We start from the raw sequence: 43,093 nt of genomic DNA, 5'->3' as shown, positions 1-43,093 counted from the left end.
AACATATAAATCCCATACAATTTATGCTTAATACTAAAACTTTTTAAAAAATAGAAAGGGAGATTGGGGATTGAATAAATTTTGAATATTACTTCCTTTTTTTGTTCGCCTTTCAACTTTTTCGAAAATTTCAAAGCATTAAATATACATAATACAATCCAAGACAATATATAAGGATTGTTTTTATCAATATCTAAAATTGCCTTGGCGACAGAAATATAGTCAATCGCCTTTTTATAATATTTATTTCCACTCATAATAGAGTTGTGACGTTGTCTATAATTTACAGTTAGTATATCAATCTTTCTTACGCCTTTTGCCTTTTTAAAGATCCTAATAGTGTATTCCATATCCTCAAAATAAACATTTTCTATAAAATTTTCATTTCGAACCAAAGTTGACTTATATAATTTATTCCACACTACAGAATTAAGTGTATTTGATTTTATCCCTGCTTCTAGCATTTCAATCCCAGACATAGTTACATTATTAGTAATATCTGATGCCATGCCATATATTTTATTTTCTCTAGCATTATCATCGAAATAATACTTATACGAACCAAAAATTATATCCAAATCCTCTTTCGAAGCTTCTTTAAGCATACACTCGAGTACAGTGTTATCACTAAGAAAATCATCACTATCTAAAAAGTAAATATAATCTCCACTAGAATGCATAATTCCAGTGTTTCTTGCTCCACTAAGACCTTGATTTTGTTGATTTATAACAGTTAAATTATTATATTCATCCAGGTACTTATCTAAAATTTCTTTACTCCTATCAGTCGATCCATCATTTATACAAATAATTTCTATATTTTTATACGTCTGCTTTAACACACTTTGAAGACATTCTTCTAAGAATTCTTCAACATTATATATTGGAATAATTATACTTATTTTAATAGTAATCACCTTCTTAGCTTATGCTTCCTCTTAAGCAAATCATTATAAACAGATTTATATTTATTCACCATTATGTCTATATCATACTGATTTGCTCTTTTCATTCCCAAGATAGAATATTTTTCAGCCAGACTTTGATCTTCTAACATTTTACTTATGTTCTCTGCTAACTCTACATAATTACCCTTTTCAAATAAAATACCCGCGCCTTTAACAACATTATCCAACCCAGGGACTTTACTAGCCAGCACAGGTATCCCAGCAGCCATAGCTTCAATAGCAACTAGTCCAAATCCTTCCCAGTTAGATGAAATAATACTTATATTTGCAGATTTAACAATCTCAGGTACATCTCTTCTTCTACCAATAAAAAAAACTCTATCACTTATATTTAATTCTTTTACTCTATTTTGATAGTGGTTCTTTAAAACTCCTTCACCGACCAAAATTAATTTAACACTATCATCTAATAGAGTTAATGAATTTAATAATGTTTCATGATCTTTTTGTTCGTCAAATCTAGCTACCATTATTAAAAATCTATCACTAATATTAACATCTTTAACTAATAGATTTGATAAAGAAATTCCTTTAGCATTTTTAAACTTCTTTATGTCTATACCGTTTAATATGGTCTCAAACCTACCACTAGGTTTTTCTTTTATCCAATTAAGTAATTCTGTTTCTGTCTCGGGAGTAATGGAGATAATTTTGTCATATAAGGAATAGATAAACTTTTCTAGTATCCAAAGAAATTTATAGTTTCTTCTTCTGTTATAGGTGTTGTGCTCTGTTGCTATTAAAATAGGTTTATTTTTTAATCCTATTGTTGCTAATGCAACCCAATATAACATCGGGAAAATATGGACATGTACAACATCAAAATTCTTTATTTTTCTTCTGATAAGAAATAAATTCCTAAAGTCAAACTTATTATTGTATTTTAGAATATCTATTTTTACCTTGCCCTCTACCAATTCTTTTTCAAAGATGTTATTCCCTTTATCCTCGAGCAACATAACTTCTACGGTACAATCTTTTTTCGATAATGACAGTGCCATATCTGTTATTAATCGTTCTGCCCCCCCTGCAACTAATCCCGTGTTTGCATGAAGAATTTTCAACCTTTTATCCATTCAAAATACCTCTTTTTAAAATCATGATAGTATTTAGAATCTTTAGACCATGGACCAATAATAATATGATTTTTATATAATGTGAAATCTCCACTAAAAACTTTTTTACTCATCTCAAAATAATTTAAGCATGCAAACTTTACTGTTTTATCTCCAAAATTACTTAATAGGAAGTCATAGACTTGTTTAGCGGTATGTCCTGTGTCTATTGAATCATCTACAATCAAAATATTTGATACTTTATCTAGTATTTCTTGTTCTTTTGCAAAATATACTTTTCTATTTGAGTTGTTATTATGAATCCCAGATTGGAGTTCTCGTTTCCTGAGGTGATTTTTTAGATTCTTAGGAATTATTTTTAATAAAGGACTAATTAACTCTTTCAGTTTATTACCTTCCCGTACTGCATATACTTCAATCAAAGGAACATTAAAATACTTACTAATAGTATCGCCAATAATAAAAGACCCTTTTGCTATAAAGACCACTACTTCAGGTCTAAAATTTCGATCCACTTTTCGAGCTAAGTTGATGCTTGCTTCTTCGGTATCTTTTATGGATAATTCTAAAAAGTTCATCGAATCTCCCTTTTCTTAATAACTTTACTATTCTTACAAGTTTTGTGATTTCATGTGCAAGTTGGATACAATCTGCTTTTACATAATTAGCATAGTTCAGATTGTTTAGAAATTCTTCCTTGTTGTTAAATTCTTTCATAAGATTATAATTTCTACCCAATTCTATAAAAGTGTGAGCATCACTACCAACACTCTTAATCTTTCTGTAATTGTTAGCTATATCTAATTGAATATCTGAAAATTGCCTCTTTATATTACGTCCATTATGAATCTCTATAATATCAATCAGATCTATGTTTTTCCGAATTTCATCTTCATGTAAGACCGTTTTGTATCTTTTCTCATCATAGGGGTGAGGCACATATACTATTCCGCCCTGCCTTCTAATCTCGAGCATAGTCTCTCTTGGTGTTAGTCCTGGATTTATCTTCTCATTTAAAAATAAACCAATAACCTCACCTTTGCTGGTAAACACTTCCTCGCCAACTATTACAATTATTCCGAATTTAACCAGAAAGTCTTCGAATTTTTTTGCGCCGATTATTTCATTATGGTCCGTAATCCCTACTACTTTAATTTTCCTTATCTTTAAAATGAATAGGTACAACCACCTATTAAGAAAGCTATCATGGGAATAATGTGTATGAGTATGAAGTTCCACTTTTATTTCCATTTAACTCAACCTTTCAAAAAGGATATAATTAGTATTTTGTTTTAATAAGCACCCTTTTTTAAAATAACTAATAATACTGTTTTCAAAATGATTTTTATATCGAACAAAAAGGATTGATTATATACATAATGGAGTTCAAGGTGTACTCTTTCAGGATATCCAACATTACTTCTTCCACTTACCTGCCAATAACCTGTTGCACCAGGTTTTACAGATAAAAATTCCTTTGTCTTTTCACCATACTCTCGTAATTCCTCTTGAACTACTGGCCTTGGACCAACTAAACTCATGTCTCCTTTGAATATATTAATAAACTGTGGAATTTCATCCAAGCTTGTTTTCCTTAGAAATCCTCCAATCTTAGTAATACGAGGATCTTCATGTGGTTCTAGCTTGTAGTTATTATCTAAATATTTTTTATAAAGCTCTTTATTAGCCTTTAACTTATTTTCAGCATTTACTACCATAGAACGAAACTTGTAAATATAAAATAATTTCCCGTTTCGTCCTACTCTCATTTGTTTAAAAACAGCGGGTGCTTTTGAATCCTCAAACTTAAGAAGAGCTGTGATTAATATAAAAACAGGTAGTAGTAACATAAGTCCACTCAAAGCGCCAACAATATCCACCAAACGTTTCATAAACATATATATATTATTGTTTTTAGTTGTTAAATTTTGTAGTACTGAGGAGTTTTGGTCCATTTTACTTTTAACTACAGAGGTCATTTCTGTCCACCCCATATCCTTTTATAGTGTTACTTCTTTATTATTGATGATTTGTTCCATATATTTCAGCAGATCGGTCTTTAGATCTTGTTGCTGTAATGCGAACTCGATTGTAGTTTGGATGAAGCCTAGCTTTTCACCGACGTCATAACGTTTACCTTCAAAGTCATATGCGAAAACACGCTGAATTTGATTCAATTGTTGAATTGCATCCGTCAATTGAATCTCTCCACCAGCACCTTTTTCTTGCTTATCTAGGAACATAAAGATTTCTGGAGTAAGAACATATCGGCCCATAATGGCTAAGTTTGAAGGAGAAGTACCAGTAGCTGGTTTCTCTACAAAATTATTTACTTGATATAGACGACCATTTTTTGTTGAGGGGTCAATAATGCCATAACGATTCGTTTCCTGATCTGAAACCGTTTGAACTCCTATTACAGAAGATAATGTCTCTTCATAACGATTAATCAATTGACCTAAACATGGTGTGTCACTCTGAACAATATCATCACCAAGTAATACTGCAAAGGGCTCATCCCCAATAAAGTTTCTTGCACACCACACCGCATGTCCAAGACCTTTTGGCTCTTTCTGACGAATATAATGAATATCTGCAAGATTCGTAGAATATCGAACTTTTTCTAGAATATCAAACTTCTCTTTTTCAATTAGGTTTTGTTCTAATTCATGTGCATAATCAAAATGGTCTTCAATTGCACGTTTACCTTTCCCAGTTACAATAATGATATCTTCAATCCCTGACTCAATAGCTTCTTCTACTATGTACTGAATCGTTGGTTTGTCTACTATTGGAAGCATTTCTTTCGGCATTGCTTTTGTTGCTGGCAAAAATCTTGTTCCAAGTCCAGCAGCAGGGATAATGGCTTTTCTTACTTTTTTCAATTGTTTTTCCTCCTGATTTATTTCAATTTTCTTAATTTAACCTTTATTAACTAAGTATTTGACAAAAATAAATATCTAATGAAAACACACATGTCTTTACATGTTCTTTCATTAGATATCTATTGTTTTAATATAAAAGTTGGGCATCTAACCCGTCCTCACATCATGCTATTGACAACTCGCGTGTCTAAGGATGGCATTTTAGCATCCCACAGCATGATCGAGTGCCCCCATGGGTAACGGGTAGGAGGCATCGCCGGTCAAAAATTCTGACAATGTTGTATGTTAATTCTTGATGCTATTTAGATCTCTACGCCTTAAAAAATCCCGAGGAATTTTTTCTTTTTAACTTGATGAGGAATTTCCCTGTATACATTTTGACCTTCGACTAATAGTTCTGCGTTTTCCTTAAAGAGATAAACCATATCTACACCATAACGGCTGTCTATATGTTCAAATGCACTTTCCAAATGTAAGGCCCGATTGGTTAAATTGTGAGCATCGGAAGCGATGAAATGCACAAGGTTTGCGTCTATTAACTGTTCAGAAAAACTCTTCACTTTTTTTCCGAATTTCCCATTTACACTTGACGCAGTCAGCTGTGAAAGCGCGCCTTTTTTAATGAATTGGTATAAAAGATCAGGCTTCTCGACAATCTCCTGATTCCGTTCAGGGTGCACAATAATTGGGATTAAACCTTTGAGTTGGATATCAAATAATAACTTTTCTGTATAACGAGGAACATGGCCTGATGGAAGTTCGATGAATAGGTACTGGGTACCATTAAGGGTTTGAACTTCTCCATTCTCGATGCCTTCGAGGATTTCTCCGTGGATTGCTGGCTCCTGGCCAGGCAATACCTCTAATGGGATTCCCTCTTCCTGAAGACGCAAGTTTAATTGTGCGGTTTTTTCGACAATCACTGATTTTGGATTATCGTATCGTCCGTTTTTATGGTGGGGTGTAGCGATGATTGTGTGGATTCCTTCTTTGACTGCCGCTTTTGCCAATTCTAGAGAATCCTCCAAGCTTCTTGCTCCATCATCAATACCTGATAATATGTGACAATGTATATCAATCATCGCAATCACTCCTTCCAAACTTTTGGTAGTTTTATAGGTCTTTTACCATGCTAACACGTTGAATTAATACGGTAAAGGGTGTATTTTGTCACACTTTGTCGAATGACGTTATTTTTTTCCGTAATAGTAATAGTAGTCGGACTCTGTAATTTTTTTATTGTTCAATACTGCTCCGAGAAGCTTTCCTTGAGAGGCGATCAGTAATTCCTTTGCTTTTGTCGCTTCTTCGATTTCTGTCTTCCCACTAGAAACTACTAATACGGCACCATCACACTTATTCGCTAGAATCTGAGCGTCTGTTACAGCGAGTACCGGCGGGGTATCGAAAATAACATGTTCAAATTGTTCTGTAGCGTGCCTTAGAAATGTATCCATCGAGACTGAGCTTAATAATTCTGCAGGGTTTGGCGGGATCGGTCCGCTTGGAAGAATGGATAGACTTGAAATACTTGACTCTACAAACGCATCTTCTAACTCTTTCTGCTTTGTCAAAACACTTGTTAAGCCAACAGTATTTGTTAAATTGAATGTATAGTGTACTGTAGGCTTTCTTAAATCTGCATCCACTAGCAGGACTTTTTTACCCTGCTGTGCGAAAGTAACAGCAAGGTTTGCTGCCGTCGTTGATTTACCATCTCCAGGTCCTGCAGATGTAACCATAATTGTATTTAATTCTTTGTCGATCGATGCGAATTGGATATTCGTTCGGATGGTCCTGTACTGCTCTGTTATCGGTGATTTCGGATCAAGGGCTGAAACGAGCTTCCGTCGATTATCCAACGTCATTTTTTTATTTTCTTTTTTAAGACCCAACAGACTCACCTCTTACTCTCGCATTTCGTTCATTCCTGCTGTTTCTGTTTTGGATATGAGAGTCATCTATTTGCGCTATCACACCTAATAAAGGCAATCCAAGAGCCTTTTCGACATCCTGCTCATTCTTGATCGTATTGTCAAAGTACTCCAATAAGAACGCAAGTCCCACTCCAGCCATCAATCCAACCACTAGTGCAATTGCGATATTTAACAATGGCTTCGGTTTAATTGGTGATTGATTATCTACCACTACTGCTTTTGCCAAGATGCTGACATTGTCCACTTTCATGATGTTCGCAATTTCCCTTGTGAATACATCAGCTGTTTTATTTGCAATCTTAGTAGCCTTCATAGCATCTGAATCTTGCACTGAGATATTCACAACTTGGGAGTTTTGTTCACTTTGAACAGTAATTTTCTCATTCAGTTCAGCGGCTGTCATATTTAAGTCTAGGTCATCAATTACTAGATCCAGAATAGCCGGACTTTTAATAATGACGTTATATGTGTTGATCAATTGAAGATTCGTTTGGACTTCATTGTAGTTGTATACACCTTGCTCATTTTTCGACTGATTGACTAGCAACTGCGTTGAGGCTTGGTAAATAGGGGTTAATAAAAAGAAACTAATCAAGCCGCTCACGGTAACTGCTAAGAGAGTGATCACGACTATTAAACTCATTCTTTTCTTCAACGTTTGCAGCAATTCTTTTAAACTAATTGTCTCCTCCATTATGCTCCTCCAGTTTATGTTGAAAATTCCTTATAAATAATACCATATTTCATTGAATAATTTGTTGTTAATTGTCATAATTTTAATCATAATGTAATTTAATAGCTTACTGGAATAGTTTAACGGTTTATTTTAGTAAAGGAAAGGTATATTTTGTAACTGGAAATATTTTAAAGTTTAGCTTTACAATAGATTGGGAAGAAATACAAGTTTGGGGGATTTTTGCATGAAAGCATTTTTCACTACCCTTCTAGCAATCATATGCATGGGTGTTTTATTATGGGGAAATATTTATTGGACAAAAAAGACTACCGTTTCTGGGGAAAGTAATGAGAATCCAATCGTTTCTGAAACAAAGAAAGTGGAAGAAAAGACTGAGGAACCTTCAGATTCTTTATTAGAATTAACTAAGAATTGGCCTGAACATGGTGTGGAGAGCTTTAAAAAGGCATTGAAAGAAGAAAGACCGTTTAAAGTACTCTTGATTGGGTCGTCAGCTTTAGGAGATGAACAGTCCGGCTGGGCTGCTCAAACTAAAGAACAACTGGTAACTGCTTATGGACAAGACCATATGGATGTTGAGATTCAGGTTTTTGATCAAACATCCCGGGAATTTACGAACGAAGGCGGAGTAGAGAAGGTAGCGAATGCACAGGCAGATATGGTATTGTTCGAGCCTTTTACTCTAATGGATAATGGTGAAGTGGCAATCGAGGATTCACTAAACAATATCCAAACAGTGATGGACGGAACATTAGAAGTGAATCCTAATACAGTATTCATTCTTATGCCGCCACACCCAATTTACAATGCAACTTTCTATCCAAAACAAGTTGATGCACTTAAAGAATTTGCTGCCGAAAACAATATTCCTTACCTTGATCACTGGGAAGCGTGGCCAGATTATTCATCTGAAGAGGTTAAGGAATATATTTCATCTGACAACAGCCAGCCTAGTGAAAAAGGACATGAACTTTGGAGCACGTATGTAACGGATTATTTAATAAGCAAGTAAAAAAAACAGACACCTTCTTCTAAACTGGAAGGTGTCTGTTTTTTATGGAATAGAGAAAAGTCCGGCAGTTGATTGACTGGGGGACTCCCTTTTTTAGTTATTGAATGTGTCGTCTAATAGTTTCGCAGATACTAGGAAATTAGCAAGAATAGCTGCCATTTCATTTCGTTGGGTGTAGCCGTTCGGGTTGAAAGTGCCGTTGCCTTTTCCTTTGACGATTCCTGCCTGGTAAACAGCTTCTACACCTGATTTAGCCCATGATCCTACTTGTTTTGCATCTTTGAAGTCTTTTAGTGATTTTGTTTTATCTAATTTGCTGAAGTCATAGTTCACGAATGAAATTCTCATTGCGCGCTCGATCATGGCTGCTGCTTGTGCACGAGTGATTTTTTCGTTAGGAGCGAAATTGCCATCGCCCTTCCCTTTGATCACACCATACTTAACCGCTGCCGTTAATTCGCCATTTTTAGCAAACCATTCAATTCCTCGTACATCCTTGAAGCCTCCATCGTATTTCTCAGTTGGAAGACCAAGAGCACGTACTAGAAGTACTGCGAACTCTGCACGAGTCATGTGTTTTCCTGGCTCGTATTCACCTGTTGCTTTACCAAAAACGATATACTTTGAAGCAAGTGTGTCGATATATTCCTTCGCCCAGCCACCCTTTACATCCTTGAACGTTTTGCTGTTTTCCACGATTGTGTACTCTGAGTTACTCAATGATTTTACAGTCGCTGTTTTACCGTTGAATAAAGTCGGGATCGCAGAGAATGTTCCATTTGGATTCAATCTTACTGCTACAGACTTTTCTTTGTTGAAGTTTGCGCCGCCATTGATTTCACGTTCTACATAAGTAGAGAACTTAGACACTGTCTCTTTCTTGCTGCCAGCAACTGCTTCGATTGTAAAGTCGATTACGTGTGAAGCAAGCTTTAATCCTGTCACATTTGCAGGGCTAACAACGTTTACTGAAATATTGATTTTTACATTATCTGCTGTTGTTCCAAGCTTTTTAGCAAGATCGGCGACCTTAATTTCTGAAACTGGAAGCTTGTAAGATGCTTCAGCTGTAGTAATTTTCACGATAGCCTTTGCATTTTTCTTTGCTGCTTCTGTGAACAATGATGCAGGAACTTCTGCCTTCGCTTTTTCACCTGCTGCAGGTGTTTGAAGAACGACTTCAACTGTGTTCTTTTCAGCGGTGATCAAAGCAACGATTTCAGCTACCTTTTCAGGAACGATCTTTGTAATAACCTCTACCATTCCTGAAGCATTCTTCTCCCTCACTACTTCTGCTGCCTTTTCAGGTAGCTTGATAGCATGCGGATCTGAATTTCCAGGAGGTGTTGTTGGTGGAAGTGTTCCGCCGCCGCCAACTGGAGGTGTTGTTTCGGTGTTAGGGTTGCCGGCTTTAAGCGCTGCAAGTAGAAATGCATCTTGTAAAGTTTTAAGATCAGAAGATTTGATAAGATTTTTCTCTACTAATTTCTCGTTAATACGATTCTTCATCCCTAACAGGCCATCAAGATTTGTTCCCATTTTAGTATAAAGGTCGCTATTCAATTTTGCATAAGCCGGATTGGACGCTATTACATCGGATCTAATTTCTTTTACAACCGTTTCTAATGTACCATCACCTAATGCTTTTAGTAACTTATCCTCATATTTTTCGTTCCACACCATTTTCTCTGTATCAACTAATAATTGAAGAATTAAATCGATTGACTTAGGACCCATTACCTTTTCGATCGCTTGGCCAGAAGCGGATGCTTTAAAGGCAGTGTATTTGGTCGCTAGATTCGTAGCATTGGAATCGTAAACGAATGTTGCGATTTCTTTTACAACGGTTTCAGCTTTTACTGAAGTGTTTGCAGCCGTAAGACTAGCTTGCATTTGGGATTTCACAGGCGCTGTTAATACATAAGTCCAGTCATCGGAAGTAAAGGTAAAATTGTCCTTCAATGCCGCTGCTACTGTATTGAACAGTTCCTTTTCACCAAGGTTGCTATAAATAAGAGTCACACGGTAAACTGCTGTATCTACTGTCGATACTTCTGCAGCATGTGCTGTCGAAGTTTGTAGTAATAAGCCCGTAAAGGCCAGTGGCGCAAATGCGAACGATGCTGCGATAATCGCCTTCATTGTCTTGTTGCTAAATGGATACTTCTTCACTTTTAACTCACTCCAGTATGATTTTTCTCTTAAAATCTAGTTTTTAACTAGTTCCTATGTAGATAGGTCTATATTAATTCATTAATTTACCAAAAACAATGCTTTATTTAGAATATGTCGAAAATTGGAATTTTCTATATTTTAGAATCATCTCCTTTTTTCGACATTTTTATGGTAATATTTATATGTTTTTACGGATATGGGAAGGGAGAAACACCAACTAATGAGAAAAACTTTTAAAATGGCGATTTTCACTGTTCTGTTGCTGCTCGTCGGCGGTGCAGGAGTTTTATACTACTACATGAATGTGAAGGAATACGACGTTGCAGATGAAAAGGTAGAGGAAATTACGAAGAAGGACTACCAGATTGACCTTCCTGATCTTGATGGTGCTGTAACTGGAGAGGATGGAAGCAGCGAGGATCATACGGATAGTAATGCTGCGACTGCTGATCATGATGCGGGCAGTAATGATCTAGATAAAGGTGAAGCTACGGAGGGTGCTAAAGAGGACACTAAAGTGGCTCGTACAACAGCGGGTGCTGATTCGAAAGGTGATGGTACGGCTGAATCTAGTCATGATTCTTCAACGGATGCAGCGAGTAAGAAAACTTCTACCAAAAGTGACCGTTCGAAATCATCAGCTGGTACACCATCTTCAAAAAATGGTTCGGATAAGAAAGACGATGGTAACTCAGGTCATAATTCCAACAACAAGCCAGTAATAACAGCCGACACCATCAAAGCGGCGTACCGCCCAGCGTTTGAATCGTTACAGTCCCAAGCAAATGCAAAGATTGATGCGCTTGTAAATACGGCTTACAATGAATACCAGTCTAAGAAACAAAGCGGCGAGTCTGTATCTATTACATACTTCTTCCAGAAGTACACTTCAGCCGGCAAAGAACTCGAGAGCAATACAGACGAAACCTTCAACTATATTTACGGAGCCCTTGTAAATGATTTACAAGACAGAGGCTTCAGCAGCTCCGAAGCAAACGAATTCAAAACACAATACGAAAACGCCAAATCAGCACGCGAGTCCGCATTGATCAGCAAAGCTAAATCAGCATTATAAGAACATGGGGACGGTTCTCATGTTCCATCGTGAAACACGATGGAACGCGAGAACCGTCCCTTTATTTCTTCCATATATAAATGATTGCTGCTAATAATAGGAGTTCTAATACGCCGTACATCATGATGTCGTTCCAGACGGGATAGGCGGTTACCTGGTTGTGGAAGTAATCCCTGGCGATCATGTCTGCAATTACAGCTGCGGCAAAGCTCATGACCTGGAGCGCAGCTGCCTTCCAGAATTGGCCCCATCTGGTCAGAAAGATCGCTGCCTGAATGATGATCGTCGCAACAAGGAGCACCAGTGTAATATTTTCATAGACTGCTTCATACTGCTGCGGTACAACCAGCGTACCCGTCAGCGCATACATGATATATTCATACCCAATAAAAGCTGCACCAACCAGCAGCAGAACCAGCTTCTTGATCATACCTAGTCTCCTTTGGAACGTGGGGACGGTTCTCGTGTTTCTTTCTGGAACACGAGAACCGTCCCTTTGTATCATTTGATTAATTCTGCAATCTTTTCATATACGATTTCTTGTTTTGTCATATCGCTGTGAGATGATTGGGATGAGCGTCCGACTACGACGAATGCCTGGTCGTAGGGTACTGCCTCTACTCCCTCTTCATTTTCTCTTTGAAAGTCGGCTGGTATGCCAAGCTGGCTGCCGATGGTTACGATATTGTCGCCAAAGTATTTTTCACTCAAGACATCTTTATTTTCATCCGGCAAAGTAATGCCGTGCTTGCCTAGCTCTCTCTTAATATCGGAGAATAGCTGAGCGTCTGTTTTACTTTTACCCTGAGGGCCGAAGGTTAACATAATTGGAGCCTTGTCGGATGGGATGTAATACTTATCTACTTTGCGCGGCGGGATACGGTCCCCTGGGACATCATCAATCATTTCATAGTATCTGCCGATCAGTCCGCCGAAGAAATAATAGTTTGTGCTGCCTTTGTTATCGGAATTCAATGGCTGCTGGCCATAATCAGGGCACCAGTTCTTTGGATCCTGATAGAACAGGTCGCTGTCTTCACGGTCAAGGTCGGCTGCCACGAGGCCGCACACTCCGCCATTGTTCAGGTAATCGGAACCATAGTGAGGTGTATCGACTGTGACCAGGTTGTCGATTCTCGGATCAGAGCTGTCCTGAAGCGTTTCGATATACGTACGTGACACCAATCCGCCGGCACTGTGGCCAACCAGTGAAAAGCTTGTTTCCTGGCTGTACCCCTTCGTGACATCGACATCCTGATTTGGCAGGTAATTGGCGATCAGATTTTCCAGGTATGTCTCAAGGTGCTGGGCGGCATAAAGGACATGGTCCATGTTCTCCCAGTTAAAGACAAAGATCGATTCGTTCGCATCATACCCTTGCATTTCCAGATGCCTTGCAAGAGAATCAGCCCGCACTTCTTTAATATACTGTGCATCAAGGTGGTTATATGTCAGGTTGTCTCCTTTGCTATAAGCCGTTTTCGTTGCGGTCAGGTAGCTTGGGACGTCCTTTGTAAAGTCAGGCTCATCCTGTCCGGCAAACAGTGACAGGTTGCCATTGTCCAGCCATGCATCGCCGCCCCATGTATCGCCAGTGTTTGAACGGATGCCGTGAAGCAGGACGACTGGCTTGATGTATTCGCGTAATGGTTTGTCATCGTACTTGTCATTATCGTTGTCACCGTCCGTATCCTCATTATTCGGATTGCTGCGCGGATATTCTTTTAAATAAACCTTTGTCTTGTTGGCGTTGACATAAATATTGCTCAGTCCGCCAAGCTCATCAGCGTCATTGACTTCATCGCCATCTGTATCGGCAAGATCGAATTTGGTGGTGAATTTGTTTTCGACTGGAATCTCGATATCAGTGAACGGAACATGGAAGGTATTCTTCAAAATGAAGCCACCATTGCTTTCCGCCAGCTTTTCCACCCAGTCTGGCAGGCCATCGACGTCTGTGTCATCATTGTCGATTTGATCCTTTGATCGTTCAAGGACGATTTCCAGATCTTCAGCGGACTCTACATGGTAGAAGTCCCCACCTGTATCATCGGCAATTTTTTGTAAGAGGTTGAAGTCGATGTACTCGCCAAGACCAATTGTCGTAATCTTGACACCCATTTGCTGCGCCTTCGTTGTCAGGGTATGTGTATAGTACCCTTCACCGTCTGTCAGCAATATGATTGCCTTGTCGGCATCTGCGCGTCCGTTCTTTTCTAGTTCGGCAAGGCCTACGGTAACTCCTGCTGCGATATCCGTTCCGCCGCTGGAATCGATTTTATCCACCGCTTCTTTCAAAGCTTCTTTATCCTCTGTCAGCTCCTGAAGCAATTGAGCCCAGCCATCAAAATCAACCACTGCCCCGCGATCCCCGACAACCGCTACCTGATCGCCTTCCTTCAAGGAATCGATTACTTCTTTTGCACCTGATAGTCGGTAATCATTCGGGTCATTGCTGGACATGCTGCCTGAGCTGTCGATGACAAGCACAAGGTCAAGCGGCTTCTCTTGCTCTCCGCCAGCATCAGGTGCCGGAGGAGTCTTCGTATTTTCTTCCCATGATTTTGCCCATAGGCTTAAATCACCGAGCACATAAGTTGAGAAGTGAGTAAGAGTTGCTGAAACCGTTGAATTTCCTGTGTTCACCTGCTGGTTTTCAACTGGTTCAAGCTGGTTTGATTTCGGATTGAAGTAGAAAATCCTCAAGTTTTCCGGCTGGATGCCGTTCAGCTGATTAGGATCGTAATCCACCGTTAGGGTTGCACTGTCAAATTGTGATGATGTTGTGATATCGATTGGTTTGCCCACAACACCAGCACTGCCGACAATTTTGCTGACAGACTTATCTTCTTTTATCAGCGTTGTTTCCGTTGCGTCACCTGTCGCTGCAAATGTCAGCTGAACATTCTGCGCTGCGGACTTCAGCGTTTGTTCTCTTTTTTCCAGACCGTCGATGATGCCGTCTCCATCCGTGTCTGGGTTTAATGGATTGGACTTGAATTTAATTTCCGTGCCATCGTCCAATTGGTCATTATCTGTATCTTCGAGCGTTGGATTTGTTTTATAGACACCAACCTCTTCCTGATCCTTCAGGCCATCTCCGTCTGTATCATCCGATAATGGGTTGGTCAGGAGCTGCTGTTCCTGGATTGTCGTGATTCCATCACCATCAAAGTCCTCGAGCGGGTCCGGGACGCCGTCTTCATCTGTATCCGGTTTTAATGGAGAAAGATCTGACAGGTACAGAACTTCGTAGCTGTCTGCAAGCTTATCGCCATCGGTATCTGGGTTGAGCGGATTGGTGCCAGCTGCTTCTTCGAGGATGTTGACTAGTTTATCCTGGTCATAGTCCTCGGCTCCGTCAGGAATTTTATTGCCATCTGAGTCCGGTTTGAGCGGATCGAATTTTGCTGGCATTTTTGCCTGAACTTCGAAGTAATCCGATAGTCCGTCACTGTCTGTATCCGGGTGCAGCGGATTCGTTTTATACGTGTTGGCTTCTTCGCCATCCTTCAGCTGGTCGCCATCGGTATCAGGCTTAGCCGGATCTGTGCCGATTTGTCTTTCCTGTTCATTGGAAAGGCCGTCAGAATCACTGTCTGTAACGGTTGTTTCCTGAAGCTTCTCAACGGAAATCGCAGCGGATTTCTCGATGAGGTACTTTTTGCTTTTTGTTGTTACTTCAATTTTTACGACGACCGTATCGGTTTGCGTATTGTTTTTAGCGGCTGTCCACTCTGCCGATTGCTTGTCGTTTGCGACGGTCAGGTTTCCGGCTGTGGAACTCCAACTGGCTGTGTAGATAAGGTCTTTGTCTTTTGCTTCGAGAGTTAGGGTTACTTTTTCACCATAAGTGATTTTGCTCTTGGAGGCTGTTAGTTTGAATTTTTGTGCGAGGGCCTCCACTTCTGCTTTCTTAATGCCGTTGATATAGCGTGACAGGAAAAGTGAGAATTGAAGTCTTGTGATGTGGTCTCCTGGTCTGAATGTTCCGTCTCCGTAACCGGTCGTGATGTCATTTGCGGCGATTGCCCGGATGAAGTCGTGTGCCCAATATGTTTTCGGGACGTCTTTGAACTTTTCGCTGTATGTAGCTGGTGTCTTCAAGCTGTATGCTTTCACTAAAATCTTCGCCATCTCGGCACGGGACAGCTTGCCCTGCGGATCGAAATTGCCGTCTGCCTTGCCGCTGATGATGCCTTCCGCTACCGCAGCAGCGATTGCCTCATAGCCAGGCATACCCTTCTTTACGTCCTTGAAATTTGGATTCGGCCGGTTCTTCGTGTCCAGCTGCATTTCCCTTGCGATCATTGTGACCGCCTGCAGCCTCGTGATTGGCAGGTTCGGCCTGAACGTATTGTCCGGATAGCCGTTGATGATGCCAAGCGACACCAGCTCCCCAATCTCCTTCTGGTATTTTGGCAGATCCTTGAATCCCTTTTGCGGGCTGGCCAGGGCCACTGCTGATAGCGACTGCATGATCAGGAACACGATCAGCAAGACCGAGAACAGCCTTTTGGTTTTCTTAGTAAACTTCAAACTCACATTCAATCCCCCTAGATTCGGATTTTCGTTCTCAGATACACATTATATTGTTCGTTATTGGGAACAATTCCTCCTGCATAAAAGATAAAAAATTGGAACCGTCCCCCAAACAAAAAACACCTTCCATTTTTACTGGAAGGCGTCTCTTATTTTTGATGCAGTTTTTTTAGGTATTCATCAATGTTATTGGAGGAAATCTTTTTACCAAAGTCCTCAGGTACGTCCGGAGGGTTATTCATACTCAGGCGATGAGCGATCAGTGTTCCCACTTCTGGATAGAAGTGGTGGCCGTCAAAGTAGTTGGAGGTGTCTTTTGTGACGGTATTGATGTCCATGAAATTATATACCTCTCCGAATGCGTCAACCATTTCATGAAGCCATTTTTCATAATGCGGATAGGCTCCTGAGTCGATGAGTGCCTGGAAAAGAGGTTCAGATACCGGCGTCGTATAGACGATGAACTTTGTATCAGGATTCTTATCTATTAAATTCTGCATGATGTTCTTGTAGTTGGGATTGTATTGATATTCCCCGTAAAATGTTTCTGTGAACTTCTCTATTTTCTTTTGGAGCTCTTCTGCTGCTTCTTCTTCTGATAATCTAAAAGTTGTAGCGACATTTTTCCGGTTGTAAGTGCGAACAAATTCAGGTTTATTTTTAATAGAAGCTATGAAATTATAATAGGAATATCTCGTTAAATCATAGGATATGAGATTCTTCCACCTGACGAAAGGCTTGTCCAGCGTGCTGGCATATGGATAGATTGATAATGGCGTTCTGCTTTCCGGGAGACTAGATTTGAAGAAATCCAGTCCAATAATGACCGTCTTTATTTCCCTATCGCTGTTATCCTTCGCAAAATGGATATAGCTTTCATACTCCTGTACAGACATATTTGCCACTGAATAATTGTAGACATCCATACCTTCGAATTCATTTTGATTGATATATGTGCTGCGGCTGCTGCCGATCAGCAGTGTGTCAGGGCTGAATGGCTGGAACTTAATCCGGTTCGTTTTTTGCTGGCGTTCGTTGATTGTATCCTGGACATCATTGAAGCTATGTGCCCCGCCATACATCCACATTGGATCCATCCAATAATTGAATCCGCCAATTACAGCAATCATCGTGACCAGAATAACCAGAAGCTTAATCGCCCAAGCTTTATAATTCATGTATTTTCACCTAATTATGTTTTTCTAGTTTCGAGTCTTGATTATTATACAATACCTGGCTTGATGTGAACATGGGGACGGTTCTTGTGTTCCATTTGGAACACAAGAACCGTCCCCATGTTCCTACTTTAGTCCTAATTGTCTAAATTTGTCTAAATTACCAGAATAATATCCCGATAGAAAAATGAGGAATTTTTCACTGACTTAAAAATATTTGCGTAGGGAGTATTTACAAAATACATTCTAGCAAACTCCTGAATTTAGGTCGGTGTACCTTCACCATTCAAAGGGGGAATTAACTTAATGATGAAAAAGTCATACAAAAGATTTTTAGCAGCAGGTGTGTCAGCCGTTATTGCTGTCAGTGCATTTAACACTTCAATTCCTTTTAACACTCTTCAGGCAAAAGCAGCATCTGTGAAATTTTCAGATGTAAATCAAAGCAATTATTTTTCTGAAGCTGTTCTTAAACTGTCAGAACATGGAGTCCTTAAAGGATTTGCAGATGGTACTTTCAGGCCAAATCAAGTGGTCACACGGGCTCAGGCAGCTGTCATTCTAGCATCGGCTTTAGGATTAGATACGAAATCCGTTAACAATCCTGGCTTCAAGGATGTTCCAGCTGGCGTCTGGTACTATAGCTCAGTTGCGGCACTAGTGGATAAAGGCATCATGAACGGACTTGATCATGATTACTTTCTTCCTGGCAAACAGGTTACAAGAGCTGAAATGGCTAAAATGCTGAGCATCGGATACAACCTTAAGGCTGCAAGCACAAAGACAAACTTTACTGATGTACCCGAAAAAAGCTGGTTTTCAGGATATGTAAGTGCGATTGCTGAGAATGCGATCACATCTGGTATTTCTTCCACATCCTTTGCACCTGGGCAGTCCGTAAATCGAGGACAAATGGCAGCATTTGTTTACCGGGCGGAAAATCAAGGTGTGAAGGAAGATGGTGGTGAGCCTGATAGTGAGGTTGTCGTGCCTCCTAGCCAGGATAATGGTACAACCACTCCTCCTGGCGGAAGTACTCCACCTCCAAGCGAGGACAATGGAGGAAGTACGGCACCTGTTGAAGGACCAGCGCCTGAATTAGCCGTTTTATCCGGCACAGGCTTTACTTTAGGATCAACTGCTATTTTCCTTGAATCAGGAACGGTGAATTCTACTTATTATCGACTATCCGAACAATCTGTGTCGACTCCATCTGTTGGAAGTACTCTCCCAGAGGGTGTAATACAATTTACAACATCCACTGAAATTAAAAGTGTTCAAGCCGGCCAGTATATCCAAGTATATGAGGCAGATGCAAATGGTAAGGTCCTTAAATTCAAGGAAGTACAAATTACGAGCCAGGATATTATGACGCGTAATTTTCACAGACTAGTCTATGATTATAGTTCTTCTGCTATCAATTCAATCTCAGTAAAATTCAATACACCACTTTCTGATGCATCACTTTCCAAACTGACTGTAGATGAGGTAGTCGATGTATTGCAAATTACGAATGTGGGTTCGGCAGCGGATTTTGAAAAAACAAATATCGATTCTATCAAATGGGATGTTGTAGATACAAATACTGAATTAATTTTCAAATTCAAAACACCAGTTCCATTAGCTGCAAACCGAATCATTGAATTGAACTTTGCTAATCAAGCAATCGTATTTCAATCGACCCCTAATAGTCAATTAGGCGGAATACTATCAAGAATGAACAGCACTGACTTATTAGAATTAGAACACTTAGTAAATCTGGCAAGCTCAACAGATTCCCCAGGTTTAGCTGATTGTGTAGGTGATTGGCTCATAACCTTCCAGGGCAAGAACTTGATTAACAACTACATCCAAGCCAATAATCCAAATTACTTGATTGCCATAAAGAATAATGCCGATCAAATTACCAATTTCGCATCATTGCAAAACGTTATTGATGCTGCGAATTAATTGATTTAAAGAAATGATCTTTTTTCTTAAAGCGGTCATCAATAGCCAGCTAATTAAGTTTGAATAAACAAACAGGCACCTCCCCTTTTGCAGGGAAGGTGCCTTAATCATTGGGACCGTGTCCCTTTGTTAATACATTTTTTTCTAGCTTGCTGCTGCCACTTTAAATGGAGATTCCATCAGATTGCCTTCAGAGTCATAGAACTTGATTGCAGATGTCTCAACGCCTGCTTTTACGTTCCATGTCTGAACGTTTTCTGCTCCGTGGATTTCAGTGACGTTTGCATTGTCGATGAATACTTCTTTTGTTTTTGCACCGCTTAAATCGATAACAGTACCCGTTTGAGCCGGGCTGATCACAACTAATGTGTTCTCAAGTCCAGCACCCTTTACTGTTGCTGATTTTTTCAGCCAGATACCTTCGCTGATTACAGAAGTGCTGTCAATGTTAATCAAGCTGTTTGTAGTACCAACAACTAGTTTCTTCGTTTTGAAGCCTGTGAGGTTATAAACTTTGTTATAAACCTTTTCGATTGCTTTAAGATCCGTTTGGATAAGTAGTGGGTCATGGTCACTTGCACGTCCATGCGCTTCCATGAATCCAGAGTTGATGTGGACCATATTAACAGTTGTTGCTGCTTCCATATTCTTTGTTACTAAGATATGGTCCAGTACTTGAGCATTACCCTGGTAAGAGTAAGAGTATCTTTGGTCAGCAGGAACATTTTCAACCATGTCCACTAATACATTTCCTTTTAATGCCTTTAAGGGATTCGACCATTCGAAATCGTTAAAGTCACCTAATAGGATGACATTTGCATTAGGGTCCTTCGCTTTAACGTCATTCACAAAACCATTAACGATTTTCGCAATTTCCATGCGCTGTACTTCACTCTTCAATACTGGAGGCTGATTTTTACCGAATAACGGCTGGTCTCCGCCTTTAGAGTTGAAGTGGTTCGCTACTACAATAACGCTCTTGCCCTGGAACTTGAATTGAGCTGCAAGAGATTTGCGGCTAGATTCATAAGCTGGATTTGTTGGATCAATACGGCCTGGGTTCAGCGTCAGCTTGCCGTTTTCAAAGCCTACTGCCTGGTCAGCAGTTCCTTTTGTGCCTTCCATTAGTTCAACACGGTCTTCATTGTACAGGAAGCCTACACGGATATTACCGCCTGGCTGTCCGCCGTCCTGCTTGTCCTCTGGTGCGATATCAATAAACTTGTAGTTTGGACCACCAAGTGATTTAATTGTCTCAATCAATAGTGCTGCACTTTGAGTAGCATCAGTTGTGCCGCTGTCTGTTGGGCCATCATTGTCCTGTACTTCAGTCAGGCCAAGGATATCCGGAGACTTAAGATTTTTCACGACTGCTTCAGCAAGCTTATTGACTTTCTCAGCGTCTACTTTTGGAGAGAAGTTCTCAACGTTGTAGGAAGCCACTGTCAGCTTATCATCTGCAGGAACGATTGATGTGATTTCACGAGCGTTTGTGCCCTCTTCCAAGGCAGGAAGATCAGCTTTTTTAGTTAAAATTTTGTAGTTACTAAAGCCATAGCTCATTACACCTTTGATGGAGCCTTTGAACTGATCACCCATTTTAGCAACGAATTTCTCGTCGTTCATGTCGATGGTAATTCTCTCAGGGTTGAAATCGCCTTCAGTGATGCGAAGTCCACCAGCAGTTGTGTTAGCCTCCATTGTTCCAGGAATCACAACTACTTCACCATAGTTTTGTGGAGCAACGACTTTCGCGTCGTCAACCTGAACTAGCATGCCTTCTAAGCTTTCATAGAAGTCAATTGCATCTTCTTCTGGATCGAATTTTGCCAATCCATCATTGTCGATTACATCCGTAGGAGCTGTGCGGTCTTTTCCGATTACGACTGGAGCAGGAAGAGTTTCACCGCTACGAACCTTTTCAACAGTTGATGCCGCAATTTCTGTAGAAGGAAGATCAACCTGGTAACGATCGTCATAGCCTTCGATATAATGCTCTTTAACTTGACCAGAAACTTTTACAACATCACCAGGAACTAATCCATGGCCCTTTTTATAGAGAAGGATTCCTTCTGCTGTATTGTCGTCTCCATCACCTTGCAAGTCTTGGATATAAACATCATTGCTGCCAACAACATAGGTTACAACACCTTCAACATTGTTTACATTTAATCCTTCATATTTAGAGAAGTGGCCTTCACCCTGGATATCATGGATGCGGACAACATCTTTTTGGATAATATATTCATATGTGTATACTTTGCTGCTTGTTAAGCCTTCTTTTACAGCAAAAGCCTTGATTGTCATATCTCCGTTTACCACGATTGGCGCACTATAAACTGTGCTGCCAGTTGTAGGCTCACTGCCATCAGTTGTGTAGTAAATCGTAGCATCCGCTGTATCAGTAGAGAGTGTTACTGAATCGCCTGCTTCGATGAAACCAGCGCCAGGCGTTGCCTTAACTGGACGTACGAAACTAGGATCAAGTACGATATCAGCTTCTGTTCTTGGAGTTAATTGATAAACGCCTTTAAATGCCCCAAGCACACCTGTAATGGAATCATAAGAAGTGTCAACTTCAAGCCATTCTGCTGTTCCCGGACGAACTTGATAAGGGTCACCGTTCGCGTCAACAGCAGTGTAGTTACCACCTGAATAGCTTTCTACCTTTGACTTGCCTACTTTTACAAGCATAGCCTCATATTTCTCAGACAATTCTGCTGCCGTCACTTCTTTAGCAGCTGGGATTTCTTTTTGTCCAAGGACTTTAACATCCTCTTGTACTACTTCAAGTTCTAAAAGTGAATTATAATCAGAAATTTTACCTAATGCTTCTACTTCATCTCCAGGATTGACATTAAGTGTTCCATAAAGAACGATACCCGCATTGTCGTCCTGGATGTAAATGTTCTTGCCTAAGACTGCTGTAACAATACCTGATGTAAGCGCGTAGTCGCCAGGCTGCAATGTTCTTACTTCAGTAATTGTTTTATGTTGTAAAACAGTGTAATTGAATTCCGCTACATCGCTGTTTTCTAAACCATCTGCTACAGCAATCGCCTTGATTGTGGTATCTTCATTGATTGTAATTGGTGCTGAATATACATCAGAAGACGTTGTTGGTTCAGAACCGTCTACTGTGTAGTAAATTGTTGCTCCATCAGTTGCAGTTGTTAACGCTACTTCAGTACCTGCTTTTACAGCAGTCGCTGATACAGAAGCGGAAACAGATGATACTTTAGTTGGAACGTCTGAAGAGCCATCCATTGTGTGGGTGCCTAAGTTTGAGAAATCATCCTTAGAGAATGCATCCCATTCAGATGCTGGGTCGAAAGCATTTGAAGGGTCTTTATCACCTGAAATGATGGTACTCTTACGAACAAGGGTGCGGTCAACACCTGTAAATGTTGATCCCCATGTTGCGGAGTCCCCCACTTTACCATAAGAGTCAATAATTGTAGTATTGTGTTTTAATACAATTGCATCGTTACCATTGAAATTTGTTACTGCATCCTCTAAATTCTTTTTTGCTTTTAAATCGGCATTTGAACCTGAGTTAACGATTACAAATGTTTCTCCATTTGAAAGCACAGCATCGGTTGCAGATAAACCTTCAAAATTTAGAGTGTTGGTAGCAGATGTAGCACCATTAGAATAAAGTTCAACAATATACTCTTTTAAATTAACATCTTGTCCAGTGCCGTTATACAATTCAATAGCCTTATTGTTACTTGACCCTTCCACATACTCAGAAATGAATAGATCTGAAGCAACAGTAGCCGCCTTTACTTCCTGAGAAATAAAAGGCAGGAACAGGTTAATGACTAAAGCCAGCGTCAAAACAATGTTTAATGACTTCCTTTGCGAACGGTTAATCATTAATTAAGTCTCCTTTTGAAGAGGTTTTTTGTTTTTTGAGAAAGCCTGTCACTTTTGAGACAGGTCGAAAGTCTGACATTTAAAGAAATGACAGAGATAGCCTCCAGCATGTTGATTGCCAGAGGCTATTCCCAATTAGTCTTCTAAGATCGTGTCGCCTTCAACTGTTACGTTTGATAGTTCTACAGTTGAGTTTCCTTTAAGGTGAAGATCACCTTTTACTACTGCATTCTCAAGCTTTGCTACTCCAGTTACATCTACGCTAACAGAACCTTCGTAAACTTTTGGAGCTGCTGCAGTACCGTTGAAGTCAGCTGAATCAACAACCACTGGTGCTGCTGGCATTGTTGCTACGTCAATGATACGGCCTTCGACAGCTGGGCTGATTGTATCATTAGGCTGTGCATCAAGGTATTCTTTGAATACTTCCCAGTCAACAAAGCCAGGTTCACTTACGCGGCCTTCACTATAAGCTTTTGCAAACATTGAGAAGTTGTCTCCGCCTTTTGCAGTAAAGATGTTTGTAGCTACGAAATATTTCTTGTCAGCTTCAAGTGCTGAGTAATTTCCGTCTGTACCTTTTACTTCAACAGATACAACTCTATCGCCAGCTGTTTTTCTGCTGTCATAAGTATATTTCATTCCAGCAATCTGCAAGAATGCTCCGTTTGCACTTGGTGCGATTGAAACGGCATGTTCAAGAGCAGCTTCAAGTTCTGCACCTGTGATTTCCATGATTGCTAATGCATTACCAAAAGGCATTACTGTCTGTACTTGTCCTAATGTGATATCTCCAGCAGAAACGGAAGTTCGTACGCCACCACCATTTTGCAATGCGATTACTGTATTAGGGTTGATAGATTTCGCCTTTGCCAGCATACCATCAGCAATAGCATTTCCTAGATTCGTTTCTGCTGTTCTAGCTGCTGGGTTTCCACCAATTAAATCAACAGTAGTTTTGCCTACTACCAAGTTTTTAGTTTCATCAATTTTAGCCTTATAAGGTGCTAGAAGAGTTTTCGCTTCAGCATCTTCGGTCATTGTAGCAATATCAATCAGCTTTCCGGCATATCCTGAAACCTTGCCATCTTTATCAAATTCAACGTCAAGAGTTCCAAGGAATTTATTATACTCGTTTGCCTGTACGATAACAGTAGCTTCCGTACCTGTAGTATCCAAAACCGGAGCAGTCAATTTGTCATGGGAGTGGCCGCCAACGATTACGTCAATACCTTCGACTTCTTTTGCTAAAGTAACATCGTTATCTCCGCCGCCATCCATGTAACCAAGGTGGGAAAGGGCAACAATCTTATTTACACCTGCAGCCTTGAATGCCTTAACAGCATTCTCTGCAGCAGCAATATAATCTTCGAATTTCACGCCTTCTCCAGGACTTGAGATATACTCAGTTTCTGCAGTAGTAAGACCGAAAATCCCAATCTTTTCGCCATTAACAACTTTTACGATACCGTTATAAATTTCTCCGTTTGTACCAGCAGTTGTAGAAACGACATCCTTGAAGTCATCCTTCAAGTTTGCATCCGCAGAGAAATCTACGTTAGCGCTTACAAACGGGAATTTTGCACCTTCAACAAAGGCATCAAGCGTTGCTGTACCTTTATCGAATTCATGGTTACCGAATGTCATTGCATCATATTTCATTAGATTCATGAATTCCAAGTCTGCTAAACCATTAAACTCGTTAAAATAAAGTGTTCCTGAGAATACGTCCCCAGCACTCAATAAAAGCGCATTCGGGTTAGCACTTCTTACCTGCTTAACTGCTGTAACTGTTTTTGCAATATTATCTAAGTTTGCGTGTGTATCGTTTGTATGCATTAAGGATAATTTAAAATTGTTATTAGGTTCGCCATTGCCAGGTGGTGTCACTGGTGGAGGAGTAACTGGTGGCGGTGTTACAACTGGTGGTGCGCCAACAGCTTTTGACGATTTATGTAAGAAGATAGCAAAATCGCCGCGTTTTACATTAAGGTTTACTCCAAACTGGTCAGACGACATGCCTTTAGCAATATTATTAGCTACTAGAGCTTGTACTGCTGTTTCATAATTTTTTGTTACATCTTTAAAGGAAAGATCCGCGCCACCTGTTAGCTCAAAGCCTTTTTGAAGCCAAATCGCTAGTTCACCGCGAGTAATTGGGCTGTTTGAACCAAAAGTCGTTTTTGTTTTACCAGAAGTAATTCCTGCAGCTTTAAGAGCATTCACAGCTTTTACTCCGCGAGCTGGTACATCTGTAAAGCCAGAAGCAGGAGCGCTCTCAATATCCAATCCTAAAATCATCGCTGTTAGGACCGCTGCATCGACACGCTTGATTTCTTCATTTACACCAAAATATGAATCACTGATTCCTTTTGCACCTTTAGATAAAAGAAAATCAACAGACTCTGAATATCTTTCTGACACATCTGAGAAACCTGCTGCAGAAATAGCCGGAGCTACTACTGCTGTAACCAGGGTTGCTGTAGCAGCAGTCGCAATAAATTTACGGTAAGACTTATGCTTTGACACCATTAACCAATCCTCCCTTAATTTTGTAGGTGAACACGAAAATCTTTAAACTATGAAATTCGAGTTCGCTCAAAATTACCAAAAGAATAAATTTTTAGAATCATAGTAATTTTGACCCAACTCTTATTATATCAAATTCCACAGAACTTTCACTATAGTTCAACATTTTTTTACGTATAATTCATTTAGTTTTTACATTAGATGACATAAGTAGAACCGCGTAATCACTAGGTTTCACTCTTTTGCGAGAATATTTTTTATGTAAAGGAACTATTTACCATAATTTAAAAGTTTCAAAGGGAGTTTGCATAAAATGATTAATCTATTTACGTTTCTATTTATTCACCCAGATTCAGCTTCATTTAAACTAGAAGAAATCTATGTTTATCCAGACAATATGCACTGTGCTTGAATAGAGGTAACATTTTATAACCAGTGGCGAAAATAGAACTCTAATTGACCTGAACTAAAAGAAAGACAAAAAAGGATCCTCTGCGTTAGCAGAGGATCCTCTTATTGTTTAAAGATTACTTAGAAACTGTGCTGTTAGCAACTTTGTTTCCGTTAGCATCTCTTAGGTTAGTATCTTTAAATTCAACTGTGATTGAATCAGTTGGATTTAGGTTGTTAACTGTAGTAACTTTAACGTCACCGTTTGCTACTGTTACAGCATACTTATCAGTAGCTAATGCAGTTCCGTTAACTTTAACTGTTACACCAGTAACTGTAGCATCAGCGTATACTGCTTCAGAGAAGTCAACAGTGAAGTTTTTGCTGTCAGCAAGAACTACAGTAGTAGCTGTTGGAAGAACGTTTTCTTTCAATGTTAAAGTTTGTGTAACTTTACCACCTACTAGAGTGTTTCCGTCCTTGTCAGTTAGGTTAGTACCTACAAGAGCGTAAGTTCCGTTAGCTGTTACAGAACCTTGTGGTAATGTAATAACTACTTTTGATCTGTTATCTACGAATTTCACAGTAGAACCAGTTGGTAATGCTTTTCCGCCTAGTGTGTAGTTAGAAGCATTAACAGCTGAATCACTCATAGACTTGTTAAAGTTTAGAGTAACATCTACATTGTTAGCTGCAGGAGTAGCAGTGAAAGTTACATCCTTAGCATCTGTAGAAGGAGTTGCTGAGAACTCAGGAGCTACTGCAGAGAAGCTTACAGTGCCAGCCACTTGGTTGCCATAAGAGTCAGCAACTACTTTACCAGCTAATTCAAATGAGTATGAAGACTTTTCTTTAGAATCGAAAGTGATTGCAACAACGTTAAGTTCGCTGCCTTTTACGCCGTCTTTTCCGTCAACATCATAACCATAAGTTACGTTTCCAGTGTTTAGGTCTAATTTGTTGTTAGACTGATAGATACCATCTACTGACTTAACAACAAGCTCATTCAAGCCTGAAAGGTCGCCAGCTTTTACAGCATCATCAAAAGTCAATAGGATTAGATCAGAAGTAGAGTCTTTTGCAACTGTTTTGATAGCAGCTGAAACGAACTTAGGAGCTGTAGTATCAGCAGTGAAAGTTGCATTGAACTTAGATTGGTCCATCTTGTTAGCTGACTTGTCAGCGAAGTCGCTTACAACTACTTCTCTTGTGAAGAATGTTGTTCCGCCAAAGAATCCAGCGTCTTGAACGTCAACTGTGTAAGTCTTCTTGTCTTCTGAAGCTACAAGCTTGTTAGCAGCAACTGGAGTACCGCCGATTGTTACAGTACCAGGAGTTACTTCTTCAGAGAAAGAAAGTGTTAATTTGTTACCAGATACTGTTGAAGAAACAGTTGGTTTTGAGTTGTCAACAACTGGCTTAGAAACTGTGAAGTTTACAGTGATTTGGCCAGATAGGTTACCAGCAGCATCTGTAGCACCTACAACGTCAAGCTTGTAAGACTTTTCAGCTACTAGGTTTTTAACTGTGATAGTTTTGCCGCTTACAACATAGTCTGTGCCAGCAGTAAGTTGCTTACCATCTAAGCTAACTGTTCCAGCAGAAGCAAGTGCTTCGTTAAAAGTTACAACCGCTTCAGTTCCTTTAGCTTCTACAGAAGCAACAGCTGGAGCTGATGAATCTTTGTAAGAGAATAAAGTTACGTATTTAGCAGTTTTAACATCTGCGTCAGCTTTAGTTTTGATCGGCTGGATTTCTAAAGTAGCGTTAGTAACATCAATTACATCAGTCGCTGTAAGAGTTACAGTTTTTCCATCTTCAGAAACAGCGATACCACTGAAAGTTTCACCAGTTAATGAATATTTAGAAGGAAGTAGAGCGTCTGTCTTGTCAACAGCTTGGTTGAACTTAACAACAAGCTCTTTACCGTTAACAGCAGTTGCACTTACAACAGCAGGAGTCTTAACAACTTCAGCAGCGCGCTTCAAGAAGATTGCAAGGTCTCCGCGAGTGATGTTCATGCTTGTGCCGAACATTGTGTCTGATTTACCAGTAGTTACGCCGTAAGCGAAAAGACCCTGGATAGCAGTTTTATAGTTACCTACAGCATCTGTAAATTTAGTAGCTGTATCTGATTTTAGGTCGTATGCGTTAGAAAGCATGATTGCCATTTCGCCACGAGTTACAGTAGCGTTTGGAGCGAATTCAGTTGCAGACTTACCAGAGATGTAGCCTTTAGCTTTAAGAACTGATACGTAAGCATCATAACGAGTGCCTTTTGTATCTGAGAAGCCAGAAGCAGCAGCACCAGTAGTGTCAAGCTTAAGAGCTTTTGCAAGCCAGATCGCTAGGTCGCCACGCTTAATGTTGTCATGAGTTCCGAATAGAGTGTCGGAAGTTCCTTGAGTGATGTTGTTAGCTACTAGGTAGTCAACAGCATCTTTGTACTTTGGAGCAACATCCGTGAAGTTAGATGCAGCGCCCACAGCTGGAGCGATTGCAGATGCAACTAGAGTTGCAGTAGCAGCAGTCGCTACAAATTTGCGGTAAGATTTTGGTTGGTATGCCATTTTGTGTTTCCTCCCTGTTTTGTAAATAAATTGTTCTTGGTGCCTCCGGACTGGTAAGATCCGGATTTGAAACGTGTTGTAATAGTTTTATAGTCTATCTCTTCTGATAATTCGGTCTGAAAATCCGTTTTCACTGTCTATGTATAATGGAAAATCATAAACTTTCAGATACAGTAAATTAGACAGAAGAAAATAGGGTTACTATACATGTACATTATTCTACCAAACTTGGTTGATTTTTCAACCTTTTTTTACATTTTTCTACCTATAAAACAATTTTTTGCTAGAAAAGTAGCATAATACTCCTGTTTTTGGGCTATTTACCAGCACAACACAATATGATTATACTACTATTATTCTTTTTTTGGAAGTTTTACCATGGAAGAAAATTGATTGGAAGACATAGTAATTGTTTCCACTTATTTAAGACGGATTGGGTATGAAGAAAGTTTCATATATTAATAAAAAATTTTCCAAACAAAAAACATGCAGGGTTCCCTACATGTTTTTGGCCCACAAAGATATAACTATGACGAAATCTTTGTGTGTATGCTAAATTTTTTTGTAAGTTTCTTCTGTGCTTTTTGCCAGCTGGTCCACGGAATAAAGTTTTGATGCTTTTTCGTACAGATTATTTCCGAGCTCCGCTAAATTTTCTTTGTCGACCGCTTCGTTGATCGCCCCTGCAAGTGCATCCGCATCCTTAATTGGAACAACCCACCCTAATGATGGATCAGAAATTAAATCCTTCACACCTCCAACATCCGTGGAAATGACCGGTGTATGGGCTCGGGCTGCTTCCAGGATGACGAGCGGGAAGCTTTCGCTGTAGGAAGCGAGCAGTTTTACATCAGAGATGCACAGATAGGAGTGCACATCCTGCTGGAAGCCGAGGAATCGAACGTGTGGCGTTAGTCCCTTGCTATTGACTTCCTGTTCCAGCTCCTCCCTCTCTGGCCCATCGCCAATCAGGAGTAATTTTACAGTAGGGTTTGCTGCGGTTATTTTTTTCATCGCATCAAAGACGACAGTGTGACCTTTAATGGGATGCAATCTTGCCACCATACAAATTACAAAGTCATCTTCTTGAAGCTGAAGATCCCTACGCGAGAGCTTGCACTCCAGCTGCTCATCAAAGGAAATCCCGTTGTAAACTGTCGTGATTTTTTCTGCCGGCAAGCCAAAGCCAACGAGCATCTGCTTGAATCGCTCAGACACCGCGAAAAAGTGATCGATCTTTTTAATGACCTTCATATTGATCGTCGTGAAGATTTTTCCCTTGATGCCTCCCTTGATGAAATCCTGGGATGGATCACTGTGAATCGTGCTGATCCATTTAAAAGAGGTTGTTTGGCGCACCAGGTAGGTAAAGAGATTGGCACGCGGACCATGCGTATGGACTACGGAGATTCCGTTATCCTTGATTGTTTGCTTGATTTTACTGATGACAGAAAAATCATAGCGTGAGGATTGGCCGTACACGATGACCGGAATCCCCATCTGCCTTGCTTCCTCGGAGAGTTTCCCTTCCTGGAAAACTCCCAGCAGGACTTCAGTTTCCTGCAGGTGCTTTAATAAAGAAAGCAGGTGGTTTTTTGAACCACCTGTTTCTCCGCCGCTAATAAGATGAAGGACTTTCATTGTTTCCCCACCCTTTATAATTGATGCCGTGTGCAACGACTGCGAGCATCATAAAGAAATAAGTTGTGAATGTTTTGTCTTCCCAGATGTTGTACAGTACCCCTACCACATAGATGCCAACAAGGACAGCTAAAAGAGGGAGCGCAAGCCTTGTATCTTTTCTTTTTTTCCAGAGGAAGAAAAGCATTCCTAAAAGGAAGATCGCGAACAGGATAACTCCCACTGCCCCTGTTTGGGCAATGATTTGAATGTACTGATTATCTGAATAAATGTTGAATTCAATTCCATAGTCATCGTAAATCGGAGATCCTTTTCCTTTAGCAGCTGAGTCGCCAAAGGTCGCGAAGCCGGAACCGATGATCGGGTGATCCTTGAAGATTTCAAAGCCTTTATTGACGATGAACAGACGGCCTGTTGTTTTACTTAGCTCAACGGTCGACATTTCAAATGTCTCTTTAATCCGCTTCTCTTCATCTGATGGCAAGTCTTCGCCAGGTTCTGATTGAATGACATCACGCGGCACATTGTCACCGTAACCAACAGACTTAATATAATTGGTTGCCTGGGTTACAGGAATATTAATCAGGATAATGGATATTACAGCAGCGACAAAGATGTTGCCAGTGCGTCTCCAATTTCTCGATACTGCAAGGTAGGCAGCAAGCGCAATGATGAAGCCGATCCATGTTCCCCTTGAGTACGTCAGGGTAATAACCCCAAGCATCAGGATCATGCCAATGTTAAGGATGATTTTTGTCTTTTTGGCTGCGACCAGCTGCTTCAGGTAAATCGTCAGCATTAGTGCAAGTGACAGGTAGACTGCCAGAACATTTGGATTGTCGATTAGGCCGTAGATTCGGACACGGTTGTTAGGCGACAGTGATCGTCCGACCCATTTTTCAGGCATCAAATACGTGCGAAGCGATAATTTTTCAACGAGTCCATGCAGGCTAAGCAGAATCGCCATAAGGAAGGTTGTCCATAAAAACTTCAGGATGTCTTCCTTAGTGATATCCAAACGTTTTACAACGTAGTACACGATGTACGTAATGACGAAAGCGCGGATTTGGAACACGATCGCGCCGATTGTTACGCCAGTAAGGTACGCGGATAAGGCTCCAATTACGATGAAGAGCAAGAATGCCCATTCAAAGATTTGAAACTTGAACAGACTTTTCCAGTTGCCACTGCGAATCGCTGCAAATGCGACGCTTGCAAAAGCCGCTAAAATAATTAAATCTCCAGCCATTTTCAGTGACGGATTTACTTCTATTAAGAATGGACGAGTCGGAAAATAGAGCAAAAGCATCATTAGACCATTTTTCGGTGAAACAAGGGCGTACAGAGCTAATAGGGCTGAAGCCCCAAGACCCGTGATGGTGCCAGGAAACAATAAGGCAACCGCGAGAACCGGCAGGGCGATGAAAATAAACGGGAAATCTCTCCAGGATAACGAGTTCATTCGACAATTCCTTTCTCATGCTTAAATGACTTAGATGGTATGAGTGCAGATTTTATAAAATAATAGACGTTTTTCTAACCTGTTTGGTGACAAACTTTGGCAAATTTCTTCTTTTAGACATTTTAAAAGGCTTGAATAGTTAGTTCAAGCCTTATTTTGGTTCTTTTTTATCGATATTATTTAGCGCCAAGGATTTTCATCAAAAATCTTGGCAGAGCCAGCTGGCGTTTGAAACGTGTTGGTTCTTTTAACAATCGGTACAGCCATTCAATGCCGAGCTTGCGGAAGAATAATGGTGCGCGCTGGACTTTTCCGGAGAAGACGTCGAAGCTGCCGCCGACTCCCTGGAATACTTTTACGTTCAGTTTGCCTATGTTTTCGCGGATCCACAGCTCCTGCTTCGGGCTGCCCATGGCGACAAACAGCAATTCTGCGCCTGATGAATTGATATGGTTGATGATTTTTTCGTTATCCTTTTGATACCCATTTTCATAGCCGGAGATATGGAGGCCTGGATATTTTTCTTCGAGCTTTTGCTTTGCCGTTGTGACGACTTCTTCTTTTGCTCCGTAAAGGAAGACCTTATGGTTTTCCTCGGCAGCAAAACGGATCAGCCTGTCCATCATGTCCACACCCGTTACCCGGGAGGAAATCTTGCCGCCCTTCATTTTCGAAGCGAGCAAAATCCCTACTCCATCTGGAATCTGATACGTTGATGAGTTAATCAGCTGGCGAAGCTCTTCATTTTTTTCCGCAGCCATGACCTTTTCAGGATTGACCGCGATGATGGTTGATTGCAGGCCTGCTTTCATTCGTTCGCGCAGGTCTGCAATGATTTCTTCATAATTTAAAGGCGAAACGTTGACGCCCAGATAGTTTTCTTTTTCCATAGCAGTTATCAAACCCTCTTAGAGCTGAATTGGTTTCAGTCCTGACAGGTCGCCGATTTTGTAAACTGTGACAAAATCGCTATCAAGATTTGTGCAGTTCTTTGTATCGAATAAAACTGGTGACTTCATTTGCTTAGAGACTAATTCGCTGTCCAGAGTCTTGAATTCATTGTGATCAGCCAGTACGACAGCAACGTGAGCATCAGCGAGTGCATCTTCTAATGAAAGAAGTGGAAACTCGACCTGATCCTGCTGTACGTGCGGATCGTGCGCCACTGTTTCGAAGCGTGGATTCTTAGCCAGCATTTCGTAAATTTCGATTGCCGGACTTTCACGCACGTCATCGATGTTTCCTTTATATGTTAAGCCCATAACAGCAATCTTCGGCTTTTCGATCTGTACTGTTAACTCTTCAACCTTTTCCACGACGAATTCTGGCATTGAATTGTTGATGTCGCGTGAAAGCTTGATCAGAACGGATTCATTGCGTGCTTTTTCAACAATGAAATATGGGTCGACTGCTAGGCAGTGTCCGCCTACGCCTGGTCCTGGCTGGTGGATATTTACGCGCGGGTGCTTGTTGGCAAGCTCGATCACGCTGTGAGCATTCACGCCTAGTTTCGCGCTGATTTTAGCTAATTCATTCGCAAGCGCGATGTTCACGTCACGGAATGTATTTTCCATGAGTTTGGACATTTCAGCAGTAATCGCTTCTGTTTCAATGACATCGCCAGTTACGACTGCACGGTATACGTCTCCAGCTTTTTTGGCTGCTACAGGTGTTGTTCCGCCGACGATACGAGTATTTTCGATCAGCTCGATCAGAATGCGGCCTGGAAGAACGCGCTCTGGGCAGTGTGCAAGGTAAACGTCGTTTTGTACGTCAAATCCTGCTTCAACAAGGATTGGCGCGACAACGTCGTCCATTGTTCTTGGCGGGATTGTAGATTCAACGATGACTACATCGCCTTTTTTTACAAAAGGAACGATTGATTTCGTTGCGCTGATGACGTAATCTACGTTCGCAGTTAAGTCATGGTGGATCGGTGTAGGAACGGCAATGATGAAGACATCTGCCTCTTCCGGTGTAAGAGATGCGCGAAGCTTCCCTTTTTCGACAACTTCTTTCACGAGCTCAGGAAGCCCGACTTCTTCAATTGTAATTTCTCCATTATTTAACGAGTTCACTACCCGCTCGCTGACGTCTACTCCGACAATGTCATAACCGGCTCTTGCAAATACGGCAGCAGTTGGCAGTCCGATATAACCTAATCCAATGACACAAATCTTCTTCATTAAAAGGACCTCTCTTTTTAAGGCAGTTATAATTGCTTATATTATGTGATTATTTGATCAATCTAGTTTCAATTTCTAACATAGTATATCAAATCTTGTCAAACCTTGCACCCTTGAACGTTGAATGCTTTCCTGTATAATGATAAAATATTGTTTAGCTTTTAGGTGCTTAGATTTTGTTATGGCACCTTCTTTTTTTGCACTGCGTTTGATCGTGATTATGATTATGTTTTACCAACGCATTACTTTCTATATTAAGGAGGAACAACTTCTTTGAAAATTGTCATCTCAGGATTTTATGGCCTCGGTAATACTGGTGACGAAGCCATTCTTGAATCCATTGTCGATAACTTACGCGAGCATTTAGACCAGCCAGAAATTACCGTATTCTCTTTATCACCGGAGCAGACGGCGAAGGAACATCATGTAAAAACTGTCTACCGCGGCTGGCGCCATGATTTTAAAGGGAAGGTCAAAGCCTTGAAGGAAGCTGACCTGCTGATCTCTGGTGGCGGCGGGTTGCTGCAGGATACATATCCGACCCGCTTTATTTTCGGTCCCCTTCCGTACTATTTGTTGATTGTCTTTTTAGCGAAGCTTGTCGGAACAAAGGTTATGTTCTTCTCACAGGGAATCGGCCCGGTGAACTCCACCTGGGGTAAGATATTAATGAAAGTTTTTGCCAATATGGCAGACTTCGTGACGGTCCGTGACCAGTTTTCGAAGGACCTTTTACACAAGCTTGGGGTTACTCGTCCAGAAACAGTCGTTACATCTGATATCGTGTTTGCTTTTCACCCTAAGAAGGATACGACAGCAATGGACAGCCTTCAGCTAGAGCGCAAGGACAACCTAGTAGCCGTTTCTGTGCGTCCTTGGTTTGAAAAAGTAAAACAGTTTGAGCAGATCGCGGAGATTCTTGATCAGTGGATCGAAGCCCGCGATATTACGCCAGTGTTCGTACCGATGGAAGGCCATCACGATGACACAGCGAGCAAAAATGTATTGAAGCATATGAAGCATGCAGACAAGTGCCACATCCTAGGTATGAATTTTACACCTAACCAATACCTGAACTTCATCGGCGAATGCCAGATGACGATCGGCATGAGATTGCACGCATTAATTTTCTCGACGCTGACAGGCGTGCCGCATATTGGGTTAAGCTATGACAAAAAGGTCGAAAGCCTGCTGAAGCGCAGTGGCATGTGGCCATACTCAGCAGTTCTTGAAGAAATGAACGTCGACGAGCTGACAAAGAACGGCTTGGAATTGTTGGATAACCGCGAAAAGTACAGCCAGGTCGTCAAAGCTAACGCAGAAGAAATGCGGATCGAAGCCGTTAAGAACGTCGATTTAATGAAAGAAAAGTTTGTAAGATAGTGGAACATGGGGACGGTTCTCATGTTCCAAATTGGAACACGAGAACCGTCCCCGTGTTCCTAAAAATAACTCAGGAGGTGCAATTATGAAAATTCTTATTGCTACCGCTTATGATTACCCGCATGCTGGCGGTCTTTCTACACATGTTGCTACGTTGAAGGCTGGTCTTGAGGAGCGCGGGCATGAAGTGGATGTTCTTTCGTTCACGGATGTGTCGCCTGTTGTCCGCAAGATGTACGCACAGGGGCCAAGCTTTGTCATCAATAAGGTGAAAAAGGGCCGCGGAATTCTTTGGAGCCACTATGCGCGCAAGAATTTGCTGAAGGCTCTTATTTTAAAAAATAAGCATAAAAAATATGATATTATTCACGCCCAAGATCCGTTCACTACCCTTGCTGCACTTGAAACAGGTATTCCTGTTGTTTCAACAGTTCACGGCTATATGGCATTCGAGGCTGTCAGCAAAGGCTCGATTGACGAAGGCAGCGCGGAAGCACAGGAAATGCAGGAAATTGAAATTCAGGCATACCAGGGTACACGCAAGGTCGTTACAGTTGACAAGCGCTTGAAGGACTATGTGAAGGAATTGTCCGGTGTTGACGGAATTGCCATCCGCAACTTCATCGACATTCACAGCTTTAAGCCTGATAAGGACAAGAAGAATGCTCTTCGTGACAAGCATGGCGTTTCTCGTGATGAGAATATATTATTCGTTCCGCGCCGTTTGACGAAAAAGAACGGTGTCATCTATCCGGCGCTTGCATTGCCTGCTGTCCTGAAGGAATTTCCAAACACAAGGTTAATCTATGCAGGAAGCGGCGAGGCGTTGTCGGAAATCAAGAAAATTGTTGCTGAAAATGGGCTTGAGAACAATGTCGACCTGCTTGGCGCGGTTGCCCATGATAAAGTTAAGGACTATTACGCACTGGCTGACGTTGCGCTTGTTCCAAGTGTCCACTCTGCCGGCGTTGAAGAAGCTACTTCGATTTCTGCTTTGGAAGCGATGGGTTCTGGATCTCCGTTAGTTGCCTGCGCAGTTGGCGGCTTGAAGGAAATCATCGAGGACAAGGAAGACGGCTTGCTTGTTGAGGAGAAGAACGTCCAGGAGCTTTCCGACGCGATCATCTACTTGCTGGCTAACCCGGAAAAAGGTGAAGAATTCGCTGCGAAGGCGCGCAAGAAAATTGAGGATGAGTACTCTCACGTTGCTGCGGCTGAGAAGTATGAAGAAATTTATTTGAGCTCTTTGGGGCGTAAATAATATTTGGTCTCATGTGTTGAGATGTTAGATTGAGTTTGGCAAGAGTAAGGCGGGGCATATGCTGTTTCGCCTTACTTTTGTTTAGGGGCCTTTTCGTCTCGTTTGTATGAATTTGGCCTTGGATGAAAATTTAATGCGAGAAAATTCATTTATAGAAAGTGACTGAAATATTTATGGCAGGATTGAAAAAAACGGCCATCTGGATCACCCTGCTGGCCTTAGTCCTTAAGCTGTCCGGTTTCTTGCGGGAAAGTATTATCGCCAATGAGTTCGGGGCAAACCATTATACAGATGGATTTTTGCTGGCCTTTTCTTTTATCACGCTCGTTGTGGCGATGATTTCCGGCGGTTTCAATAACGTGTTTCTTCCTATGTATGTTCAAAAGAGGAAGGAGAACCCTGAGGAAACGGAACGCAATGCAAACGGCATATTGAATGGAACAGTGTTGGTCTTCCTCGGGGTTACGCTTGTCGGATACTTCCTTGTTCCTTATTTTGTCCCTTTCATTTATGGACACATGACGCCTACGACCAAAAAAGTGGCAGTTGATATCACGCAGTTCTTTTTCCTATTTATGAGTTTGATTGCTGTAAATGGGATTCTGGAATCTTATTTACAGGGACGCCGCGTGTTTGTCCCATCACAGATTTCGAAGCTGCTAGCTACTTTGATGGGGGCCATATTTGCCCTATTGTTCTCTGATCAATGGGGAATTTACAGTCTTGCTTACGGTTTTATTTTCGGGACCTTTTTAGGCACTGTCATTCAGTTCTTTTACCTGTTTAAAAACGGTTATAAATGGCAGCCGACTGTTAAGGTAGAAAAGGCATTCTTTTCAGCTTTTATCGTATTATTGGCTCCGGCTTTGCTGAACTCGGTTGTTGGACAGATCAATATGTTTGTGAACAAATCGTTTGCTTCAGGGACTGAGGTCAGCGGTGCGGTTACGTATTTGAATAACGCCTCTCTGCTGGTGAGTATCCCTCAGGCTATTTATGCGACAACTGTTGCGGCGATTATTTTTACCTTATTGTCTGAACAGGTGGACACCCCTAAGAAGTTCCAGGGCACCGTGTTCATGGGCATGCAGATCACGCTTGTGACCTTGCTGCCGATTGCCGTCGGCTTGCTGCTGGTTGGTAAAGAAGCGATCTCGTTCGTGTACGAGCGCGGAAAGTTTACAGCTGAGGATACACAGAACACTTATATCGCACTAGTTTATTATATTCCATTGATTGTCACGCAGGGCTTGCAGTACATCGTGTCGAAATCGATGTACGCCCGCGGGAAAACGGCAATCGTGCTGCGGATCAGTATTACAACGATTGTGTTGAACCTCGTATTTAACTGGCTGCTCGTTGGCCGGTTTGGATACCCGGGACTGGCGCTCACAAGCTCACTCGTTTCGATTTATTACTTGGGAGTGTCGACGTATGTTGTGTATAAGGATTTCGATCGTGAAGAGCGAGTGCGCTTGGGAATGCTGTTCGCGCGTGTCGTATTGCCAACATTGATCATGGCGATACCGTTGTACCTGATTAAACAGTTGACACCTATTTCCGGGCTATACTCATTGATTCAGCTCGGCATTCTGGTGCCACTTGGGGTAGTCCTTTATGTCGCTGGCGTTTATGTATTTTATCGCGAAGGGTTTAGGCAGCTGTTGGGGATTTTGCGTAAGAAGAAGGCTGCATAAATTATTTAGAAGTATTGTTGAACCGGCAGAGCATTATATCTCTGCCGGTTTTGTTTTGATCATTTGCTTTTCTGCATATATTTACTCTTTTTCGTAATGAGTACTAAATATCCAGGTCCAGTAATTCGAAACAGGCAGGAGCGTATCCTATATGATTAGTCCAATAACCTATTTACCTTAATTTTATTGAGAAGGGACATAAATATTATCATTCCGTCGAAAGATATAGTGTATTAACAATTTTTAGGGGGATAAGTATGCAAAAAGTCATTTGCACCAATAACGAAGGCATTGAGTTGGAATTCGACTTGGATGAGGAGTACCCGGTTGAGAGAGAATTGGATTCAACTTATATTGTCATTAATAAACTAGGGAAAAAGCATAGTGTTTTTAAAACTCATTTTGAACCAGTTGAGGGAAACGAGACGAAAGTCTGAAAATGCCTTAAGGATGGAATGAAAACTACTTGTCTGCTGGCAGAAAAATGTCTTATATCATGAATCTGCGTCATTTGTACAATAAGAACTTTAACAAAAAACTCCATAATCCTTCCTGGACCATGTACCTATTACATAATTATAATATGGTTTGTGGCCCCCTCATGTCTTTAAAACCTACACTATCGTTTCAGCTTCTCCTAATACCTCTAACTCCAATCATTCCAGTTTTTTGATTATTCATTTTGAGGTTTATCCTTCTAAAACTCTACAGGATTGATCGGTTGTTTTAGCCCACCGATTGAAATTTGCCACTTCTTGCAAAAACTCTTTATCCATAGCAAGCTCTCCTTTTAAAAAAAATGCTGGCAAACGATATGCCAGCATTTCTTTCATTCTATCATTCAATTTTTGAAACATGAGAACCGTCCCCATGTACCAATTATTTTACGATTGGGAGTTCTTTGATTAGGTCGGCGCGGATGTAGACTTCGTTTACTGTTGCTGAGTCTGACATGATTTTGTCCCATTCGTAGTTGTCTGTGTGTTTGACTGAGTCGAGTATTGCTACTGGTGAACCAAGATTGTTATTTTTGTATGCAATAGCTGATTCTGTTCCTGGCATAACGCGGGCGTTGACTCCTTCAACCGCTGTTTCTCCAATGCGGTATGCATTTGCACCGCGGTCTTTCTTGCCCAGGTACATGTCGACTCTATGCATATGGCCGGCGATTTTTTGTCCCCAATATGGGTCTGAAGCGTATTTTACATTAAAGCCGCGGGCCTTGTTACCTGTCGCTGCTCCATTTGCATGAGCACCTACTGGGTTGATGTAATTTTTATTCAAGTACAGGTTAGCAAGTGCATCAATTGCTTCATTAGGAGAAGCAAAAGTCTGCGCTGCATCTGTATTGCTGTCGTATGCTTTGATTCCGAACAAGTTATTGCGTTCCAAAGCGTATTTGCTCATTCCGAAGTCGCTTTCATGCATCGCCATTCCCAGGATCAGAAGCGCATTGATGTTATGCTTCACTTCGGCCTCTTTTAAATACGTTCCAAGGCCTTTAATTTTGCTGACGATTGTTGCATCTTTGTACTTCGCATAAGTAGTCGGATTAGAATTATAAAGAGCTTGCTTTTCAGCCAAGATGTAATCGATATATCTATTTAATTCTTCCGCAGTATAAACAGTTTCTGTACGAGCTGGAAGGTAGTTAAAATACTGATAAGCAGTGCCAATTACATTTCCAGACGTATTCATGAACTGCCCGCCATCCCAGCTGTAATACTTCTGTCCCTGTGAAAGGAAGCTAGGTGCAAATCCCATTGTGTAGGATACATATGATTTTTTTACAGTGTCATAGATTGTATGGACGAGCTCGCCATTTGTGTTAACAGAATAATAGTTTCTACCCTCGATTAATTGTAAAGGTACAAGAGAAACTTCATCATGTTTTACGTAAACGGTTCTGCCTGCAAGAATTACTTTTACATAATTCTCAGTCGCTTCAATGTACTTCATTTCCTGGCCTGCTGGCAAATAGGTAAAAGCAGAAGATAATGATGCGTCCTTATAAATGTAAGTTAAGGAGCTTCCAAGCGCAGGCTTTGACCAGACCAATCCTGCAGGCATTTCCACGATTTGTTCATTGACTGTAACAACCTGGTTCGAGCCAGTAGCTGCCGTTTTGGCAGCTTCAAAAGAAGTATAAACTTTAGAGTACGTTTTTTCCCCAGTGGATTGGATTGTTGCTACTCTGTATCCATCTGTGCCACCGTCACCGGGATCTTCAGGAATTTCTGATTCAGCCATTTTATTGAGCATGCGGTAGATGAAAGCAGCCGCTTCTTGACGTGTTGCTGTCTTTTTTGGCAGGAATCTGTATGTACCATCGCTATTTGCGAGACCTTTTATTAGACCGTCTCTTGAGTTTTTCGCAACGGACATTTTAAAATTAGTATTGATTTCATTCGAATCTGAAAAATTCAGAACAGCGTCTTCCCTGACAATCTGCATATAATTGAAAGCACGGTCAATCATAGCTGCCGCTTGTTCACGGGAAATCTGATCATTAGGTCCGAATGTTGACGGTGTGTACCCCATGATGATTCCTGCTGCAGCGGCACTGTTGATGCCCGTCGCAAGACCGGATGATAATGGAACGTCAGAGTATACATGCGGTCCCTCAGGCAGTTTAAGTGCACGTGAAATAAATGTCGCAAACTGTCCTCGTGTTACATTTAAAGCTGGTTTGTAGATTCCTTCTCCATACCCCTGGATTACATCAGCGGCAATCATTGCGCGCATTTCTGTCTCTAGTGCGCTCCCTGTAATATCGTCTTGCGCAAATGCCGTTGGCTGCTGGAACGACAATAAACTGCTCACGGTCAACCCGAAAGTCAAGGCGAGCGTGCCAATTTTCTTCTTCATTCTTTTACCCCCAGATGTATTATGTGAATAATTCTGACAAATTACCCTATTATTCTACCAATTTATTTACAAATTTAATAGATAGTTTCGTCAGATTTTTCAAAATAGTCATATACTCACTAACTATTAAATTATTCTGCTTTAATATCGGTCCAAAACCTTACATCTTTAGACCTTTTTAGGGAATATAGGCATAGAAAAAGCTGGGAATCTTGCTCCCAGCCTATATTTAATCGACTCTTATTTTCCAGCATTGATAGAATTATAAATTGATGCAGCGAAGGTTGCGCGTGTTGCTTTTAACGAAGCACCGTATTGGCTGCCGTCGAAGATGGTCGTTGTATCGATTCGGTGCATTGTCTGAATGGCATCATATGCCCAATAGCTTGGCATGACATCTGTATATGGAGCACTTGCTGTTTGTACTGCTGGCAAATTCAGCTTGAACGCTCTTTGGACGATGACCGCCATCTCGGCTTTTGTCATATTGTTGTTTGGACGGAAGGTACCATCCGCAAATCCGTTGATGACTCCTGCTTCCCTGATCGCTGCGATGTCTGCTGCGAATTGATAATTGGGAGAAACATCATTGAAGCCGTTTAGGGTTTTAGGTGTCAGCTTCAACACACGATTAATGATAGCTGCGGCTTGTCCTCTTGTTACTGCCTGCTCTGGCTGGAAAGTGGTGCTGTCGATGCCTTTAATAACATTTTGGTTGCTTAATGTCATAACCGCTTGATATGCAGGATGATTCTGCGGGACATCTTGATACTCGCCTGGCTGAACGTTTGCAGCTTCCAGGATTCTTTTTGCTCCGTAGTATTTAGGTCCCCAATATGTACTATCAAGTGAATCAATTTTAATTCCTTTGCTTGTTGTGGCGCTTAAGAATTGATTGTCGCCTATGTAAATTCCAGAGTGTGTTACCCCTGCTTTATCATATGTTTTTTCGAAAAATACTAAATCGCCTGGCTGAAGGTCAGCTTTGGATACTGGTGTCCCCGTGTTATACTGGTCAGCTGAAATTCGCGGTAACTGGATCCCGATTTCATTAAAGACATATCCAATATAGCCTGAACAGTCAAAACCACTTGTTGTTGTTCCTCCATACTGGTATGGTACTCCTATGTATTTTTTCGCAATTTCTACCACTTTCTCCTGTTGTGCTGTTGCTGCCATGGCTGAGTGAAAAGGAATCATGGATATAAGTAATGCCGCCAAGATCATCCTGGATACGAGCTTCTTCATCTGTACACCTCTGCCTCGTTGATTTTTGGTAAAAAATATCGTATTTTGCCTCGTTAGGAATATTTTATCAGAATTTGAATGTTATAAATTTTACGATTATATTACAAATCTTGCAAATTGAGTTTAATAGTTTTTGAGGCGGGTAATAGATCTAATTAAGAGGAGATATATTTTCCTTTTATTGGAATTTTTAATTAAGGTTAGATAGCGTTTTCACTCCCAAAGGTACCAAAAATTACCCTCGACAAACTTCGACAGGATTTGCTATAACTAATATACATTAAGATTTTGGTTGGTAATCCATTTATGGCAGACCGACTAGCCATTGTTTGACATCGATCTGGTAAATCGGTGTCTTTTTTTTGCCCATTGATATCGAAAATTCGACAAATTTGAGGTCATCATAAAATAACTAAAAGCCGCTCATTCCTTTACCATGAGCGGCTTTCTTACTTTTTAATTTTATTACAATAACGCGTTGGAGCGC

General features: G+C 40.9%; 30 protein-coding genes. 7 read left to right on the top strand and 23 right to left on the bottom strand.

Annotated elements, in window-relative coordinates; translation table 11 throughout:
• From V7201_RS16865 to V7201_RS16825, 9 genes are all read right to left on the bottom strand, one after another.
• The coding region (locus tag V7201_RS16865; RefSeq protein WP_335377921.1) for a glycosyltransferase family 2 protein at nucleotides 1–917 on the bottom strand (917 nt) is incomplete at its 3' end.
• Nucleotides 914–2,044, bottom strand: a complete 1,131-nt coding sequence (locus tag V7201_RS16860) for a glycosyltransferase (RefSeq protein ID WP_335377920.1) — start codon at nucleotides 2,042–2,044, stop codon at nucleotides 914–916. The genes V7201_RS16865 and V7201_RS16860, both read right to left, overlap by 4 nt.
• Nucleotides 2,029–2,622, bottom strand: coding sequence for a phosphoribosyltransferase (locus V7201_RS16855; protein ID WP_335377919.1), 594 nt, complete (start codon nucleotides 2,620–2,622; stop codon nucleotides 2,029–2,031). The genes V7201_RS16860 and V7201_RS16855 overlap by 16 nt, the downstream gene beginning before the upstream one ends.
• A complete protein-coding gene (locus V7201_RS16850) occupies nucleotides 2,543–3,295 on the bottom strand; it encodes a PHP domain-containing protein (protein WP_335377918.1) in 753 nt (250 codons plus the stop codon). Before V7201_RS16850 ends, V7201_RS16855 begins: the two co-directional genes overlap by 80 nt.
• Before the next feature lie 41 nt (nucleotides 3,296–3,336).
• Nucleotides 3,337–3,999 carry a sugar transferase gene (locus V7201_RS16845; RefSeq protein WP_335377923.1) on the bottom strand — a complete coding sequence of 221 codons (663 nt, stop codon included), beginning with the start codon at nucleotides 3,997–3,999 and terminating at the stop codon, nucleotides 3,337–3,339.
• 45 nt (nucleotides 4,000–4,044) lie between these two features.
• A complete protein-coding gene (galU, locus tag V7201_RS16840) occupies nucleotides 4,045–4,929 on the bottom strand; it encodes a UTP--glucose-1-phosphate uridylyltransferase GalU (protein ID WP_335377917.1) in 885 nt (294 codons plus the stop codon).
• 317 nt (nucleotides 4,930–5,246) lie between these two features.
• The gene (locus V7201_RS16835) at nucleotides 5,247–6,011 is read right to left on the bottom strand and encodes a tyrosine-protein phosphatase (RefSeq protein ID WP_335377916.1); all 765 of its coding nucleotides are present in this window, start codon (nucleotides 6,009–6,011) and stop codon (nucleotides 5,247–5,249) included.
• Between the two features lie 108 nt (nucleotides 6,012–6,119).
• Nucleotides 6,120–6,824, bottom strand: a complete 705-nt coding sequence (locus V7201_RS16830) for a CpsD/CapB family tyrosine-protein kinase (RefSeq protein WP_438825067.1) — start codon at nucleotides 6,822–6,824, stop codon at nucleotides 6,120–6,122.
• Complete coding sequence (locus tag V7201_RS16825) at nucleotides 6,814–7,560, bottom strand: YveK family protein (protein ID WP_335377915.1); 747 nt, start codon at nucleotides 7,558–7,560, stop codon at nucleotides 6,814–6,816. The genes V7201_RS16830 and V7201_RS16825 overlap by 11 nt, the downstream gene beginning before the upstream one ends.
• A gap of 226 nt (nucleotides 7,561–7,786) precedes the next feature.
• Between V7201_RS16825 and V7201_RS16820 the strand changes: the two genes are divergently transcribed.
• Nucleotides 7,787–8,575: an SGNH/GDSL hydrolase family protein gene (locus V7201_RS16820; protein WP_335377914.1), complete on the top strand. Its 789-nt coding sequence runs from the start codon at nucleotides 7,787–7,789 to the stop codon at nucleotides 8,573–8,575.
• A 93-nt stretch (nucleotides 8,576–8,668) separates the two neighbouring features.
• Here V7201_RS16820 and V7201_RS16815 read toward each other — a convergent pair whose 3' ends face one another.
• Nucleotides 8,669–10,747: an S-layer homology domain-containing protein gene (locus V7201_RS16815; RefSeq protein WP_335377913.1), complete on the bottom strand. Its 2,079-nt coding sequence runs from the start codon at nucleotides 10,745–10,747 to the stop codon at nucleotides 8,669–8,671.
• A gap of 223 nt (nucleotides 10,748–10,970) precedes the next feature.
• On the opposite strand from V7201_RS16815, the gene V7201_RS16810 reads away from it, so the two are divergent.
• Nucleotides 10,971–11,825, top strand: coding sequence for a hypothetical protein (locus tag V7201_RS16810; protein ID WP_335377912.1), 855 nt, complete (start codon nucleotides 10,971–10,973; stop codon nucleotides 11,823–11,825).
• A gap of 61 nt (nucleotides 11,826–11,886) precedes the next feature.
• Here V7201_RS16810 and V7201_RS16805 read toward each other — a convergent pair whose 3' ends face one another.
• The 3 genes from V7201_RS16805 to V7201_RS16795 form a co-directional block, all read right to left on the bottom strand.
• A complete protein-coding gene (locus tag V7201_RS16805; protein ID WP_335377911.1) occupies nucleotides 11,887–12,255 on the bottom strand; it encodes a hypothetical protein in 369 nt (122 codons plus the stop codon).
• Nucleotides 12,256–12,326: 71 nt separating this feature from the next.
• On the bottom strand, nucleotides 12,327–16,370 hold the full coding sequence (locus V7201_RS16800; protein ID WP_335377910.1) for an S-layer homology domain-containing protein: 4,044 nt from the start codon (nucleotides 16,368–16,370) through the stop codon (nucleotides 12,327–12,329).
• Nucleotides 16,371–16,516: 146 nt separating this feature from the next.
• Nucleotides 16,517–17,545 (bottom strand): hypothetical protein, encoded by a 1,029-nt coding sequence (locus tag V7201_RS16795; RefSeq protein WP_335377909.1) that lies wholly within the window; start codon nucleotides 17,543–17,545, stop codon nucleotides 16,517–16,519.
• A 303-nt stretch (nucleotides 17,546–17,848) separates the two neighbouring features.
• On the opposite strand from V7201_RS16795, the gene V7201_RS16790 reads away from it, so the two are divergent.
• Nucleotides 17,849–19,492: an S-layer homology domain-containing protein gene (locus tag V7201_RS16790; RefSeq protein WP_335377908.1), complete on the top strand. Its 1,644-nt coding sequence runs from the start codon at nucleotides 17,849–17,851 to the stop codon at nucleotides 19,490–19,492.
• 144 nt (nucleotides 19,493–19,636) lie between these two features.
• Here the strand turns inward: V7201_RS16790 and V7201_RS16785 are convergent, their stop codons facing one another.
• From V7201_RS16785 to V7201_RS16755, 7 genes are all read right to left on the bottom strand, one after another.
• A complete protein-coding gene (locus tag V7201_RS16785) occupies nucleotides 19,637–23,371 on the bottom strand; it encodes a chitobiase/beta-hexosaminidase C-terminal domain-containing protein (protein ID WP_335377907.1) in 3,735 nt (1,244 codons plus the stop codon).
• A 135-nt stretch (nucleotides 23,372–23,506) separates the two neighbouring features.
• Nucleotides 23,507–25,903 (bottom strand): 5'-nucleotidase C-terminal domain-containing protein, encoded by a 2,397-nt coding sequence (locus V7201_RS16780; RefSeq protein ID WP_335377906.1) that lies wholly within the window; start codon nucleotides 25,901–25,903, stop codon nucleotides 23,507–23,509.
• A 524-nt stretch (nucleotides 25,904–26,427) separates the two neighbouring features.
• The gene (locus tag V7201_RS16775; protein ID WP_335377905.1) at nucleotides 26,428–28,860 is read right to left on the bottom strand and encodes an S-layer homology domain-containing protein; all 2,433 of its coding nucleotides are present in this window, start codon (nucleotides 28,858–28,860) and stop codon (nucleotides 26,428–26,430) included.
• A 552-nt stretch (nucleotides 28,861–29,412) separates the two neighbouring features.
• Nucleotides 29,413–30,501, bottom strand: a complete 1,089-nt coding sequence (locus V7201_RS16770; RefSeq protein WP_335377904.1) for a glycosyltransferase family 4 protein — start codon at nucleotides 30,499–30,501, stop codon at nucleotides 29,413–29,415.
• Nucleotides 30,479–31,963 carry an O-antigen ligase family protein gene (locus V7201_RS16765; protein WP_335377903.1) on the bottom strand — a complete coding sequence of 495 codons (1,485 nt, stop codon included), beginning with the start codon at nucleotides 31,961–31,963 and terminating at the stop codon, nucleotides 30,479–30,481. Before V7201_RS16765 ends, V7201_RS16770 begins: the two co-directional genes overlap by 23 nt.
• 176 nt (nucleotides 31,964–32,139) lie before the next feature.
• Nucleotides 32,140–32,853, bottom strand: a complete 714-nt coding sequence (locus V7201_RS16760; RefSeq protein WP_335377902.1) for a WecB/TagA/CpsF family glycosyltransferase — start codon at nucleotides 32,851–32,853, stop codon at nucleotides 32,140–32,142.
• 18 nt (nucleotides 32,854–32,871) lie between these two features.
• The gene (locus tag V7201_RS16755) at nucleotides 32,872–34,149 is read right to left on the bottom strand and encodes a nucleotide sugar dehydrogenase (protein WP_335377901.1); all 1,278 of its coding nucleotides are present in this window, start codon (nucleotides 34,147–34,149) and stop codon (nucleotides 32,872–32,874) included.
• Between the two features lie 273 nt (nucleotides 34,150–34,422).
• On the opposite strand from V7201_RS16755, the gene csaB reads away from it, so the two are divergent.
• From csaB to V7201_RS16735, 4 genes are all read left to right on the top strand, one after another.
• On the top strand, nucleotides 34,423–35,532 hold the full coding sequence (gene csaB / locus V7201_RS16750) for a polysaccharide pyruvyl transferase CsaB (RefSeq protein WP_335377900.1): 1,110 nt from the start codon (nucleotides 34,423–34,425) through the stop codon (nucleotides 35,530–35,532).
• Between the two features lie 85 nt (nucleotides 35,533–35,617).
• Nucleotides 35,618–36,793 carry a glycosyltransferase family 4 protein gene (locus tag V7201_RS16745; RefSeq protein WP_335377899.1) on the top strand — a complete coding sequence of 392 codons (1,176 nt, stop codon included), beginning with the start codon at nucleotides 35,618–35,620 and terminating at the stop codon, nucleotides 36,791–36,793.
• A gap of 173 nt (nucleotides 36,794–36,966) precedes the next feature.
• The gene (gene murJ / locus V7201_RS16740; RefSeq protein ID WP_335377898.1) at nucleotides 36,967–38,490 is read left to right on the top strand and encodes a murein biosynthesis integral membrane protein MurJ; all 1,524 of its coding nucleotides are present in this window, start codon (nucleotides 36,967–36,969) and stop codon (nucleotides 38,488–38,490) included.
• Between the two features lie 257 nt (nucleotides 38,491–38,747).
• Nucleotides 38,748–38,927: a hypothetical protein gene (locus V7201_RS16735; protein WP_335377897.1), complete on the top strand. Its 180-nt coding sequence runs from the start codon at nucleotides 38,748–38,750 to the stop codon at nucleotides 38,925–38,927.
• A 252-nt stretch (nucleotides 38,928–39,179) separates the two neighbouring features.
• Here the strand turns inward: V7201_RS16735 and V7201_RS16730 are convergent, their stop codons facing one another.
• The 3 genes from V7201_RS16730 to V7201_RS16720 all read right to left on the bottom strand — a co-directional run bounded on the left by V7201_RS16730 (nucleotide 39,180) and on the right by V7201_RS16720 (nucleotide 42,606).
• Nucleotides 39,180–39,347: a hypothetical protein gene (locus tag V7201_RS16730; RefSeq protein ID WP_335377896.1), complete on the bottom strand. Its 168-nt coding sequence runs from the start codon at nucleotides 39,345–39,347 to the stop codon at nucleotides 39,180–39,182.
• Nucleotides 39,348–39,369: 22 nt separating this feature from the next.
• Nucleotides 39,370–41,358 (bottom strand): S-layer homology domain-containing protein, encoded by a 1,989-nt coding sequence (locus V7201_RS16725; RefSeq protein ID WP_335377895.1) that lies wholly within the window; start codon nucleotides 41,356–41,358, stop codon nucleotides 39,370–39,372.
• 240 nt (nucleotides 41,359–41,598) lie between these two features.
• The gene (locus V7201_RS16720) at nucleotides 41,599–42,606 is read right to left on the bottom strand and encodes a C40 family peptidase (RefSeq protein WP_335377894.1); all 1,008 of its coding nucleotides are present in this window, start codon (nucleotides 42,604–42,606) and stop codon (nucleotides 41,599–41,601) included.
• Nucleotides 42,607–43,093: the final 487 nt, after the last annotated feature.

It is taken from the genome of Bacillus sp. JJ1122 (assembly GCF_036964885.1).
Lineage (GTDB): Bacteria > Bacillota > Bacilli > Bacillales > Cytobacillaceae > Mesobacillus.
This window is presented reverse-complemented; position numbering and strand designations above follow the sequence as displayed.

What these genes read in the sequence shown, in the direction of transcription:
- V7201_RS16820 (WP_335377914.1), top strand. Translation starts at nt 7,787, where the DNA reads ATGAAAGCATTTTTCACTACCCTTCTAGCAATCATATGCATGGGTGTT.
- V7201_RS16795 (WP_335377909.1), bottom strand. Translation starts at nt 17,545, where the DNA reads ATGAATTATAAAGCTTGGGCGATTAAGCTTCTGGTTATTCTGGTCACG.
- V7201_RS16860 (WP_335377920.1), bottom strand. Translation starts at nt 2,044, where the DNA reads ATGGATAAAAGGTTGAAAATTCTTCATGCAAACACGGGATTAGTTGCA.
- V7201_RS16835 (WP_335377916.1), bottom strand. Translation starts at nt 6,011, where the DNA reads ATGATTGATATACATTGTCACATATTATCAGGTATTGATGATGGAGCA.
- V7201_RS16735 (WP_335377897.1), top strand. Translation starts at nt 38,748, where the DNA reads ATGCAAAAAGTCATTTGCACCAATAACGAAGGCATTGAGTTGGAATTC.
- V7201_RS16850 (WP_335377918.1), bottom strand. Translation starts at nt 3,295, where the DNA reads ATGGAAATAAAAGTGGAACTTCATACTCATACACATTATTCCCATGAT.
- V7201_RS16775 (WP_335377905.1), bottom strand. Translation starts at nt 28,860, where the DNA reads ATGGCATACCAACCAAAATCTTACCGCAAATTTGTAGCGACTGCTGCT.
- V7201_RS16725 (WP_335377895.1), bottom strand. Translation starts at nt 41,358, where the DNA reads ATGAAGAAGAAAATTGGCACGCTCGCCTTGACTTTCGGGTTGACCGTG.
- V7201_RS16755 (WP_335377901.1), bottom strand. Translation starts at nt 34,149, where the DNA reads ATGAAGAAGATTTGTGTCATTGGATTAGGTTATATCGGACTGCCAACT.
- V7201_RS16780 (WP_335377906.1), bottom strand. Translation starts at nt 25,903, where the DNA reads ATGGTGTCAAAGCATAAGTCTTACCGTAAATTTATTGCGACTGCTGCT.
- V7201_RS16825 (WP_335377915.1), bottom strand. Translation starts at nt 7,560, where the DNA reads ATGGAGGAGACAATTAGTTTAAAAGAATTGCTGCAAACGTTGAAGAAA.
- V7201_RS16765 (WP_335377903.1), bottom strand. Translation starts at nt 31,963, where the DNA reads ATGAACTCGTTATCCTGGAGAGATTTCCCGTTTATTTTCATCGCCCTG.
- V7201_RS16770 (WP_335377904.1), bottom strand. Translation starts at nt 30,501, where the DNA reads ATGAAAGTCCTTCATCTTATTAGCGGCGGAGAAACAGGTGGTTCAAAA.
- murJ (WP_335377898.1), top strand. Translation starts at nt 36,967, where the DNA reads ATGGCAGGATTGAAAAAAACGGCCATCTGGATCACCCTGCTGGCCTTA.
- V7201_RS16785 (WP_335377907.1), bottom strand. Translation starts at nt 23,371, where the DNA reads ATGATTAACCGTTCGCAAAGGAAGTCATTAAACATTGTTTTGACGCTG.
- V7201_RS16790 (WP_335377908.1), top strand. Translation starts at nt 17,849, where the DNA reads ATGATGAAAAAGTCATACAAAAGATTTTTAGCAGCAGGTGTGTCAGCC.
- V7201_RS16805 (WP_335377911.1), bottom strand. Translation starts at nt 12,255, where the DNA reads ATGATCAAGAAGCTGGTTCTGCTGCTGGTTGGTGCAGCTTTTATTGGG.
- V7201_RS16720 (WP_335377894.1), bottom strand. Translation starts at nt 42,606, where the DNA reads ATGAAGAAGCTCGTATCCAGGATGATCTTGGCGGCATTACTTATATCC.
- V7201_RS16855 (WP_335377919.1), bottom strand. Translation starts at nt 2,622, where the DNA reads ATGAACTTTTTAGAATTATCCATAAAAGATACCGAAGAAGCAAGCATC.
- V7201_RS16760 (WP_335377902.1), bottom strand. Translation starts at nt 32,853, where the DNA reads ATGGAAAAAGAAAACTATCTGGGCGTCAACGTTTCGCCTTTAAATTAT.
- V7201_RS16730 (WP_335377896.1), bottom strand. Translation starts at nt 39,347, where the DNA reads ATGTTTCAAAAATTGAATGATAGAATGAAAGAAATGCTGGCATATCGT.
- V7201_RS16745 (WP_335377899.1), top strand. Translation starts at nt 35,618, where the DNA reads ATGAAAATTCTTATTGCTACCGCTTATGATTACCCGCATGCTGGCGGT.
- V7201_RS16845 (WP_335377923.1), bottom strand. Translation starts at nt 3,999, where the DNA reads ATGGACCAAAACTCCTCAGTACTACAAAATTTAACAACTAAAAACAAT.
- V7201_RS16810 (WP_335377912.1), top strand. Translation starts at nt 10,971, where the DNA reads ATGAGAAAAACTTTTAAAATGGCGATTTTCACTGTTCTGTTGCTGCTC.